The sequence below is a fragment of the Eisenbergiella porci genome (genome assembly GCF_009696275.1).
GTDB classification, from domain to species: domain Bacteria; phylum Bacillota; class Clostridia; order Lachnospirales; family Lachnospiraceae; genus Eisenbergiella; species Eisenbergiella porci.
Window position 1 is genome coordinate 1 of record NZ_VUMI01000034.1, and the last position, 57248, is coordinate 57248.

Below are 57248 nucleotides of genomic sequence, written 5' to 3' on the forward strand. Positions count from 1 at the left end.
GAAGGCTACGAATGCCTAAAGGGTGTGGATAAAAACATGAAAAGGGCGTAGCGATGTGGAAAATGAATATTTAAGTATAAAAGTATCGAGAGGATTATTTACAACCTGCCAGCGCCTTTCGGCGCTGTGTGCTTTCAGAAAAGGTTGAATCTACGCAATATTAGTGATAAAATAAACGCAAGCATAAATTTCTAACAAATCTTGGCTACATGTGCCGTCTAATTTCCATTCTCAATTCAGAAACTCTATGCTTACTATCCAACAAAGAAAGCAGGAGCGTCTGATTGGGAAGGCTGCTCCGCACACAAACAGAAAGGAGCAGCTTATGGCAGAAAAACTGCACGTAGTAAGGAATCAGAAGGATACGGTTTTCCGTATGCTATTTCGGGAAAAGAAGGAACTATTGGAGTTGTATAATGCACTCAATGATTCCGCGTATAACAGCCCTGAGGACCTGACAATCTGTACCCTGGAAAATGCAATTTATATGAATTTTAAGAATGACATCTCATTCCTGCTGGATTCCGAGATGAATCTGTACGAGCACCAGGGTTCGTATAATCCCAATATGCCGCTGAGAGATCTGGTATACATTGCCAAGCAGCTGGAAAAATATACGCGGGATGAAACCATATATTCTTCCACGCTGGTGAAAATTCCGGTGCCACGGTTCGTGGTATTTTACAACGGCACAGACGGGCAGCCGGAAAGGCAGATCCTGCGGCTGTCGGATGCTTTTGAAAAAGAGACGGCAGAACCGGAGCTGGAACTGAAGGTGCTCATGCTGAATATCAATTTCGGACACAATAAAGAGCTGATGGATAAATGCCGGACATTGAGGGAATACAGCCAGTATGTGGACCGGGTCAGAAAATATGCAAAGAGAATGCGGATTGAGGAAGCGGTTGAGCGGGCGGTAACGGAATGTACCAGAGAAGGCATTCTGGCAGATTTCCTGTCGTCACAGAGAGCGGAGGTGATAGCAGTGTCAATCTTTGAGTATAATGAAGAAAAGGAAATGAGAAAAATCCGCGCAAGCGAGTATAAGAACGGAAAAGTGGACGGAATAGAAGAAGGAATCATAGAAACCTGTAAAGATTTAGGTCTGAGCTTTGAGCAGACTGTTGAAAAACTGAAACTTCGGTTTAATATCAGCGAACAGGAGGCCCGTGAAAAGGTACGGCGCCTTTGGGACTCCAAATAAAATTTCAGGGCAGAACCGAGTTCCCCCGGTTCTGCCCTGCTTTTATACCATTATGTATTCCCACGCTTTTCTGCCGCTTATTTTCCGGCCAGCTTCAAAGCCAGGCAGTTCGTATATTCCGTAGGCAGCTTCTCCGGAAGCTTTACGGTCAGCACGCCGAAGCTCTGCACAAACTCCACTTCTCCGGCTCCCAGCAGCCGTACGCTCTCCACTTTTTCCTCCGGACATAAGGATTTGATGACCGCCGCCCTGTTATCCGGCGCCTGCATCATGAAGGCATACACCGTATCGTCCTTCCTGGTAAAACGGAAATCTGAAGAATTCCACTCCGCTCTTTCCTCACGGAAACCGTCAATCACCACGCGGGTGTCTCCTTCGCCAAATACGCGGAAAGGTCTTGTTCCATACACACCCTCTGCACATACTGCGAACCATTTTGCCAGCTCCTCCAGAACGAAACGCGCCTCCTCGTCGATGGTTCCGTCCGGACGCTGAAGTATATTCAAAAGCATAACGCCGTTCTTTGAAATGATATCCACAAGCATTTCAATAATCTGCGCAGGCCTTTTATAGACCTGTTTTGCATCATAGAACCAGTTTCCGATACAGGTATCCGTCTGCCACGGGTAAGGCTGTACGCCGGGCAGCTGGCTCTTCTCAATATCCAGCGTTCCCACACGGTATACGTCGGGCGTTCTGTTTTTCTGGGTGTATATTGCCTGGTTTTCACCATTCCTTGCGATGGAGTCATTATACAGATAAGACACTGCTTCCAGTCCCGGAGCATAGCCCTCTTCTTCGAAAGGCAGGCCGCTGTCCGAGTAAAGAAGCGCGGGATGGAATTTATCCACCAGTTCTTTCATGGTATCCAGCCAGTATTTCTGGAATTTCCGGTTCCCGGTCAGCCACTGGGCCATTTCTCCGGTATTCCCGGGCTGGATATGTTCCTGGTTTGCATGGTAAAAATCCTGATACTCCGGATCGTTACCATCATAAGGAACTCCTTTATAAGGGCCGTAGCTGTCAGAGCATTTATTTACATACCACCAGGAAAAGGAAGCTCCCAGATGCTCCGTCAGTCCGAAGGGCATCTGATATTTATCAGCCGCCGCCTTCCACAGGGAGCAGATATCCTTTCCCGGCCCGATATTGACGGAGTTAAAGCGATTAACCTGTGATTCATAATTGAAAAAATTATCATGGTGCATGGCCTGGGCCACAAAATACCTGGCGCCCGCCCGGTGATACAGCTCCATCAGCCCCTCCGGATCAAAGTTCTCCGCTTTCCAGAGTTTACAGATATCCTTGTATCCGAATTTGGACGGATGTCCGTAATGTCTGACATGATAATTATACTGCGGGCTCCCCTGGATATACATGTTTCTTGCATACCAGTCACCGCACATCGGCACGCTCTGCGGCCCCCAATGACTCCAGATACCGAATTTGGCATCCTGAAACCATTTCGGACATTCATGCGCCCTCAACGACTCAAATGTGGGCTGAAAATTTTCTGACATAATTAATCCTCCTCCTTGTTTTGCGGAGCAAAATGCGAGTCCCTCTGACGAGCAGAGGAGTTTCCTCCTTGTTTTTCAGAGGTATCTGTTTCGGAAAAGCCCTTTTCCCCTCCGAACCCCTCTCCCTCTGTATGTCTGTAATTATACCGTTATGCGCTATAATTTATTAGACAGGAAGATGACTATTTCAGTTACAAAATGTCGCAGTGCCGCAGTTTTTTGGCAGCATGCCGCACACATCCATCCTCCGAATCCCCTTTGCGGTTTTTCTTCGGATTTTGCCCTAAACCACTTTCCGGATCTCTTTGCAAAGCATCCTGGCTGCCGCAGGATTATTCATGATATACAGGCGGAGTTCTATGCTGTTTCTCCTGCTGTGCTGCTGTTTTCCAGTGTTTTTCCGGCGGACGCTTTCGCTCCTGTCCCCTTTGTAAAAAGAAGCGCTGCCGGAATCGCCGCAAAAGCGCCGGACAGCTTGGCAGCGAGCAGGGCCGGCAGCATTCCCGACGCTTCGCTCACCGTAAAGCCCAAATGGGCCGCCAGCATGGAGGCGGCGCTCACCAGGAAGGCCACATTGACTACTTTTCCTCTTTTATCCATATGTTTCAGCATCGTGATCGCCGGTATGGCGCTGACTATACCTACTAGAAAACCCGCCACGCTGATGCTGTTCATGCCGCATTTTTTACCCAGCCACAGGAGCGGCTGCTTCAGAAGCCTGGTCAATAGCTCCGCCATGGGAAGGCTTCCCAGCATTACGATGCCGATGGAAGCGACGACGGCCAGGGCATCCTCCAGAGGGGCCATGCCGGGTATGATGACAAGGCCCGTAAGGGAGGTCACCGCCGCAATCACCAGACCAATGGTAATAAGAATCTGAATCCCTGAGGCAAATATGGCGAAGCCCTTTATCATGGCGGCGGGCGCTTTTTTTAGTCCCAGCAGAAGGAGCAGGGAAAACACGAGCACAGGCAGGTTCTGATGGACAATCTCCAACAATGACAGGCCGCACACAAGGCCTCCCGCAACAAGGGAGACGGGCATGACCATCAGTCCGATCATGATTCCCTGCGCAAACAGCGGTTTGTCCTCTTTTTCCACAATTCCCATCCCCACCGGTATGGTAAACACAACGGTACAGCCAAAAACAGCGGCGATAACAATCCCCGCATACTGCCCCATCAGTGGATTTTGGGCTAAACTGCAGGCCAGCTGATAGCCGCCCATATCAATTGCCAGCAGGCCGCCAAACATAGCCGGGTCAACGCCCAGCAGGCCGAAGGCCGGTATGATGAGCCTGCCAAGCGTCTTCGCCAATACAGGCGCCAGGCAGATCATACCGGCCATGGAAAGGGCCATGGGCCCCAAAAAGAAAAAACCTTCCTCAAATTTCTTTCCGTAGCCCTTCGGGCTTCCGAAAATCCTGTCAATACCGCCGAGCACCACGCCCGCCGCCATGATCCACAGGATTACCTGGTTCATTGTGTTTCCTCCTCACTATGTACCTGTAATATACGCAGCTGTCCTTCCCTTACGATTGCATAAAGGCTTCAATTTCCACTACCGTTTTCGGAATATCGGCGGTAAGGACTTCGCAGCCGTCCTCCGTTACCAGGAGCGTATCTTCGATTCTGATGCCAATGCCCTCTTCCGGGAAATAGAGCCCGGGTTCCAGGGTAAACATCATATCCTTCTGCAGCAGGTTATCCGGATCCTCCCCTACATCATGGGTATACAGACCGATAAAATGCCCTGAGCCATGCAGATAATATTTGTCTATTTCCTCCGGTGCCGACAGGATGCCTGCCTTCACCAGTTCGTCAGCCATCACCCTTTTGCTGATCAGCTGCAGTTCATCCTTGCGCTGTTCATATCTCCGTCCCGGGCCTGTCCTTTATATTGATAATAATGGATACAGAAATTATTTTTCCCGGCAGAAATAATGGAAGGGAAGGCCGGCCCCTGCGGCCCGTGCTGTCCCAGCGCGTAGTCAAATTCCGCTTTGTACTGGTATTCATACATTCCGGGGCGGGAAGCCTTCATCATGGCAACGATTCCGTCCCTTGTAATCTTCTCCGCTTCCCGCATGTCCTCTATTTCACAGGCCTGCTTTATCGTCCTTAAGCTGCGGATAAGGACGTTCGCATTTTCAATCCGTAAATAAGGATATTCCAATTTTACTTTTTTTGCAAGCAAATGTACTGTGCAATCCCCCTCACATAATCCTGCCGGAAGCTTCTGCCGTCCCGGTATACCATAACCTGCAGGCTTTCCACACAGGGAATTCACCGTCTGCATCCCTGCCCGGACCAAATCCCCCATCTGGCTGTACTCTGCATTGGTAACCGGTTTTCCCGCCAGTATTTTATTCAGCACCATTCTGTCGGCCTGAATATCCTCCGAAAGGGGGAGCCCTCTTCCATTATCTCTGATCCGCACCCTTCCATCCTGCAACAGCATTATTTCCACTCTGGTGCAGAAACCCTCCGCCGCTTCTTCCAGCGATTTTCTCGTGGATATGGCAGTCCACATAGGCCAATATTTTTTCCTATTCAGCTTGTTCCATTTTGCTCACCTCACACTTTTATGCTATCATTAATGACGGGAACGTTCTTGACTTCATATATCGTATTTATGCCTGTGTGCCTCCGGCATTAATCATGGTATAATGAGGCGGATGTAACATCCGGTTAGCCCCGCCGCATACAACGGGCCATCATACTTGTAATGCTTTGAAAACACAGGGGTGTCCGTTTGGCCGCTGCACGCGGGAATCAGGCCGTTTCAAGTTTATGCGAAATGAGGAGACAGAAATTATGATCATCAGGACTGCACAAATTACTGATTTACCAGAAATAATGGCGGTATATGCACAGGCCAGAAAATACATGGCGGAAAACGGAAATGCCGCGCAATGGGGCGCAGCCTATCCGTCGGAGGAGCTTGTAAAAGAGGATATCCGTCTGGGGCAATGCTTTGTTGGCACGGACGACAAGGAGAAAATCCACTTTGTTTTCGCTTTAATTATCGGAGAGGATCCCACTTATCTGCGGATTGAACAGGGCGCATGGCTCAACAACTCACCTTATGGGACAATCCACAGGCTGGGCAGCGACGGTACGCGCAAGGGCTGCTTTGCGGAATGCCTGACCTTCTGCCTGAACCGTATTCCCAATCTTTGTGCGGATACGCACCGGAATAATCTGACCATGCAGCATTTGCTGGAAAAATACGGTTTCCGCAGATGCGGGATTATTTATGTAAAGGATGGGAGCGAACGTCTTGCCTATCAAAGGGAGCCAGGAAACAACTTAAATTGATTATATCAGAGGACAGGAAAAAAGGCAGCAGGGATTTCCTCCTGACCAGCCATTTGGTATTGCCGCTGCCGTTACTGCTTTCCTCCTGCCCTGGTTTCCGCCGCTCAGCCTTATCACAGAAACCACAAGGAGCAATCGAAATGGAACATAAAATCATATTAATTGAAGACGATGAAGAAATCAGAACTATGGTAAAGGACTATTTATCCGGAGAATTTATTGTATTCCCTTTTTGTGACGGAAAAACAGCTTTTCACAGTATCACGGATTATAATGAATATGCGCTTGCTCTCATAGATCTCATGCTGCCGGACATGAACGGCATGGAAATTATCAAAGCCATCCGGAAAGTCAGTACCATCCCAATTATCATAATCACTGCAAAAGATAACGATACCGACAAATCACTGGGATTAAACCTGGGAGCTGATGACTATGTTGTAAAGCCCTTCTCTCTTATCGAGCTTGCCGCCAGAATTAAAGCCAATATCAGGCGGTCCAGAACCTACCAGCCTTTACCGTGTGATATGGCTGTTAAAATTAAGGATTTGGAGATAGACCCGGTAAGCCATACCGTCAGGCGTCAGGGGATTCCCATTGATTTGACGCCAACGGAATTTGAACTATTACATTTACTGGGAACCCATCCGGGACAGGCATTTTCAAAAGAACGTCTATATGAACTCATTTGGAAGGAACCTTATTTTGGAAATGAAAATGTATTGAATACCCATATCAACCGACTGCGTTTAAAGCTGAAAAGAAGCCCGGACGATACTGCAACCTATATTAAAACTTTATGGGGAATAGGCTACAAAATGGAGGATAACTAAATGTGGATTTGTTTTGCCATGTTTTCGGCCATATTGATGCTTGTATTGATTTGTCAGCGGATACAGTACAAAAATCTGCAGAAAGATATTGGTTATATCAGTAAACGGCTGGCGTTGCTTTCCATTGCATCTGAAAACGGCTTCGTGCTTTGTCCAACCGACAACCTTTGTATAAAGGAACTGGGGACTGCCATTAACACATTGCTTCAGGACTTCTATACAAATAAGTCAAGTTTTGAGCAGGCCCAAAAAGTGATGTCACAGGTTCTGACGAATATTTCTCACGACATCCGTACTCCTCTCACTGTGCTCAAAGGGAACAGCGAAATGCTGGCTGACGAAACAGACGATTCAGCAGTACCGGAAAGCATTCACAGAATGGCTGTTAAGATTGACCGTAAAGCGGATGATTTAATAACGACAATCAATGATTATTTTACAATGTCCAAAATTGCTTCCGGCGATTTTCCATTAAAGCTGCAAAAAGAAAATATTTCCGGAATATGCCAGGATACAATTTTAGATTATTACGATATGCTTGAAAAGCAACAATTTGAAGTAGAAATACAGATACCTGAGAAACCGGTCTTTGCTGATACAGACAGGGACACCCTGCAGCGTATTTTAAAAAACCTGATAGATAACGCAATCCGGCATGGAGGTGTGGGAAAGTATATTGCCTTGCGCCTCATTGTCTCTAAAGAAAAATGCATCATTGAAATAGAGGATCACGGAAAAGGGATGCCGCCACAGCAGCAAAAAAAGATCTTCACAAGGAATTATACGACTGCCCCAAAGTCCTCAGGCAATGGCCTGGGGCTTGCGATATCAAACAACCTTTCCGCAAAGATTGGGGCACAATTACAGGTCCACAGCATACCGAATGAGAAAACAGTTTTCTCAGTTATCTTAAAAAGTTAGAAAAAAGTTAGATTTCAGGCAGAGAAAAGAGAGGTCTGTTTTGTATAATGACACCCATAAAGGAGGCATACAAAATGGATTATATTATGGAAACAGCAAGACTGCGAAAATCCTATAAGGGAAACGTGGTTGCAGACAATGTTAATATCCACATCCCCAAAGGAGCCATTTATGGTTTTGTCGGGCCAAACGGCGCGGGAAAAAGCACGGTAATGAAAATGATCCTGAACCTTATCCGGCCGGAGGCAGGTGAAGTTCACCTTTTTGGTGAAAAGGTTACTGATTCCAGCTGCGAAATTTTCAAAAGAGTGGGTTCCATCATTGAAAACCCGTACTTTTACGAGAAAATGACAGCCCGTCAAAACCTGGAGCTTCATTGCGAGTATATGGGCTTCCCAAATAAAGAACGGATTGATGAGGTCCTGCAAATGACTGACTTACAGAATACAGAGGGCAAGCAAATCCGCCATTACTCTTTAGGCATGAAACAGCGGCTGGCAATCGCAAGAGCTATTCTGGCGCGGCCGGAATTTTTGATTCTGGACGAACCAATCAACGCATTAGATCCCGAGGGCATCCGTGAAATGCGGACATTGTTCCGGCGGTTAAATCAGGAAGACGGCACGACCATTTTTATTTCCAGCCATATCCTGTCCGAGGTTGATTTAATTGCCGATACGATTGGAATTATCCGGCGCGGGAAGCTTTTGGCAGAATTGCCTATTGAGGAAATCCACAGGCATCAGACAGAATACCTCAGCCTGCAGGTTGACGATGTGAACCACACAGCCGCATTGCTTGAAAAAATGGGCCTTACAGGCTTCAGTGTATTGGATAAAGAATTTATCCGTATTTACGATTCCGATATTTCAGGTAAAGCACTTTCAAAAGCTCTCATAGAAAATGGTATTGGCCTGGAAAGCATAGGACGTAAACATGATACATTGGAAGATTATTTCTTCCAGCTTACAGAGGAGGAAAAATGATATGGCGCACCTGCTTAAGTTAGAATTGAAAAAGTTTGGAGTGATGCGAAATATTATATTCACTTTCGCCGCAATCCTTTTCAGCATTTTTTTCCTTACAGTGTCTTTAGTGGACAGCATGACGGATCCGCAACAGACAAAGGATTCCTTTGACAGCACATTTCTTGTAACCGGCCTCTTAATCATGATGATTTTTTTAGTTTATGCTTCGGTATTAACCGCCCATACAGTGATAGCGGAGTATAATCAGAAAACGATTACTATCATGTTCTCTTATCCAGTTAACCGCAGACAGCTGATTGCCGCTAAACTAATCCTCATCATGGTATATACCGCACTCTCTATGGCTGCTGCGTATCTGTGCTGCTGCGGATATATTATTGCGGCGGATAAAGCCTTTGATATGCTTGACGGTACATTTCAGCCCGTATTTCTTCAAACCTGGATACCCTCCGCTGCTATCAGCATTATTATCTGTACGGTATTATCCTTGTGGCCGTTTATCATCGGGATGGTTCGTAAATCAGTCCCCGCGGCAATCATTACATCGCTTTTGACAATCTTTTTACGGCAGCTGATGATTTCAAAAAATTCAACCTACCAGGAATCGCTGCTTCAAGTTTGTCTGGTGACCGGGATTACCGCAGTATTTACTTTCCATGCGTTTAAAAAGAATGTTCCGCAAATCTACTGACAAAAATATGCGGATTGTATCTGCCATGCACAATTCCCCTCCCCGCCCAATACAATATAGAAACAGGAAAAATACAGGAGCAGGCTATGGCGATCACTTCTCTGGACATTCTCAACCTGTCCCATTCCCTGAAGGATGTATGTGAGGTAAACTGCAAAACCCCGGAATGTCTTTCGCAGACCCTGCAGGTTCTGCTGGAATACAACCTGATCCAGGCCAATCTGGAATTCAGCCGGCAGTTGGGCTGCCCCAATACACCGCAGGCCGCCCCATCCCCCGCTGCCCGGCAGGAGCTTCGCAGGGAAAGAAGCGTTGCGGAATTTACAGCCTTTGACTAAACTATATCAGTAGATCCCACGGATTCCCAGATCCGAATCCAGTGTGTTCATATTATAAAGAATCAGTACATCCGTAATGCCCGGGTGCTCTTTGATAAAGGCGGACGGACCCTGCTTGTAATACTGGTGTCAAACACATAGATTTTTTTATAATGATGGGCCAGAAACGGCACCATGGAATTGGCATAGCTGTCCTTGATCAGCGCCAGCTCCCGGTCTGAGCCCGCCGTTTCATTGGTCAGCCCCTCTTCGTTCGGCTCCGTTTCATCTCCCTCCGGGAAAATACGGGTACAGGAAATACTCAGCCGGTAGGTTTTAAATCCCATCTCGCCAAAGAGCCGGATGTCCTCCCGGAAGTGATGATACATGTCAACCGCTTCCGCCGCAGGATACCTGTGGGAGCCGTCCCTGGCAAGCATAATCTTTTGGAAATCCCATATCGCCACCTCCGCTCTCTTATTTTAACACCTTCAGCAGCACATCGCCCTGCGCCACATGCTCTGCGGCAGTTTCCACCACCTCAAGATAGTCGTCTGAATTAGTTATCAGCACGGGCGTTTCCAGGCAATATCCTTTTCCCTCGATAAACGCCATGTCAAAGCTCACCAGAAGCTGTCCTTTTTCACCCGGTCTCCCTGTGCAACCCTGGCCTGAAAACCTTCCCCATTCAGCTGGACGGTATCCAGACCGATATGGATCAGGAGCTCCACGCCCTCGTCCGTCGAAAAACCAATGGCATGCAGCGTCGGGAAAAGTACGGAAACCACGCCGTCAGCAGGCGCATACACATTCCCCTCCTCCGGCCAAATCCCAACACCTTTTCCCAGCACACCGGACGCAAAGGCATCATCCTTCAGCGTTTCCAGCTTCAGCACCCTTCCTCTGAGCGGACTGTAAAGCTGCGTCTGATGAAGCAGGGCGGCCCGTGTCTCCGCCTTTTCAGGTACTGTCTCAGATGCTCCCTCAGCTTCCACCGATCCGCCTTCCGCTTTACGATCTCCTGTCGCCGTTTCTTCTGCCGTTTTCTTATCATCCTTATAAAAAATCATAGTTGCCGCAAAAACAATCACCATAGTAATCGCCACACCTGCCAGGGCCACAATCAGATTTCCCATCCCGCCGTCAGGCTCAATCATGGCCGGGAATTCAAAAATCCCCATGCCGCCCATCATAAATTTACGGAAATTAAAGGCCCCATAAAAACCGCCGCCGATACAGCCGGCAATACAGCTGATAATAAACGGCTTTTTTAACGGAAGGAGAATTCCGTAAATGGCAGGCTCGGTCACCCCGAAAATACCGGAAATAAAATTAGGCAGCGCCATTTCCTTCAGCTGTCTGTTCTTTGTTTTGAAAAAGATTGCAAGAACCACCGCCGATGTAGCAAAGGTACATGCAAAAAAGGGCATCATTACATTGTCATAGCCGTTGGTCATAATGTTATTGATATACACCGGAATAACCCCCCAGTGAAGTCCGAAAATAACAAGAATCTGCCAGGTCAGCCCAACCAGCGCGCCGGCCAGCATCGGGCTGAAGTTACGCACCGTCATAACCCCCTGGGCAATCAGCGTGGAACCAAAGGTTGCCAGCGGCCCAATCAACAGGAAGCCTGCCGGAATGCTCACCAACAGCGTAAGCATCGGCACAAAGAAAAATTTTACCAGATCAGGAATAAATTTATTAAAGAATTTTTCACATTTGGAAGCAAAATAAACTACAAAAAGACGATAGAGGTATGGACATGATCAATCAGGGATATGTACAGCATGTCGCTGAGCTTTTTACCCAGCTGTTCCCTGGCACGGGAAATTATTTCTTCCCCGATGGCAATGTGTTCCATGGGAATATCCTGTACCAGCGCCTGAAATTTGCTGTTGGCCTCCGAACCGGAAAGGAAGAAGGTCTTATCGATTATTTCATCGGGAATCAGTTCACCAACCTTCTTTTTGAAGCAGATTCCTCTTCCCATTACGACTTTTTCCCGGCCATTTTCATCCAGCACCACCGCCACATTATTGTTGAGAATCTTGTATATCTGCATATCCCCATCCTCCTGACAGTTCTGAAGTTTTGAATACAAAAAAACCTACATACACAAATAAATCCGGAAACACCTGCTTCCAAACATATTTCTGTATATAGGTTTAGCATGCTTTCACAATCGCTATCCTGTTCTGAAATTCAGCTTAGCACGATAAAAAGCGGAAGTCAATCTCCTTTTGGGAAACGATTCCGCTTTCTCTTTTTTTTACAAAACAGAAGCAGTAATTTTGTTCATTTTCCCTATTAAATCAAACTACAGATACCGCTGTGAAATCAATCTTCCGCATATACTGCAGCACATTTGTGGCAGAAAACCATTTGCGCTGTCAGAAGTCTTTGCAGCGGTTATTCCTGTCCAATAAGAATTTCTGCTACCTGCAAATCAGTTCTGGCAGGAGCTTCTGTCAGCAGATCTGTAATCCTTTTTACATAAACCGGATCCAGCTCCATGACTTCCGCAATCTTTTGTACATCAAGTCCTTTTTCTGCCTTTTTCCGGATGATAGCTACTATTTCTGCTTTTCCTTCCGCCTTGCCTTCTGCCTTGCCTCTCTCAATCCCATCATTAAACAGCATCGTCCCTAACTTAGTCATCGCAATCCGCTCCTTTACTTTACTCAAATCTTCCACACCTAAAAACTTATCCGCAAGTGTATACAATACTGCATACATTTTTTCAAGTTCGGTTTCCGTCACGAAAGCTCTGGAACCTTGCAGCAGTTCAATGCTTCTGATAATCCTGTCCCCGATATTCAGCCGGCCTGACATGAGCGGGGTTAAAAGCAAAGGTACCAGGTCCTCTTTTCCCAACGGTTCCCCTTGCTTCTGTTTTTTCTCCAGCCCAGAAATTAAACTGTCTGCATTTTTATCCTTCAGACGTATAATATTTACCTGGTAAACATTGATTCCTTCCGCCAGTCTGTTCATTAATTTCCTGACATTTGAGGAACAGATTACATATGTAATCACTGCCACCTGGAATGTGCGGCTTGTAGCCGCTTCATATTCCCGGAAACGTCTCAGATCTTCCCTTGTGACGGAATCACTTTCAAACTCCAGATGTATCCACGTTCCTCCCGAAGTAATATAATTGAAATCCTGGTACATCTGCCTTGCCTCAAGCCTGATATTTTCGGTAGGCGCCGCATATCTTACCTCCGCCGTTATTCCCAATAAGGGCAGCAGTTCCTCTCCAAAGTACTGGGCGGCTGTTTTCAAAGCCAGGTCCTCGTGGTTGATTTCCTGTACCTCCGTCTGTTCCCGCGCCCTGGCCTTTGCTTTTCCCCCGGTTTGTTCCCTTTTTTCCGGGCTTTTCTTTGTCTCTGTCTGTTTACCTTTTTCTTTCTGTTCGTGTTTATCCACACGGCCTCCTGTTCCGTAAGCCATGTGCAGATGCCTGTCTTCCATACAATTATAGCTGAAAATCCGTCACCGGGCAACCGTATCTTACTATCTGATGTATCTTATTATCTGATTCATAATGCTTAACTAAAAATTAGTTGAAAGTGTTGTCCGATCCGGACAGATTATATGAGATATTTTATGAATTGGTAAATGAAAACTAATTGCGGCTGACAGACTCTTACACATGCCCGGCCGCCGGTGTTTTTAAATAATACCATATATGCCGTTTTATTTAAAGCGGTTTTCAGATATATTATTAGACGGGATTATATTCCACATGGGTGTAAATAATTGTTTCGTTTATCTCCCTTGCCATAGTAGTTTCTATCCATTCCGCATAGGGAGGTAAAATCACGATTCAAGCTTAGGAAGTGTGGCAATACTTCAAAAAAATGACTTATTGGGAAGTATCCTCAAACTCTTTTTTACAAATAATTATTTATGGATTTGCAAATAATTTGAAAAGTAAACAACAGGATTTATCAAAGTCTGTTGATTTTCTCCTTGAAAATGCGGGAGATGTAATTAAATATCGGCTTCATAAAGAAATTTTAAAAGATTTAAGCAAAACAGAGGAAGAAAACCTGTTTGAAAAGGTAATGCAAACAACTAATTTCAAACTTGTTAAAAGTTATGTAAAACCAAATGGATATATTGGCATAGGTATGCATACCGGAAACAATAAAGAATTACAGCTAAAAGAAGGTGAAGCAGCAGCAAGATTGTTGTCAAGCTATGCTTGGATATGGTGACGATACAGAAGTTAAAAAATATCAGAATGCAGCTTTACAAGCATTCGCTGATGTTTTAAAAATAGAGAAGCTATCCGACATCACAAAAACCAATCAAAGAAAAGGGAAATATTGCTATCCATACATAGAAGAAAGCACATTTTTACCCTCTGTCTATCATTTAGTCGGGCTTGCTTATACGCAAAACTGGAGAACGCCCGGGAATATTGAATTGTTAGCTGCTGCAATAAACCATCGAGACAGTATTCTGCCTGCAGATAACAATTTGCAGGTAAAAGTTAAAAATAATTACTATTCCGTCGGATTGCTTTTTAGACCAATTAAAATATTTTCCATTGATAATATTGACTTTATTCTTTATCGCAGAGTTTTAACCGAAATTGCTATGCTGGGTGTTGGTACAAAAGTGAAAGGGATACGGGAGAGTATGAATAATTTAGAAGAAACGCTTTCAAAAGATGGCATTTTGAAATGGGAACTATCTTCTTATCAGAAACAACAATTAAGAACTTACCGGATTCCATCGGCATATTGCGATATTGGGCTTGAAGAAGATTATAATAAACCACATGCGTTGGAGTGTGATTTAACATTTTGGGCTTTGCAATTTTTACACATTATCAATCATACAAAATGAGCATAACCTGCGTGTAAAACAGCAGAGTAACCAGAATTCGTATTATGATGATATGTTTCTCATTGAGTACGAATTTGATAAAATTCTAAATTCAGAAGAAATGGAAATTATATATTTAATATATGTTTTGGAATATTCTTCTGATATAGCAAAAAATCAACATAAAACCAGACAGGCAATTAATCAGAAAAAACATGCATTAAATAAATTACGAGAATCTATGCACAAAACTCTTTATCTATAACTTAAATTTTTCACTTGAATAAGTGCCTGTGCACCCTGAAAATTTAATAATAACTGACATAAAAAACATAGCTACAATTCTACCCATATTCTACTTCCGGGGGATATTATTATTTCTGTTATAAGGTTACAATTATAGTAATTCTTCAGCAGGCCAGTTTGTAAATGCCGGCAGCGGCTGCAGGAGTTCACAGCATGTAGCAATCAATTTTCATTCGTGGTGATATCTGCGTAGGCAGACATATCCGTTTGGATAGACTTTACCAGCCGTACAGGAATTAATCAATTACAAATTACGCCATCAATACACGGAGGTAACACAATGGACCAGTCAGCTATCGGAAAATATATCTATCAAAAAAGGAAAGCGAAAAACCTGACACAAACACAGCTTGCGGAAAAGCTTGGCGTTTCCAACAAGACCATCTCCAAATGGGAAAATGGCAAATGCATGCCGGATTACAGCATTATAGAAAATTTATGCAACACGCTGGGAATTACGATATCCGAATTCATAGATGCCGAAGACGCTGCTGATGACAGTATTCGTATGTACGATGAAAAGCAAATTACGGATCTGCTCAGAAGAACTCAGGAGCTTGAGAATCAAAAAGCGACCATGTACGGCATGTTCCTTATCGTAATTGGTATCGCCATGCTGCTGATGTCCCACACTGTCGGCGGTTCCAATATGAAAGATTTTATGTCAGGCGTTCTTTTTGGGATTTCTGTCGGTGAAATACTGGTTGGCGTATATTGTATCGGCAGAAGCTTTCTCAGAAAATGAAGTTCTGGAAATACCGCTGTCCAAAAATTTTCCAACAGCAACGCCAGACAATTTGACCGGCCGGAACAATTATAATAAGGTTCCGGCAGGTCAGATACCGCCAGTCAGTCAGATAAAACCTGCCGCTGTTGTCATTAACGGCATATACATTGATATACATAGGGAGGATATACATTGGAGCCTGTTAAAAAGCCATCTCCCTGAAAGTCCCCGCCATCCCGGCCACCAGATCCCACTGGCGCTCCATATACGATTTCAGCCCCGCAGCACTTTCCCTGTAAACGTCACAGACACCCCGGGGATCCTCAAAATGCGCCGCAACCGCATTTGCCGCCAGGAATCCGCTTTCCATTCCGGCCGAGATCCCTTCTCCCATGGGATTGAGGAAGCCTGCCGCCTCTCCGGCAAACAGCACACGCCCCATGCCAAAATCAATCCGGCAGCCGGGCCGGACATGGGGCATCAGCCACTTTTCTTCCTTCGTCTGCCTGTTGATCCGCAGGTTATGCCGTTCCCGCATGTAACCAAGAAACCGGTCATAAAACAAGGGAATGCGCGCCGGATCCTTCACCGATACACCCAAGACAAGAAGATTGTCCTTCACATTAAACCACGCATCATATTCTGACAGCTCCGGCTGCAGATAAGCATAGAAATAATGAGGATCAAGTTCAATTGTGCCTTCATTGAAGGTCTGGTAGGTGGTTATATATTCCAGTGTTTCCTTTCGCAGCCTGCGCCAGACCGCCCCCACAACACCTTCACAGTCCAGCACATAAGCTGCTTTCTCCACGAAGGTTTCCTTCCCCTGCAGGGTAACCTCCACAAAACCATCCTTCTCTTCACAGGCAACCACCGTAGTGCAGTCTCTCACCTGCGCGCCGCTTTCCCCTGCCTTTTCCGCCAGCCAGTTATCAAAGGAGCTGCGCCACACATTCAGCCCCTCCTGTGCAAACCGGTACTCCCTGCCGCAGTCATTCGTAAAAATCATTCCTCTGTTCTCCGCCGGCTCACAAGTCACCGACAGGGGTGCGTCTTCTCCAAAATAAAGCTTCACCAAATCCATGGATTTTTTAATCAATACACCGGAACAGGATTTATATCTGGGCAGCGCGCATTTTTCCGCAAGCAAAACCCGAAGGCCCCTGTCCGCCAGGATTTTAGCAGCCGTGCTGCCCGCCGGCCCTGCCCCAATAACCAATACGTCATACATAATCATTCTCCCTTGTAACTGCTCATTGCCTTTACAGTTACCTTCCTTTTTCTTTTTTTCTTTTGTTCTTTTTTTGTTCTTCTTTTCCGCATCTTTCCCCGCCCCGCCATCCAAATCGCCAATGCCTCCTCCACTGTAAACCGTTTCTTCCTGTCCTGTCAATAACCGATTCCAAAACATTGCAATATCCATTTGACAGGCCTGCTCCCCAGATATTAAGATAGAAGCAAATCAGCCTCCATCACCGCCGGAAGGCAGAAAGAAAACAGGTGCTTCTTTATGAATGCTAAAATCCTACTGGCAGATGACGAAAAGGATATTCTTGATCTTCTTGAAAATGTACTGCGAAAGGACGGTTTCCAGTCCATACAGAGGGCGGAAACCGGAATGGGCGCGCTGAAGGCCTGCCGGGAATTCCAGCCGGATGTGGTCATTCTGTACATCATGCTGCCGGATATTGACGGCCTGGAGGTGTGCAGGAAAATCCGTGAATTTTCCTACTGCTCCATTCTCTTTTTATCCTCCAGAAATGATGATATCGATAAAATCCTCGGTCTTTCCTGCGGCGGTGACGATTATATTACAAAGCCCTTCAGCCCCCGGGAGGTCGTATTCCGTGTCAAGGCGCAGCTGCGGAGGCAGCAGTACCAGAAAACATCGCCGGACGGAAATGCCCCCCTGCTGAAAGCCGGCTCTCTCACCCTGGATCCGGAAAGCGGACGGGCCTATAAAAACGGGAAAGAAATCAGCCTGACCGGACGGGAATTCCTGCTGCTGTCCTATCTGATGGAAAATACGGATAAAATCATCAGCAAGGAACACCTTTACGAACAGGTTTGGGGCGAATACAGCAGCATCTGTGATAACACCATCATGGTACACATCCGCCATCTTCGGGAAAAAATTGAGGATAATCCCTCCTCCCCCAGACAGCTCATTACCATAAAAGGGCTTGGCTATAAGCTGAAAAAAGAGGCTTGAATCATGAAAAAATCCGGTTACCGCACTGTCTTTCATATTTATCTGATTTTCCTCCTGGGCCTGCTTGGCGCCTTTCTTGCCTCTGCCTGTTTCTTTTTTCTGCTGATTACTGTCAGGAAGCCGGACGGTTCCCTTGCAAAAAGCGACTGGCCGAAGCTCATGACGGAAAGCTTCCGGGAAGAAATCCTTTTCCTTGACGGGAAGCCACAGCTGTCACAAACAGGCCGCGAGCTGCTCCAGATGGAAAAAACAGGCCTGCAGCTGCTGGATGCCTCCGGCCGCGAGCTGTTATCCTGGCAGAAGCCTGAAGAAGCCCAAACGGGCTACTCGGCTGCACAGCTCCTGCGCATCGTAAGCAGCGGACATCTGGAAGGCAGGCAGGAATCCTCCTTTGCCGCAGTTTTCACAAAGGATGGGCAGAAGTACACCTGCCTGCTTCATTTTCCGGTGAAAATCTCGGAAAATACCATGTATCTTAACGGCGAACGTTTCTCTGGCGGAAAAAATGTCCTTTTGCCCATTGCTGCCGTCCTGCTTGTTCTCATCTCCTTTTTTGCTATCCTGTATGGCTTCAGGCTTACCCGCACCGTAAAGCAGCTGGTTATTTCCGTTGATGAAATCGCCGGGCGCTGCTATCTGCCCGTCCGGAGCACCGGGGCTTTCCGCGACCTGTGCGAAAGCCTGAACCGGCTGGACGCTGAACTCCGGGAAGGGGATCAGCTGCGAAGGGATACGGACAGAATGCGGGAGGAGTGGATCACCAACATCACCCACGATCTCAAAACACCCCTCTCCCCTATCCGGGGCTATGCGGAGCTTCTTTTGGAAAATGGAGTCCCTGAGGAGGGCTCCTGCCGGCAGTATGCCGCTGTCATGCTGAAAAATACCGCCTATATGGAAACACTCATCGACGACCTGAAGCTCACCTATCAGCTGGATAACCGCATGCTTCCCATCCACCGCAGCAGGCAGGATATCGTCCGTTTCCTGAAGGAGCTTGCCATCGATATCCTGAACACACCGGAATACGAAAACCGCACGATCCATTTTCTAAGTGACGATGCGCCCATCCTGTTTCCGTTTGACCCTACCCTCTTAACAAGAGCCTTCCGTAACCTGATCATCAATGCTTTTGTCCATGGAAATGAAAACACCGAAGTCACAATACTGGCCGCCGTTACGGATTCCGTGCTCCAAATCGCCGTTGCCGACAACGGAAGGGGAATCCCTCCGGAGGATGCGGCACATCTCTTTGACCGCTATTACCGCGGCCAGGATACCGGCCGGAAACCGGAGGGTACCGGCCTTGGCCTGGCCATCGTAAAAGGTATTGCCGAGCTTCATGGAGGCAGTATCAGCGTTTTCTCCCTGCAGCACCAGACCTCCAGGCTCCTCTACGGTTCCCCCGGCGCCAAACCGGTTTTGCTCAACATCCCTGCGGACAGCAGAACCCTGTTCCAGATAGACTTTCCTTTAATTAAGGTTAATTAAGGTTCCCTGAAAATCCCCTTAAGGCTGACAGCGTATCATATACCTATGGTAGCTGCCAGCCTTATTTTGCATATGTGCAAGCAACGCAGTACCATAAAAATCAAATTCAGAGGAGGTATTTTGTGAAAATCATACTGAAGTACATCATCACCAACGTTAAGGAACGCAAGCTGCGAAGCGGTGTCATGCTGCTGTCCATTCTTATTTCCACCACGCTTCTGTTCATATCCTTTTCCATCGGCGCATCCTATGAAAGCGCCCAGAGGAAAATGGCGCGGGGGATGGCCGGGAGCGCAGCACTGTCCGTATCCTCACCGTCCGGCGCCGTCACTTCCCAGGACATTCCGGAGCTGCCAGCCATTGGAGCGGCGGTTGGCATATTGAAGGGATCTGCCCTTTACCATGAAAATGGTTATTATGAAACCATCGATCTCATTGCCGCCGATCTGCCTTCCCTTAACAAAATCAATCCGCCGCGCCTGACGGAAGGCGGGGAGCTTTCCGATTTTCGGGGAGACCGTATCCTGCTGCCGGATCGCTTTACATCAAAGTACGGCATTCAAACGGGGGATGATTTTTCCCTGTGGATAGAAGGGACTCCGGTAACCCTTAAGGTTGCCGCAATCGCAGCCTACGACACCGTTTTCCTGCGGCACACAAGAGGCGCCACCGCGCTTTTGCCTATGGAAACGCTGGCCTCTCTTACCGGGCAGACAGAAGGCTTCAGTGAAATCCTGATAGCGCCTGCAGACGGCGTTTCAGCAGCGGCGCTGAAGGAAGCGCTGGCCGTAGCGCTGGCAGACGGCCTTCAGGTCACCGAAACTGTGAAGGAAGCGCAGATTGCCGCGGACGCCAGACAAAAGTCCATGCCCTTTTTCCTCATAAGCTTCTTTTCTCTTACCATGAGCGTTTTCATTATTTACAGCAGTTATAAGGTGATTACGCTGGATCGTCTGCCGGTCATCGGAACCTTCCGCAGCATCGGCGCAACACAGAAAACAGTCACCCGGATTCTTCTGCTGGAAAGCATGCTGTATGGCATTATGGGTGGTCTGCTGGGCATCCCTGTGGGAATCGCATTGCTGCGGCTGATTTTACAGGGCATGGGACAATCCCTTTCCCAGGGAATCGAAATCCCTGTCATCGTTTCCCCGGCCGGCATCCTTCTCTCCTTTGCCGTGGCCGTTGTTGTCTCCCTGTTAAGCGCCTGGCTTCCCATACGGCGTGCAAGCCGTCTTCCCGTGAAGGAGGTGGTTCTTGGAACTGTGGATGAGGCACGATCTTCCCACCGTTTTATTGCCGTGGGCGGCGTGATCCTGTTTGCCATTTCCGCCCTTCTGCCCAGGGCTGTCACGAAAGACCTGCTTTATCCGGCCGGCGGTTTTTCCCTGCTGGGCCTCATTGCCTCAGCCATTCTGTTCGTACCTCTTTTTACCAATCTGGCCGCGCGGGGAATGGAGCGTCTGTATGGTGCGGTTTTCGGAAACGAGGGCAGGCTTGCCGCCCGGAATATGAGAGACAACAGGAATACCACGCAGAATATTACACTGCTCTTCATCAGTATTTCCGCTGTAATTGCCATTCAGGTGGTGGGCGATTTTGTGACCGCCTATGTGAGCGATGTCTTTAACGGCGCAGAGCTTCAGGGCTTTGCAGACGGCCATATGGATCCCGCTTTTGTGGAGCAGGTGCAAAATATGGAGGGAGTGGAAAAGCTTCTCCCCCTCTATGTCTTTGAAAACAGTATTCAGGCCGGAAAAACGGTCAGTCCTGATCAGGAAAACAATATAACCTTTACAAGGCTGGAAGGAACCGACAATCCTGACTGGTACTCCTCCATGTTTGCGCTTCATTATACAGAAGGCCAAAGGCCGGAGGCTTCCGTTTTTCAATCGGAAAGGACCCTACTTTTGAGTGAAAGCTGTATGGAACGCAGCGGCTTTTCCACAGGCGATATAATTACGCTGTCGGATGGAAACGCTTCCTATAATTATAAAATCGCCGGCAGCTTTAAATCCCGAGCCACCGACGTGGAGGCCGTCATTTCCTCCCGCTGGGCGGCAGATGACTTCGGCGCTTCCTCCTATGATTTTCTTGCCTATACCGCCGCCGATCCGGATGCCGTTATGGTGCAGATCCGGGATCTCTTCGGCAACACCTCCAACTGGAGCCGGACCGTAGAGGAGTTTAATACCGACGCCCTTTCCACAGTGGGAGCCTTTCTGCAGCCCATGCACAGCATGACCTATTTCATCCTGCTGCTGGCCGCTGTGGGCGTTATCAACAATCTGCTGATTAACTATATGCAGAAACGGCGCATCACGGCCATGTACAAATCCGTAGGGCTGAGCAACAGGCAGAACATGAAAATGACACTGATTGAAGGCTTTTCCTCCGGTTTGATCGGCGCGATCATCGCCATTGTTGTTTCTTACCTGGAGATACAGACCATTTTTCTTGTGGCAGGCCCGAAAATATCCATGTCGCCGCACCTGGAAATTTCCACCTTCCTGTCGGCCGGACTTATGGGAATCGGGGTAACGCTGCTCGGTTCAGCCGTCCCTATCCTGAAAAGCCGCCGGATGAAGCTGGTGGAGGAAATCAAGTTCGAATAACTGCCGGCCGCCAGGAAAGACAGGGAAAAAATAAAATTGTATACAGGGACACTATATTCCAGCATTTTAATATATTTTAGAATTTTCTTATATTTTAAACAGAAAGGAAAGCTTTTATGAAAACATCAACAGAACGCATTGCCGTGGAAGGTAAGCATATCAGAAAGGATTTTCAGCTGGGAGACAGTACCACAAGGGTGCTGAAGGACATTTCCCTGCAGGTCGCCCGGGGAGAATTCGTTTCCATCATGGGGCCGTCAGGCTCCGGAAAAAGCACGCTGCTCTATATTTTAGGAGGCCTGGACGCCCCCACGGCCGGCTCCGTCCTTCTGGACGGGATGGACATCTCCCATTTTACCGATGAAAAAATGAGCCGGCTGCGGCGTCAGAAAATCGGTTTTGTTTTTCAGTTTTATAATCTGATCCCCAATCTGAACGTGGAAGAAAACATTCTGCTCCCTCTGCTGCTGGATGGCAAAAAGGCAGTGGATTATCAGGACAGGCTGGCACAGCTGCTGGAAACCGTCGGTCTGTCCGACCGGCGCAGGCACACGCCCCGGGAACTCTCCGGCGGCCAGCAGCAGCGTGTGGCCATCGCCCGGGCGCTCATGGGCAGCCCTGAAATCCTCTTTGCCGACGAACCTACAGGGAACCTGGACAGCAAAACCGGAGAGGAAATCATGGCTCTGCTCAGTGAAATCAACAAGGAACAGCACCAGACAATCATCATGGTAACCCACTCTCCCAAAGCGGCTGAAAGCAGTACACGGATCATCACCGTGCAGGACGGAACGCTTCTGTGCTCCTGAGGATCTACAGCAGGAAATGCCCTGCAATACCGATAAGCGTGCCAAGCACAGCTGACATGATAAGCATGGGCGGAGCAGACTTCTTATCCTCCTCGGCCACCATGATAATGATGGGCAGAGCCATAGCCAGTCCGGTCACTCCGCCCTTCAGCCACCAGGCCAGACCGAACAGGTCAATATCCAGGATGACAAAGGGAAGAATGAAATAAAATACGAAGGCCGAGGCAATGGAATGCCTGTCCAGCTTCATTTTAATCATGGGCAGAATATCTATGGCCCCGGCAATCATTCCGATGAGACAGGTAAGTAAAAAAGTTTTAGGTCCTGTGGATCGTTATGCAAAATACTGCTGTCCTTTTCCCCTATCCGCCAAATCAATTCCTGTAACAGCACAATAAATTCCTCATTTGCCTCCTGATACTCCTTCATGTGGGCATGATACCATTCCCGGTTGTTGTTTCCGGCCAGGCCGGTCAGATAATCCAGAATAATCCCTGTGTTCATAAACTTCCTCCTATGTTTTTATGTTTGTATAAGCTTCGGCTTTTGCAGGAGCTGCCCAGAAGATATGACAGGGCGGATTCTGCATCGGTTCCCGTGCTTATAATTTTTCCTCCTGTATTGTTAGACTGCGCGGCGGCGTCCGTGTGACAATAAATTTGTCTTTTTTAAAAATTAAGAAATTTGTGCAGTATTATTTAATTTTCCTGTGCGAAAATGAATTTAATAAGATTAATCTTGAATTTGATACGATTAATTTGGATGACTTTAAGGAAGTGACTTTAAGAAAGAAGGCCGGGATATGTTGAATTCTAAAAAATTGACACAGGGATTGCTGATTGTATATCTTGCTGCTTTGATTTGGATTATAATCTTTAAAATGCAGCTGTCTTTTCAGGGGCTGCCGCATCTGAGAAATATCAATTTAATTCCTTTTGCCGAATCGATGGTTACAAACGGGAAAACAAACTACAGCGAAATCATCAACAACGTAGCGGCATTTATCCCTTTTGGTATTTTCATGGGTATGTTGTTACAGGGCCAGGCTTTCTTTAAGAAAGTTGCGCCCGTATTTTTGACAAGCCTGGCCTTTGAGGTAATCCAGTTTGTCTTTTCCATCGGTGCAAGCGATATTACCGACCTGCTCGCAAATACTTTCGGCGGCCTTATTGGGATTGGGTTCTTTTTCCTTCTGGAAAAAATATTCAAAAGGAAAACGCTGAAAATTCTTAACCTAATCTGCCTGACCGGAGGAATTATTTTAGTTTCGTTTATTGGACTTTTGGTGCTTGTGAATCTATAATAAAAAATAACTACAATATATAATTACAGGAGGCAAAATATGCAGACTATTGTTATACTATTAGAATCCGGAAAACTCATAAATCCGGATTTGGACCTGCGTTACCTGATTCCCGATCGAATTGGGGAATTGACGGATGGATCCATTCAGGATAACGGATATGATTACATCGATTGCAAAGGTTCCGGCCCTCTTTTAGGAATCTGGCTTGAAACCGTGGACGCCGCCCAAAGCTGGCCGGCCATAGCAAAACTTTTTCATGAAGAGAAGTTTTCCGATAATGATCTTTCCCTTTCGGCAGAAATCTATATTAGCGAAAAGGAAGCGGCTGACGTGGAGGATTGTACATTAGTATATCCTTTATGAATATCCCCTGATTTCAGGCAATCCATCAACGCCCATTCTGAACCGACACAGATCTGCTGCACCTATATATATGAGCATATCTGCGACCGTCTGACGATGGAATTCCTGGCAAAGCAGACCGGCTACAGTCCGGAGAATCTCTCCAGAAAATTCTGGGAGGAATTGGGGGACTCGCTCAAGGCTTACATTCACACATCAAAATTTAACATGCCCAGCTGCTTCTGACACCACTATAATGCCTGTCAGCGATATTGCCCCCATTTTCCCCATTCCGTTATTCTTTGTCTTCTGCTTCTTCGTCCGCCCATACTTCCTTCGCCATCCTGAATGCCGCCCAGGCCTTGGGCCATCCGCTGTAGAAGGCCAGCTGTGTGAACACCTCCGCGATTTCCGTCCCTGTAATCCCATTTTCCTTCGCGGTTTCCAGATGATATTTAAAAGAAGAATCAATCATCCCGCTGGTCATCAGAGCGGTTACCGTAATCAGACTTCGGTCGCGCAGCGACAGCTTATCCTCACGACTCCACACCTCTCCAAATAATACATCATCATTCAACTGGGCAAACTTTGGTGCAAATTTCCCAAGAGCATCCCTACCTGCCGTCTGTTTTTCCATTGTTACTCCTATCTGCGCTCTTTAACGCGTATTTTCCCTTTTTCATCTCATATCTGAGAAAATCCATACGCTCCAGCTGCCTTTCGCGGAAATGGATTTCATCCAGGGCCTTGCTCCGCTTGGCATCAAGCATTTTCATCCTCTCGTTTTCCGTGGACTCTCCGGCAAGCATCAGTCTCATATAGCTCTCCACCTCTTCCGGGCTAAAACCGATATCATGCAGCGTCATAATCATTCCAAGGCGCTCCAGATCCTGGTCGTCATACTGCCAGTCACCCATTACCTGTCTTACCGCCCCGCACAAGCCCCAGCTTTCATATTCACTGAGGATTCCCGGCGGAATCCGGTAACGTTCGCAGACTTCCGATTTTGTCATATCCTCACGCCTCCTCTCCCATTGGTTCTTTTCTGATACATTTTTTCACATGCCTGATAAATGCCGCCGTTGCCGGCGAAAACACCTGGTTTTTCTTCCATGCCAGCACCGAACCGGTTTCCAGGCCGGGGGAAAGCGGTACAAAGCATAAATTGTCATAGCTGCTTTCCAGCCTCAGCGTCAGCGCCTCTCCCGCTCCTTTATCCACCATCATGGCCGTATTATAAAGAAGGTTATGGGTAGAAAAAATATCTATCTGATCCGCATATTCGCCAAACCAGTTTGCCAGCTCATTTTGCACCAGTCCCCGGCCCGATGCCATCAGCGGCCGGCCAATCAGATCCTCCGGCCGGACTTCCTTTTTTTGTGCCAGCGGGGAATCCTTCCGCACAAGAATCCCCCATTCCTCCTTTAATGGCATGCGGATAAACTCATATTTGCCGATATCCACAGGCTCCAGCAGCAGCCCCATATCAAGAAGTCCCTGCTCCATCCTGTCCTTGATATTGTCCGCGTTGCCGCTGAAAATATCGTATTGTATCATAGGATATTTTTCCCGGAAGGAGGAAAGAAGCTCCGCCAGGCAGCCGCTGCTTCTCAGTTCCCCGCTGCCGATGGCAATTTCACCGATAATGCTCTCCTCCTCGTGGGAAACCTCCCTTTTTGTTTTTTCCGCAAGCCGGAGCAGCTCCTGTGCCCGGCGCTTCAGCAGCATTCCTTCATCCGTCAGAATAATGCTGTGGCTGCTGCGTTCAAACAGCTTTACCCCCAGCTCCTCCTCCAACTGCATCAGTTGCCTGGAAAGCGTAGGCTGGGTCACGTGCAGAAGCGACGCGGCCCTGGTGATGTTTTCTTCCCTTGCAGCCATCAAAAAATAATTCAGTACCCGAAGCTCCATATCCGCCAATCCCTCCCGGACGAAAGCCTGTCCGTTCCCAATCGCCTTACTCTGTGACTGCCCTCAGGCATCGCATATCCTCCTTAACCCTGCAGCCGCGCGGCAAAATCCGCCATTGCCTCCGATATTTTTATCTGCTGGGGACAGACTGCCTCACAGCTTCTGCAGCCGATGCAGGCGCCGGGCTTTTTCTCTTCCGGCACCACCATCAGCGCCATCGGCGCAATAAAGCCTCCTCCTGTAAAGCAGTGCTCATTATACAGCTCCAGAAGGCCGGGAATATCCAGCCCCTTCGGGCAATGACTCACACAATAATGGCAGGCGGTGCAGGGCAGGGCAATCTTTTTTACCATACGGTCCGCCACTTCCAGCAGCGCAGCCATTTCCTTCTCATCCAGCGGCTTATCCTCTTCAAAGACAGCGATATTTTCCTGCATTTGCTGAAAATTGGACATTCCGGAAAGCACCATGGTCACCCCGGGGATTGACTGAAGGAACCGGAAGGCCCATGCGGGAATCCCCTCCTCCGGGCGAAGCCCCTTCAGGACAGCGGCATTCTCATCCTCCAGTGACGCCAGTTTTCCGCCGCGCAGAGGCTCCATGACCCAGACAGGGATATGATGCTCCTTCAGCAAATCGACCTTTGCCCTGGCATTCTGGAACGACCAGTCCAGATAATTGAGCTGGATCTGGCAGAATTCCATATGCTCGCCATAAGCGTCCAGGAATCGCTTCATAATATCATAGCTTCCATGGGCGGAAAATCCCAAATGACGGATACGCCCCTTTTTCTTCTGCTCCATCAGGTAGTCGAAAATACCGTATTTTTCATCCAGATAGGCATCAATATTCATTTCACATACGTTGTGGAACAGATAAAAATCAAAATAATCCACTCCGCATTTTTCCAGCTGTGTTTCAAAAATGCTTTCCACCTTGTCCATGTTGGATAAATCATAGCCCGGAAATTTGGTGGCCAGATAAAAGCTTTCCCTGGGATACCGGCTCAAAGCCTCCCCTATCACGGTTTCGGAATTACCGTCATGGTAGCCCCATGCGGTATCATAATAATTGATGCCATGCTCCATGGCATAAGCAACCATTTCAGCAGTTGCTTCCTTATCGATCTGCGCGTCATTTCCATCAATCACGGGCAGACGCATGGCCCCCATACCCAGGGCAGATAACTGTAAGTCCTGAAATTCGCGGTATACCATTTTTTCTTCCTCCTGTTTCTTTGCAGTTTCGCCGCCTGCTAATCAAATTGAATGCTTCCTTTTCTGTTTTTATTGTAAATTCACTTTATGCCAAAGGCAAATACTTAAAAATAATACATAGTTATACCTTTTACGAATATCTCCGCCAGCCAGCCTTTTCAAGCCAACGATCCAGCCATCCATTCTCCCGTAAATACCATGCAAAAAACGGTACCAGAGCCTGCTTAAACCCACAATACCGTTTTCGTTATTTTTGCATTACTGCTTCCCATACACTGCAATTTCCTGCTGCTGCCTGGAATCATACCCTGCCGCCGCTTCTTCCGCGCTCATTCCCCGGCAGACCTGCTGGCTCAAATCCCGCACCGTATCCCATACGTTAAAGTGCAGACGGAAATCCTGATTGGGAATCTGCCCGCCGCCGGCCACGCATGCAATAATCGAATCCGACTGGGGGATATCCGGTGCTGTGGCATTTTGGGAAGAGGATATCTTTCCAAGGCTTGCAGCAAAGGAATCCAGCGTTTCCGTCTGGCCCAACGCTTCAACGATGGCAATGGCCGCATCCAGATGCTCCGAACCCGGATTGACTGCAAGACGCTGATCCGCGCCGACCACGCAAATGGAACCGTTTTCCAGCACCGGCAGAGGCGTCATCTTTATTTCAAACGGATAGCCTTCAAAAGTGACGCCCCGATAAAGCGCGCATATGAAAGCACAGTTTTCTTCCGCAAAAAAAGCCTTTTCTTCATCACTCAGGGGCACGATGCCGAGCGTGCCTTCCGGATCCATATAGCCCCGATCGATCAGCAGCCGGAGAAAGCTGAAGCCTTTTTCCATATACTCGCTGATCGCCGTCTCCCCGTTTGACAGTGCCTCCAGCTTCTTTTTTGAATCAGCCTCCTGGTAAACATCATAAAGTCCTGCGCACATCACCGGCACCGTCAGGGCAAAATCCTTGTTCGCCCCATATGGAAGTATTCCGTTTTCCTTCAGAGTCTCACACACATTCAAAAATTCCTCCAGATTTTCCGGGACCTCCAGGCCGTACTCTTTCAGCATGTCCACATTCCAGACAAAACCGAAACAGGTATATGTAAGCGGAATGGAAAATACCTTTCCGTCATAGGTGCTCTGTATCAATGCATCATCTGACAGGTTCGACACACATTTCAGATCCGACATGTCGTAGATATACTCCTTATCATCAAACTCCAGCACATCCTCTGCCGGGATGAGGTATAAATCATCTGCGGTCCCTGAGGCCAGGCGCTTTAGAAGAAGCTCCCGGTATGACAACCCCTCTTCCGCATAATAGCCCGCAGAATCACTGTAAAGAGTTATGTTGGTGTTCCCGTCCCGGTTCAGCACCTTCCTGCAGCATTCTTCGATGGCCACAGAAACCGTTTCGTTTTGTGTAAACAGCTTCACAGGCGTTTCCGGAATGCTTTCGTCCAGATACACCTCCGGAGCGGATTGTTCCTTTCCGCAGCCTGCCCCCAGGAGAGCGGTTACCAATACAGCGCACAGAACACTTTTTCCCATCTTTTTCCCATTCATCACATTTCCCCTGATTTTCCCGTATTTAAAAACCGCCGGAGCGTGCTGTACAACTTGTCCAGCTCCACTGGTTTTCCTATATGTGCATTCATTCCCGCTTCCCTGCACTTGTTAATATCTTCCTTAAAAACATCCGCAGTCATGGCAATCACCGGAATCATGGCCGCATCCTCCCTGCCTGAATCCCTGATCGCTCTTACAGCCTCCAGTCCGTCCATTACCGGCATATTTACATCCATCAGTATGAGACGGTAATATCCGGGGCTGTTGTTCAGATAATAATCCAGCGCCTCTTTTCCATTTTGTGCGCTGTCTACCACAGCGCCGCTGTTTTCCAGGAGCTCCACAATGATTTCCCGGTTCAGCTCATTATCCTCCGCTGTCAGGATTCTTATCCCCTGCAGGTTCTTGTAGACCTGTTCCACCGCCGCAGGGCCATTATTAACCCAATTGGCGCGCACACCGCTTTCCTGGAGTATCAGGCCGATGCTTTCGCAGGCATCCCGATCATCATCCACGATAAGCGCCGAATAACCGGACAGCTCCGGGAATTCCTCCACCTGCTGCACCGGCAGCTTCAGCGGAATTTCCACCGTAAAACGTGCTCCCTCATGCTCCCTGCTTTCCACGCTTATCAGTCCGCCCATCAAATCCACAATACTCTTTGTGATCGCAAGCCCCAGTCCCGTGCCGGGGACCTGGTTCATCCTGCTGTCCTCCGCTCTTTCAAAAGGCAGGAAAATACGCTCCAGGAATGCAGGACTCATGCCAAAGCCGTTATCCTCTACCACAAAACGCATCCTTATGGTATCCGACTCCATCGGCAGCTCTGAAATCAGCAGGCGGATTTCACCACCCTCCTGCGTATACTTCACCGCATTGGACAACAGGTTGAGCAATATTTTCTGCAAATGCAGCGTATCGCTGATTACCGTGTCATGCTCCAGAATCCGTGACTGCATCCGCAGGCTCTGCCCCTTCTTATCCATATCAGGCTTGATAACGGACAGAAGGTTTCCAATCAGGCTGGGAAGATGCACATTTTCTTCCTTGAGGCTGATCCTTCCGCTCTCGATGCGGGACATGTCCAGTACTTCGTTAATCAGAGACAGCAAATGTCCTGATGCCGCCGTAATTTTGTTCAGACATGACTCTACCTTTTCCCTGGCATCCAGATTCTTTAAGGCGATATTCGTCATTCCTATAATTCCATTCATAGGAGTCCTGATGTCATGGGACATGGAGGAAAAAAGGCCGTTCTCGCGCGGTTGCTGTTCTGCGCCTGCGTCAGGGCATCCGCCAGCTGCTCCCGCATATCATGCTCGCTGGTCGTCTCATGAAATACCGCCAGATACTGTCCGTAATCCGCCGGTATCAGATGGACCGCAATCCAGCGTCTCACCTCATTTGGTCCGCTTCCTACCATGGACTCCCTTGTAATCTGCTCTCCAAGCGTCCCCTTCAGGAAGCCGTTCCTGGCCTCATCCTCCCGGGACATGCCGCTGGCATCAAACACCTGTCCGGGCCTTTCCATTACCTGCTGCGAGGTTATGCCAAGAAGCCCCGGCAGGTTATCCGACACCAGCTCCACCTTCTGCTGCTCCGGCGTATACAGCATAAATGCAAAATCAATATTCGCCGAAAGGTTCCCGAACAGCTTCTCCCGGTACTCCTTCTGCTTTACATCGGCCTTCATAGACTGTCTGCCCGCCAGCAGTGCTGAAATGGAAATTCCTCCGATAAGGAGCAGGCAGAACATACAGCACAGCATACAGATGATGGGCGTAGCCTCCTGCTGAAGGATCGAACGCGGTTTAACCGTGAGAAGATAACAGCCCTCTGGCGCTTCTACAGGAAGGAAACCCAGCAGGGACTTCTTATCTTTATATACGATGGTAAGCGTTCCGCTTTTTTCTTCCTCCATTACCTGACGGAGCGTCTCCCGGACGGCATCTCCATTCCCCTGTTCTCCCAGATAGCTGAAAATGTCTTTTTCCCCTCCCGTTCCCCGGGAGCTGATAATGAATTTCCCATCGCTGTCCACTACAAAGGCGGAACCCGCCCCATTATGGAAGGTAAACAGGGTAGGAAGGTTATAATCATTGACAATCCGATCCGCATATACGGCCCCTACCTGCTTTCCATCCCTGATTACAGGGGACTGGTAGGTGAGCTGAAGCCGCCCGCTGGAACCGTAATAGGGGGCTGAAATACCGTTCTTCCCCTGAGAAAGGGATATCTCATCAAACTGAAAATCCGAGGCATAAATGGTATTTCCCTTACTGTCTGTTCCCTTCCCATCCATATTTATATATGAAAATTGATAAAAATCCGTAAAATCCGTATATTTACACAGCGTCTTCCCAACCATGTCCTCTTCTTCAAGGGCAAGCAGGTCTGCAAGGGTGTTTAACATTTCCTGATCCAAAATATCCTTATGATTAATTATTACAAAAATAATAAAAAATCTGCGGCGCCTCCGGCCGCAGATTCTATTTTACCGTACTTTTACTCCTTATGCAGTTAATAAATATGTATCCGTCCCGCTGCTGTTTCAGCAATTTGATTCCATACGCGCTCTGATGCAGTTTTCCAGCATATCCACTGTTTTCTCAATTCCCAGCCTGCTGCTGTTGATGGAGAAATCATAATTTCTGGAATCTCCCCATTTGCCTTTGCAGTAATAATTATGGTAGGATTTCCTGTTCCAGTCCTCCCGCTTCATCATACGCCTGGCTTCCTCTTCGGATACGCCGTAGACCTTTCTGATACGCTCCGCCTTTACATCCGGATCTCCCAGGACAAATATGGTAACCAGGCCGTCGAAGCCCTTCAGAATCGTTTCAGAGCATCGGCCCACAATGACAAAGGATTCTCCTGCTGCGGCTTTCTTTTTCAGGTAATCAAACTGCATATTGGCAAGATTCTCCTGCATGGAATTGGAATATCCCCTTACCGTTCTGGAAAAAAGCCTGTTCTTCGGCCGTTCATCATACTTTTTCAGGCTTTCGTGAGAAATCTCCTTTTCCTCAGCAATGTGCTCCAGCAGGTTATTATCGTACAGCGGAAGCTCAAACCGTCTGGCCAGCTCCTCTGCAATCACATGGCCGCCGCTGCCGAATTCACGTCCTACGGAAATAATCAACTGTTTCCCCATAACACTTCCCCCAAGCTTAGTAGAATTCCGGCAGCCGAAAACTGCCGTTTCTTTTATTTTAGCATTTTTACGGTTAATGGCAAGTGCATTTCTAACTGCCGGCCTGAAAACTGTTAATGAGTGGCAGCCCTGATATATTCTTCAAGCATCGTCACCGTGCCGTCAATACCCAGCCTGCTGCTGTTGATGGAGAAATCATAATTTCTGGAATCTCCCCATTTTCCCCTGCAATAGTAATTATGATAGGTTTTCCGTTCCCAATCCTCCCGCTCCATCATATGCAGGGCCTCGTCCCTGGAAACGCCGTATACCTTCATCACACGCTCCGCCTTCTTTTCCTTATCCCCCAGGATAAAAAAGGAGATAAGGCCGGGAAAGCCCTTCAGCTTTGTTTCAGCACAGCGGCCTACCACCACAAAGGATTCTCCGCTCTCCGCCTTTTTTTTCAGATAATCGAACTGCATATACGCAATGTTTTCCTGCGCGGAGTTGGAGTAACCCCGGACCGTCCTGGAAAGCGGCCTGTTTTTAGGCTTCTCGTCATATTTTTTCAATTCTGTATGATCTATATTTTTCTCCTGCGCAATATGTTCCAGAAGATTGTTGTCATACAACGACAAGCCGAATCTTTTGGCAAGCGCTTCGGCAATTACATGGCCGCCGCTGCCGAACTCACGTCCCACGGAAATAATCATCTGTCCGTCCATCAGCCTCTCCTTCCTAGAAATATCTGACATAAATACACAGCATGGAGATCAGCACCACGAGAATGGTAGCCGGCGCCGCATATTTACAGTATTTTCCCCAGCCAATCATATGTCCTTCCTTGGCCGCCACGGAAATTCCCACAACATTGGCAGAAGCGCCGATGGGCGTTGCGCTGCCGCCGATATCGGTTCCCATAGCCAGCGTCCAGGCAAGCACGGAAAGATCCACGCCCTGTGCCGCCGCCAGGCTCCTGATAACCGGCACCATTGTAGCAGCAAAGGGGATGTTGTCCACAAAAGCGCTGGCAATGGCTGAAACCCACAGGACGATGGCGATCATGAGCATGGCGTTGTCACCGCTTATTTTTGCAATAAAGCCGGCGATCAGCTCCAGGATTCCGGTCTGTTCCAATCCGCCTACCACAATAAACAGGCCGATGAAAAACAGGAGTGTCTTATAATCAACCTTTTTCAACAGGATTACAGCCTCCCTGCCCGCCGTAAGAAGGGTCACCACGCCGATAAAAGCGCCTATGGCCGCCACAGTCAGCCCTGTCTGTGCATGTGTGATAAGGAGCGCCACCGCACAGGCAAAAATGATACAGCTGATGATGAAATCCTTCTTATTTTCGATGGCATCCCTGGGATCCGGATAGGATACCGTCCCTTTTCCCGCCGCGCTCTGCCCCAGCTCCTTCCGGAAGCAGAAGTAAAAATAAGCAATGGTAAACACCAGGGCGATCAGTGCAATATAACCTGTGTTTGTAATAAAATCACTGAAAGAATATCCCAGTGAGGTTCCCACAATAATATTTGGCGGATCCCCGCACATGGTGGCGGAGCCGCCCAGGTTGGCGCAGAAAATTTCCGAAATAATCATTGGAACCGGATTGAATTTCAGCAGACGGGCCAGCTCCACCGTGGCCGCCGCCAGAAATAAGATTACCGTAATACTGTCAATAAACATGGCCAGGATGCTGGACATTACCATAAAAGTAATAAAAAGCGGAATTGTCCGGTACTTTACAGCCTTTGCAATACGCAGGCACAGCCAACGGAAAAAGCCTGCCCTTCCCATGCCTTCCACCATAATCATCATTCCTGTAATAAAAAGAATCGTCGCCCAGTTAATTCCGGACGAGGATTCCGCCGCTTCCTTTGCCTGATACCAGAAGCCCGCCGTAAAAAAATCCCTCAGCGCCAGTGTGTTCCAGATTGCCGGCATGCTGTGCATGCTCAGGCCGAAAACCAGGACGATCATCAAAAGGCCGCATCCCAGGGATACAAGGTGCCGTTCAATTTTTTCCGACACAATCAATCCGAACATTGCCACAAAAATAACAACAGCTAATATCTGTGCTATAGTCATGTCCTATCTTCCTCCTCTTTGCATATTCTGTCTTTATAATTTTGCAAGCCGGGACGGAACCGCTCAGTTTCGTCCCGGCTTGTTATTATATTACAAAAAAACAAGGTTGGATATGGCAAAAACTTACAAGCTTTTTCTTCATTTTTCTACCGCAGACTGCATATAAAAATACCTTACACGCTTAAGAATCGTGATTTTGCGCTGTTTTTTGCGGATTCCTTCTTTTTTCAGGCAGTGTTAACATTTTGCTAAAAATTCTGCAAGTCTTAAACCGGGCTTTTATGTATATAATGAAAGAAAAACCGGAATCAGACACATGAACAAACTTGAAAAAATCAAAGGGCTGACGGGGGTGCTTTTTCTGTTTGTCCTGGCCTTCCTTGCAGGCCGTTTTCTGGCGAAGGCCGTGGACACCAGAAGCACAATGGCGCCGGCGGTCCTGCCTGCGGAAGGGAACTGGGGACTGAGCTTTCAGGAGGACGGAAAACCGCCGGTTGCCAATGCCACCTATGAGGAGCTGGCGAAATATGATGCCTTTTACGCGGAAAATACACAGGATAAGGTTCTTTATCTGACCTTTGACTGCGGCTATGAAAATGGGAACACGCCGGCAATCCTGGATGCGTTGAAAAAGCATAACGTAAAGGCAACCTTCTTTGTGGTGGGAAATTATCTGGAAACCAGCCCGGATCTGGTAAAACGGATGCTGGCAGAGGGGCACATCGTGGGGAATCACAGCTACCATCACCCGGACATGTCCCGGATGGACAAAGACGCTTTTGCCAAAGAACTGGGAGATTTGGAAGCGCTTTATGAACAGACCACAGGGCAGCCGATGATGAAGTTCTACCGGCCGCCCCAGGGAAAATACAGTGAAAATAATCTACAGATCGCAAAAGATTTGGGCTATAAAACCTTCTTCTGGAGCCTGGCTTATGTGGACTGGGATCAGGATAAGCAGCCGACCCACGAAGAAGCCTTCGATAAACTGCTCAAAAGGGTACATCCCGGCGCCATCGTGCTGCTTCATAATACCTCAAAAACAAATGGTGAAATACTTGATGAGCTGCTCACAAAATGGGAAGGGATGGGTTACAGCTTCCGTGCCCTGACAGAGCTGCCCGGGGTGGGAAACAGCTGATGGACGGCAAAAGGCCCGCTTCTTTTCTTACAGGTCTGGCTTCCTGCCTGAAAAGAAGCGGGTTTTCCACCATCCATTTTTGCTTTGATGCTTTTCGGTGCTATTCCTGTGAAGCACTATCCTCCACACGCACAATCCTTACATCGTACTTTGCAAGCATATCTCCCGCCTTTACCGTCTCCCCGGTCAGCATATCCATATGGCCTGCGAGAGCGGGAGGAACCGGCAGCGCCTTATCCTGGAAATTTATCACAAAATAGAAGCTGCATCCATCTTTTTTCCTGCAAACCGCCTCGAGTCCGTCCGTTCCTTCAAGCACTGGTTTTACCTGTGAATCCGAAACGGCGCTTTCCAGGATCTTTTCAAGCCCTTCTTCCATTCTTGTTCCTATATAATAGGTTGTACCGTCACCATACCTGTTTTTTGTCACAGCAGGCATATCCCTGTAAAAATCCTGACCATATCTGGCAAGACATTCGGCGCCTTCCAGATGCATAAGCTCACATAACAGTCCGCAGGAGGCTTTTGTGCCGTCCTGGAAAATCACCTCATTTGACTGCTTCGGTGAAAGCGCATCTATTTCCTCCACCCACACGCCGGCAAGGGTTCTCAACGGCCCGGGATAGCCTCCCAGGTAAACATTATCCGATTGATCCACAATACCGCTCATATAGGTGGTGACGAGCACGCCGCCCTGCTCCACGTATCTCTCAAGCGCTTCCTTTACCCCTTCCTTTACCATATAAAGCACAGGGGCAACCACCATCTTATATCTGCCGAAATCCGCATCACAGGGGATCATATGTACCGCAATATTTCTGTCATAGAAGAACTGGTAATACTGCTGAATCTGATCCACATAGGTCAAATCCTCGGACGGCCCGCTTGTATATTCCAGCGCCCAGTAATTATCCCAGTCAAAAACAATTCCCACCTCTGCTTCATTTACGGCTCCCAACGTGGCATTGCCCAGCTTCTCCAGCTCTGTCCCCAGCTGCTTTACCTCCCGGAATACCCTGGTATCCTCCGTCCCCGCATGAACAATGACCGCGCCATGGAATTTTTCACAGGCCCCTTTGCTGCGGCGCAGCTGGAAAAACTGTATGGTATCCGCTCCCCGCGCCAGCGTCTGATAGCTCTGCGCCCGCATCTGACCCGGACGTTTCAGGGAATTGTATTGCTGCCAGTTCTGCTGGCTGGGCGTCTGCTCCATAAGCATGAAGGGAGCATCCTTCAGCCCGCGCATCAGATCGTTCCTTAATGCCGTATAGCTCCAGGGCGTATCATAACGGGGATAATTGTCCCAGGAAACGATATCCATCTCCTTCGCCCATTTAAAATAATCCAGCCCTTTATAGGTTCCCATCAGATTCGTCGTGATCGGCGTTTCCTTATCATAACGGCGGATGGCATCTCTTTCCATAGTAAAATTGGCCAGTATGCTGTCCGACATAAAACGACGGTAATCAATGGAAATTCCTGCAAATGCGGTTTTGCCAGTGCCTATCCCCTCGCTCAGTGCATTAGGCAGCACGATTTCATCCCAATCATAAACGGTGTGTCCCCAGAATTCCATGTTCCATGCCGCGTTGAGCGCTTCCAGCGTTCCGTATTTCTTGCGCAGCCAGACACGGAAAGCCTTTTCGCAGTGTTCACAGTAGCATTCCCCGCCATATTCATTATTCACATGCCAGCAGGTGACGTGAGGATTGCTTCCATAACGTTCGGCCAGTCTGGATGCCAGTGCCTCTGCGTATTTCCGGTAGATTGGAGAGTTGGGGCAGGCGTTGTGTCTCTGGCCGAATTTATGCTGTCTTCCTTCATAATCCGTCCTTGCCACCTCCGGATAGTTCTTTACCATCCATGCCGGAAGCGACGCTGTGGATGTGGCAAGCACTATATCATCATCCTCACGGCTGAGCATGTCCACAATATCATCCAGCTGTTCAAAATCATAGGTCTCCTCCGAAGGCTGAAGCCTTGCCCAGGAAAACACATTCACTGTAGCGCTGTTAATCCGCGCATCCCTGAAAATCCGCATATCCTCATCCCAGATTTCCCTGGGCCACTGGTTCGGATTATAATCCCCTCCGTATAAAATTCTCTTAAATTTTCCTTCCATCCTGTCTTTCCCTCTCTTTACACAAATTTACATTGCCGCAGGACTCTTCCCCCGGCTTTACTGACATTATATTATGGATGGACAACGGGATGTGTAACATGTTAAACTAAAAAATATAACATTTCGAAACAGGAGAAAAACCATGCCGATCATTTTCAGGAGCGCGCCTGTCAGCGAGCCTTTCACTTTTGATTCCGTAGGCAACCACTGGAGCCAGGAAAGCGTACGGCGCCCCAAAGGCTATCCGCTCTACCATTATCTGCAGACGGGAAAGGGCTGCGGGCGAATTGAAATCCAGGGAAGAAAATATCTTCTGAATGAAGGGGAGGGCGTTCTTATCGCCCCTTTTACAGCGCATGCCTATTCCGGCAAAACAGACAGCTGGTTTACCCTTTTTGCCACCTTTGCCGGGACAATAGAAAGCAGTATTGTCACAATGTTGGGAAACAGATCCGTCATTTTTATTGAAAAAGATCAGGGCGCGCAAATCGCTGCCCTGATCCGGGATGTGATGGAAAAATATGAAAATCCTCCGGTAGATGAAAAATCCCTTTCCGCCGACTGTTACCGGCTGCTGATGTATTTCGTGGACGGCGTATATACCCGTGACCTGATTAAAGACCCTCTCTATGAGAAATATTTGGCTCCTGTGGTAAAAGAGATCGAAACAAATTACGGGCAGGAGCTGACAGTGCTGGATTTAAGCCGTCAGGTTTTTATCACCCCTCAGTACCTCTCCCGTCTGTTCGGCCGCTTCCTTGGTTGTTCAGCCTATGAATACCTGACCGTTTACCGGATCAATAAGGCAAAGGAATTCCTCCTGACCTTTCCGCGAATGAGCGTACAGGATATCGCACAGAGAGTGGGCTTTACCGATGCCAGCCATTTCATAGCCAGCTTTAAAAAAATGACCGGGCTTACGCCGCTGGAATTCCGGAAGCTGAATTAATTCCGTCCGTTTTCCCGGAACCACGGCAGCCCCATTACAAATGCTTACCAGCTGCGAACCCCTATAATATGCAGGAAACGCGACTTTTGGTAGATATACGTATCCAGCGGCCTCATATAGGCGTCATAGGTATGAGCCGCCACATAAATACGTCCTCCCTCCACGGCGACAATTACCGGGCTGTGATAGTACCCGTTCTGGTTTCCCAGCTGCACAATATCTCCGGGCACTGCGCCTGCGGCGTCGGTTGCCGCGGCATATGGCCCGACGGATTTATTACCTGTAAGAAAATTATAAAGATACTGCACTCCTGTCCAGCTTGGCGAGCGGTCCGAGCTGCTGTTATAGTACCAGCCCGTCACAGGCGTATAATTCATGACGCCGCTCCCCGCATAGATACACTGGGAGGCAAAATTGGTGCAGTCCCCTCCCAGCTCTTCAAAATTATAGTATCGTGGATTTCTTCCAAGCGCCCATTGCTTCGCATATTGCAGCGCCGCCTCTCTGCGGTATTCCATTTCCTTCAGCATGCATTTACCCTGTTTTTTTACTTTACAATATAATATACTGTTATGGTGCTGATGCTCCTGATCCGTAGAATCTGCCAGTGCTGTCCGTAAGATATTGATTCCGGAGTACCAGAAGAACAAATTATAAAATCAGCCGGATGTCCGTTTTATTGGCGGACCTGTAAACTATAAATCCAATCAGCGTTGCCGCCAAAATAACAATCGCCCGCAACAGGACATCCGCATTTGGGGCAAAAAGAAGCTTCTCCGCTTATCTCTGATCCACATTTTGAACATTTAATTAATGCCATAGAATTTATCTCCCTTATGTACTCTTATTATTTTTCTGTCTTCTTATACGTTATCCGGCTTCTTTTTTCGTCCTCCTCAGCAAAACCTTTCCGCAATAGGTACTCTTTTGAACCTTGCCGGAAATTTCCTGTCCGCACTCAGGTACCTTAATCATAACCATAAATAATTCCCCTTCATATGGCAACATGTACATCATAAACTGAATTATACCTATCCCTTTATACAAAGTCAATCAAATCAGACCCTGTTCCCCTTTGGTAAAATAAGGCTGAATCGCCTGCTGCTTTCTGCTTATTATTTCTCTGTATAATTGCGCTGTCATTATCATTAAAAATATTTAAAAAAATCCGTTGCCATAAACAATAATTACTTCTATACTCATAAAGGCAAAAGCATTTCAGTCAGATGATTTTCAGGAAAGGCAGAAACAATGGAAGATTTTCTTTTTTATAAAATGGACAGCACCTGCATGCCCGTAGTTAAATTTACAAATAAAGTGAGCGTAAAACCGCCTCACATCCATATAAAAAGACAAACAGAAGAATTCATACTTTATTTTGTGCTTTCTGGGGAAATGTATTTGAAGGAAGGGAGCCGCGAATATGCGCTGAAGCCCGGTGATATGCTCATCCTGGATCCTCATCTGGTACACTGCGGCACAAAGGCTTCCTCCTGTACGTATTTTTACATACACTTTTATCATGATCGGATGACAGAATGCTCCGGACCGGAGGAGCTGGTAAAAAACGAGCTTGTCAGCAGCCGTTTTGCCGCGCTTCAGACAGATGAATGCACCATCCGCAAGAATCCGGCTTCCCCCATTCTGCTGCCAAAGCACATGCATGTCGGCCAGCCAGGCGCTGTAATGCAGCTGACGGAACTGCTGGAACAGATCAAGGCTTCCCACTACAATCATCTGGAGCATTTCCAGTTGAACACCGGATGCCTGTTTCTGCAGTTTCTCATTCTTCTGTCACGGGAACTGACCGATTCCTGTCTGTATGAAGAAAACTCCGGGCTTACAGGCCGTTCCACACGGATTATCCATGATATCCTTACTTTCTTCCAGAGCAGCTATACGGAGGAAATTACCAGCGCCCTCATCGAACAGAAATACGGCTGTAATTATGATTATATCAACCGTTTATTCAAAAAAGCCACAGGGAAAACGATCCTTGCTTACCTGAATGAGCTTCGGATTTCCAAAGCCAGGCAGCTGCTGTCCGACGGCACCAGCAGGATTTCCGACGTGGCAGAAAAGTGCGGATTCAGGGATATTTATTATTTTTCCAGGGTATTCAAGAAATACACTGGCACTACGCCCGGCGCTTATTCCAGAAAATACGGCCTGTCCGGCAAAAAAATGCCGCTTGCCCGAAATATGTCCGTACCGCGGGAATAGGTATTATCCGGCGCTTATACATTATACGCACTTTCCCGCTTTCCGCTTTGGCTCTCCAAGCAATTCCCTGACTTCTTTATTGGTGATGCAGTACATTTTGGCAATCCTCTTCAGATCTCTGCCCTGCCTGTGTTCCTCTCTGATATCGGCAGCATTCCATTTGTGCCTGACCGGGGGATTCATAAACTTTTCCAATGTATTTACTCCTTTAAGGGTGTCTCTATTACTTAATGATATCGCTTGTATCTATAGTATATCTTATTGTATTAACAACACCAATACAACGTGAAACATTTTTTATTTTATTCGACACTGCGATAAACTGTCGAACCTTGTCGTCACGATTACTGATACCCTTATGTCAAGCCCACGACAAAAATAGTTCAACTAATAAAATCTGCCTTAATTACACAATGGCAGATTTTATTACATAGATTATTCTAAATTGAAAAACTCTTCTGGTTCAACTACCACTATATCAGCTGATAGATAATCCTTTTTATTTCTGGTTATAATATACGATACTTCTATATTTTGAGCCGTAAAATATTGTACTGCATCCTCAAAATCGTTCCAGCCAGATTTAAGCGCTGCCAAAATTTCTGTTTCTGACACTCCCGCTACAGAAACAATTTGTAATAGCCTTTCCAGCAAAGAACAAACTTTATTCTTATCTCTTATCGTTTTATTTGCAAGATAATATATATCGGTAATCGCAGATGCTGAAACATAGCCTTCTATAACTTTTGTAGCTGAAAGATCAATTACTCTGGCTGACATTTCACAAAATGGTTGTCTGTTCAATAATAAATCTAATATTATATTTGTATCAAATATTACTTTCATATTTTCTCAGACGCTCCTCTTTAATTTGCTCTATAGTAATATCAGAAATAGGAATACTCCCCATTAAAGATTGTGTAATTTCAGAAAGACCGGAAACATCCTTGCTTTCCTGAATCGAACCCTTCTGATTATCATCGACTGGCAAGACAATAATCTCTAATTTTCTATTCATTAATGTATCTGGCAGCTGCATAATTTTCATTAGGCTACTTGCATCAACAATTTTTCTTACAAATTCCATATGGTACCTCCTCAACTATTATAAAAGCTTCAGTATCATGACTATAGTATAATAAACTACTTCTATTTATGCAATCCCAAGTATTTTGTATTTCCAACAGCACATTTGGGAATATGTACGACATTTTTCGATACTGCTTTAATCGTATTCAAACGAGTTTCATCGAATTATGTCGTCATTACCTCCTCCACCCTTATGTCAAGACCACTAAAAAATTCTTAACTATTCTTTATCTATATTAAATTTAAAATTATCTAAAGTTGCGTTTGCATAGCTTCTAATATCAATTCCGGCAACTGTCCCTAACTTATACAATTCATCCAAAATAATATAGAAAAACGCTAAAACTGTTTCCTCACCAGAAGCATGCAATAGAGTGAAGAGCTGCCCTTCAATTTCAGTGTTGTTTTTTATATATCTGGCAAACAACTCATGTTCATGTCCTCCAACGGGAATAGATTCAAAAAGATCATATATCCTCGGATTATGTTGACGGAGGGAGGTGCAATATGGCATCTGATCAAAAGGTATGCATCCATAATTCAAATAGAGATTAGATAAGCCACCACATTGTTCGTTCCAAATCTGCCACTTAATAACTCTATTATTCATCTTGTGAAGTAGATACCGTAAAATATTTGTTCCGGGCTTTCCGCCAATAATTATATCTCGACATTTATCTAAGAGTTCACATATTTTCGTTGATTGAGCCCTTACAGTAATTTGAAGCTTAACGTAGTCGTAGTATTCCTGTTCATTACTTACAAGTTCTGTCAAAGACATTTTAACTGTAGAGAGAAAATGCATCAAATCCCTATACTCATTAGAACTGGCACTATATTTAACCCGCGGCCCAAAAATCTCAGATAAGTTTTCCCATTCGCAAGGACGGATGGATATCTCGTAGCCGATTTTCTAAAACATCCAGATTATATGTCCCTTTACACTCAATTTTGTTTTTAAGGTTATTCCTTATTATATCAAATATTGTTTTAAATGTCGTGTTTTATACCAAATATTTAGTAATATATTCGACATTATATTATTCTATTTTTTAATTGGATTCAGGCTTATTTTGTCGGATCTTGTCGTCGCAACCTCCGTCAAACACTTGCATCATAGACCAAAGCATATTGCTTACCCGGAACTGTATCATCTTCCCGCAGGGATTATCTCACATGGCGGCGGTGCGCAATGGGCGCTGAAAAGTTATAAAGCAATGGTAAACGACACGATAGCAAATGCGCTGGAAACAATTCAATGCAGGGTAATCCCCTTTGATTCCGAATGGAATACCGGCATTTCTCTTCCTATCTCCAAAATCGAGGAAACAGACAGCATCTTCCCGGTTCAGAAATACGACTGGAATTTCATAAGGCAGAAACTGGAGGAATACATTGAAATTGTCCTGCGGGAAGCACTGTAAGCGCTATGAAAAGCATCTTTCTAATTCATAAAATATCTTTACAAAAGCAGCTTTGGGAGGTAGCATAAGCCTAACACAGACATACTGCCTCCCGGAATGCGCCGGCAGCTGTTTCATTTCAGTGAAGGATAAGGAGAGTTTCTATGACAGAACGAGAAAAAATGCTGGCCGGAGAGCTGTATGACTGCAGGGACAGCGAATTGTTAAACCAATGGCACAAGGCCAAAAATCTCATGCGTGACTACAATCTCACCGATACCCGGGATGTGGAAGAAAAGGATAGGATTTTATCGGAACTGCTTGGCGGCCGCGGAAAAAACCTGTGGATCACCGCTCCTTTTTATGTGGATTACGGAAACAACATTTATTTTGGAAACAACTGCGAGGTGAATTTAAACTGCACCTTCCTGGACTCCAATAAAATTATCATCGGCGACAACGCCCTCATCGCGCCGAACGTCCAGATTTACACAGCCTTCCATCCAACCAGCGCCAGGGAAAGATTCGGCGAGCCAAAGGCTGACGGCTCCTTTGAATTCTGCAAGACCCGGACAGCGCCGGTTATCATTGGAAACAAACACACCAATGCTTCGGACGCCGTATAAAAATGCGGCGGCGTCATGCTCCATATTGCCCATACTGCAAAAAGAAACGGCATATTTCACGCCGTTTCTTTTTGTGTCCGCCATGCTGCTTTCGTCCTGCTTTTTTGCCCTGCTTCTTCCGGGACAATATTCATCTGTTCATCCCGAAAATATCTGCAACAGAACCTTATCTTTTTTCTCTATTGTCAGAAATACGTATCCACACTGCCAAACATTCTCTTAACCGTCTCATAAGCCAGCTTCGGCCGTCTGTATTCATCCACGATTCCCTTATTATTCATGGTTCTCGGCCGGCCGCCGAACCAGCTGTCACACACGTTGCAGTCACAGAACTGCCAGAGATAAACGCCGCTGCAGCCCTCCTGCCCGAAAACCGCCTCCAGCTGTTTTTCAATGGCATAAGCCTGGTATTCCTCAGACCATTTTACCCGCGAAGGTGTGCGGCAGCCATAGATGGCGCCCGCGCCCGTCTCCGTTATCAAAAACGGCTTTCCTGCGCCTTCCGATTCCTCCTGAACCCAGTCATAAAGGCCTTTCAGGTAATCCTGTACAGGCGTGTCATGATACCATAAGGGATAAATGTTATAGGATACCACCTCAGGCAGTCCGAAACAGATATCCGTTTTAAACTGACAGCTTGCAGAGGAGCGCGGCCGGCTCTGATCCAGCTGGCGGATCAGCTCATACTGCTTACGGTAGCATTCCTTTCCATACTCCGTATGGCTTGCGCATTCATTCAGAATCCCCCAGATATAAATGGAAGGATGGTTGTAATGCGCCTCAATCATTTCCCGGATACAGTCCTCGCATTGCCGTTCGAAGTTGGGATTTCGCATGTTTTCCTCTGAAAGCCCTCTCGCATGGTTCTCTTCCCATACAAGCATGCCTGTTTCATCGCACAGATCCAGGAAAATTTCATCATTGGGATAATGAGAGGTACGCACGGAATTGGCTCCCATATCCTTCATGAGCAGCAAATCCTGCTGCATGGCCGCAAAAGGAAGGGCGCAGCCAAACTGGGGATGATCCTCATGGCGGCAGAAGGCCTTAAACCTGAGCTTCCGTCCGTTCAGCAGGATATCCTTCCCCTCAATACGGACTTCGCGGAAGCCTGCCCGATCAATGAGATCGTCCGTTTCCCGGCCCTGCGCATCCAGCAGAACCGCATTCAGCAGATATAATACGGGATTTTCCGGACACCACTCCTGCGCCTGCGGGAAAAGTGTTTCCTCCGTCTCAAATCCGCATACGCCGTTTCCTTCTGCCCGCACGGCAGCCTCCGCCACCGTCTCTTCCCCAAGGGAAAGCAGGATCCTGCCCTCAAAAGGCGCCGCGGATAAATTTTTCACTTCTCCTTTTATCACGAAATACCACTGCCCGTCCCTGCGCAGGGGAGTAAAATGCAGCTTCGTAAGGTACGCATCCTTCAGCTCCTCCAGAACCACCGGACGGGTAATTCCTCCGTAGGTCTGGTAATCATTGGGCACATGCAGCGCCGAATCCGGGCCGAAGGAATTGTCAACGTAGACTCTCAGCGTATGTTCCCCCGCCGGAAGCTCCTTTACCACTGCCGAAAACGGGGTATAGGCATTGTAATGCTCCGCTATCCGCATATCATCAAGATATACCTGTGCCGTATGGCTGACCCCCTTAAATTCCAGGCGTATGTTGCCTTCGCAGGCAAACCTTCTTTCATAAACAGCCTTTCCCCGGTAGGTTAACGTATCCGGGCAGTTCTCCCAGCAGCCCGGAACTGCGGTTTTCATTTTAACCGGAGCCGTCCCCTTACCCGGGGCGGCCTCTTTCCCCCCGGCTGTCTCTCCAACCGTTCCTCCCTCTTCAGGCAGCGTTTCAAAATCCCACAGACAGGAGGACAGCTCCTGTGTTTTCCTGATTCTGTGTGTTGCAAATGTCCGTACCATCCGTACAGCCTCCTTTTCTTACTCTTTAACGTAACTGCAGAACTGTTATTTTTAAAGTAACTGCAGAACCGCTATTCTTTGACGGCCCCGATCATGACGCCCTTTACAAAATGCTTCTGGATGAACGGATACACGCAGAGTATGGGCACCGTGGAAACAATAATCGTCGCATATTTTATCGTCTGCCCCACATCCTCCACATCTGTCTGCCCGGTCATGGCTCCCAGCTGGCTTCTGGTGAGAATATCCCTGAGGAAAATCTGCAGCGGCATTTTGTCCGCATCCCGCAGATATATCATGGCATGGAACCAGGCATTCCAGTGTCCTACCGCATAATACAGCAGGATTACCATAATTGTGGGCTTGGCCAGCGGCATGATGATCCGAAACAGAATAGTCCAGTCCCCGGCTCCGTCAATGCGCGCCGATTCCTCCAGCGATTCCGGAATCCCCTCAAACCCCGTTATCATAATCATCAGGTTAAAGGTGCTGACAGCGCCGGGCAGAATCAGGGAAAGCCTGCTGTTTATCATTCCAAGATCCTTAATCAGCAGATAGCCGGGAATCAGCCCGCCGCTGAAATACATGGTAAAAATAAACATGATAGTAAGCACGCGGCGCAGCATAAACTGCTTTCTTGACAGCACATAGGCCGCCATGCAGGTCGCCAGGATATTAACCAGCGTTCCCACAGTCACATAAAAAACCGTATTCATGTAGCCGCTGTAAATCGAAGGATTTAAAAATACCTTCTTATAAGCGCCGAGCGAAAATCCCAGCGGCTTAAGCAGCAGGCTTGAATTGCCCATCAGCTTCAGAGGATCGCTGAAGGAAGCAAAAATGACATATAAAAAGGGATACAGCGTCACAAGCGAGACAAGCAGCAGCACAAGGCCGTTGCATATCTGGAATACCCCTTCACCCAGATTTCTTTTTTTCATATATATACTCCTACCATAAGCTATGTTCTGTCAACCTTTTACAGAGTTTATTTGCAATAAAAAGCAATGTAAGGTTGATGACAGAATTAAACAGTCCCACTGCTGTGGAAAAGCTGTAGCTTTGATCCACAAGCCCCTTCCGGTAAACATACGTGGAAATTACATCCGCAGTCTCATAAATTGAGGAATTATAAAGCAAAATGATCTTTTCAAAGCCAAGATTCATCATATTCCCCACTCTCAGGATAAACATGGTGATGATCGTGGGAAGGATGCCCGGCAGCGTCACATGTATCATCTGTTTCCACCGTCCCGCTCCATCCATTCTCGCCGCTTCATACAATTCCGAATTAATCCCCGCTATCGCTGCAATATATATGATGGAGCCCCAGCCGATCCCCTGCCATATATCGGAAATTACATAAATGGGCTGGAAAAAGGAAGGGTTCATCATCAGATTTTGTTTGGGATAGCCAAATAACGTCATCAGCTGTGTCAGGAAGCCGTCCGTAGCCGTAAACTGAAGAACCATTCCGGCAATTACCACCGTGGAAATAAAATGCGGCATATAGCTCACCGTCTGCACAAATTTTTTATATCCCTGGCTGCGCACTTCATTTAAAAGCAGCGCCAGCAGAATCGGCGCAGGGAAGCCGAAAAGAAGATTTTTCAGATTAATGCTCAGGGTATTGCGGATCAGACGTTCAAAATACACGCTTTTGAAAAATCCCGCAAAATGCTTCAGGCCGGCCCACGGGCTGTGAAGCACTCCCAGCTTGGGGGTATAGTCACGGAAAGCGATCTGCGCTCCGTACATGGGGTAATAGCAGAACACAAGGTAATAGGCCACAATCGGCAATATCATAAGATACAGTCCCTTATGTCTTTTTACATTCTGCCAGAGCCTGGCAGCATAACTGTCCTTTTTCATAAAGACTCCTTCTTTCAAACAGGCCCGCAGCTTTTCCCAAAGCCCGGGCCTGCCGGTATCAATTATCTTGCCAGGTATCTGTCATATTCCGCCTGTCTGATTTCTATCGCCCTTTCAATATTCATGTTCCTGATATTTTCCACAAATTCAGGGAAATTCTCCAGAGGCTCCGTGCCCAGGATGAATTTCAGCTTGAATTCATCCAGATAGGTCTGAATATCAGTCATGATGGAGTTATATTCCTGCAGCTCCGCATCCGTCATGGTTGCAGGGGGCATATCCTTCACTGTGGCATCGGGAGTTGCCCAGACTTCCAGGGATTTTTTCTGCACGTCATAAGCATATCCGCCCAGCATATAATCCTTTTCCACCAGGAAGGGCTTATTATTGCAGCCGGCATAAATAGAGAGCGCTTTTTCGATGGACAGTCCGTCCGGATTATGAAGGACAAAGTCCGTAAATACCGGTTTGCCGTCAACCATTTCATAGGTCACGCCTTCCTTGCCGTAATTGGCCAGCATATTTCCCTCTTCGCCATAGGTATAGTCAAGCACGCGGGCCGCAGCCTCCGGGTTGGAACAGGTTGCGGAAATCACACCGCCGATATTATTGATCCGGTAGCTGCTCTGGTCAACAATGAATTTATCTCCCTTATTTAATACAGGGTTGGGGGCGGGCTGATAATTCATTTCCTTGTTTTCTTCCTGCATGGTCTGTATCTTTCCAAGAGTTCCGCCGGTATAGCCCCATACAAGCCCTGTTCTTCCGCTGGAAATTTTGGCAAAAAAGGCGTCCGAATCCTGGGTAAAGGCATCAGGATCCAGGATTCCCATGTTCATCCAGCGGTTAAACAGAGTCAGGAAATCCAGATACTTATCCTCAATTGCCCCGAAATGCACTTTATTATCACCGTCTACATACATCCCTTCTCTGATTCCGAAGCTGTTGACCATAATGTTATAGTTTCCATAAATAAAGGAAAATGCGGAATCGCAGCCCTTCTGATCCTTGAAGGCAACCAGAACATCTTCCATTTCCTGAACAGTTTCCGGCATCTGCAGCCCCAGTTCATCCAGCCAGTCCTGCCTAATCATATTTCCATTGAAAACAAGCGGGGAATCCGGCTTCCTTATCATAGGTGTCCAGGCATACAGCCCTTCATTATTTTTACACAGCTTATCAACCTCCGGATCCGATTCCAGATATGCTTTGAAATTGGGCATGGAGCCGTTATCCATCAGATCGTTAAGCGGAATAATGGAACCGTCCAGCAGCAGCTTCTGCACCCCGCCGGGAAACGTTGTATCATATTCTATAATAATGTCAGGAAGATCGTCCGTCCCTGCAAGCAATGACAGGGCATCCTTTCCACCCGTACTGTCAACGAACTGGAGATCTACATTGCAGGCCTCCTCAACCGCCTTCCAATATTCCCAGTCCCCCTGGTCACTGTACAGATCTCCATTTGTCCAATAAGACCAGACTGTGAGCACAGGCGTCTCTTCTCCCGATGTCGCTGCGCTTCCGGTTTCTTCTTTATTGGAAACGGATGCATCCGCCTGAGTCTGTCCGCTGCTGCCGCAGCCTGTGAACAGAGACGAAAAAGTCAGCAGGGCTGCCAGCGCGGCAGTTCCTAATTTGCTTGGAAAATTCTTCTTCATAATTACTGTCCTTCCTTTTTATGAAATGATGTTTTATTGAAAATCACTCCGAACCGGCGCGCCTCGTTTCGGTTAATGTCAGTTACAGCATAGCCCGGAAAACCGGCTGCGTAAATCTTGGAAAAAGGAAATTCATATGTATCTGCCGCAATATTTCAGAAATATAATATTTGTTTAGAAAAATCATACTGGCTTTTATACAGCCTATGGTATACTTATTTTACAGTAATAATAACAAAAAGGATGATTGATTTATGAGGCGGCAAACGGATAATAAAAAGAAAAAAACAGGCTTATTCTGGAGAACACTTATTTCCTATGCAAGTGTTCTGCTGCTTCCCATAATTATCTGTTCCTTCTACTATTTTCACAGCTACAATGCATTAAAGGAACGCACCATTGACAGCCAGCATCTGATGCTGGAAAATTCCGGCGAGCAGATCAACTCCGTATTCCGTGATGCGATTACGCTTGGCTCCCATATTCAGCTGAATAAATATGTAGTCGCTCTTTCCAACAGCAAAAGCACGCCTGGATCCACGCCTGTCATGGACCGCTATTATCTGAAAAAGGATCTGGCGGCCATGCAGATATCCAATGCGCTCATCCAGCGAATCAACCTGTATTTTCCTGATTCCGGTTATATCGTAAACCCTGTTTCCACTTTTGAAAAGTCCCTGCTGCCTGCCATGGAAGCAAAAAGCAATACCATGACGGACGGCGACTGGGATGCGATCGGCAGCGCATTGCAGGAAAACCGTATCATATGCTATGCAAACAGGGAGAAAAACTTCATCGTTATAGCCCAGAACCTTCTGACGGATATCACAGGAAAGCCGCTGGCTGTGCTTTGCATCCAGATTGACAACAAAAGCCTGCTGACCCGGCTGCAAAGCCGGCTTCTTCTGGAATATTCCTGCGCCTTTGCTTTGGTGGATCAGGAACAGCTTCTGCTGGCCGCCGGCAGCAAAGACGACAGCCTTTCCGCCCTGCCCATAGCGGAAATCGCCTCTTACTTCACAGACCGGCCGGATGCGTCCTTTTATGAGACGAAAAACCAGGGAAAGGTAATTATAAATTATTATCCGTTACAGATTTCCGGTACGGCGCTCATATCCATTACGGAAAAGAAGGACTACCAGGCCCAGATGACCCGGCTGCTGGAAATCATGCTGCTTACGATTTTGATCTGTATTTTTACAGGCCTTGTGGTAATCATGTATTATTCCCGTAAAAATTATGAGCCGGTGTCCCAGATCCTGCAATTTATAGGGGATACGGACGAATCTGTGGGGCCGGCCCAAAACGAATATCATCTGATCATGAAAATACTTACCGAGAACCGGAATGAAATAGCCAGACAAAAAATGATGCTGAAAAATAATTATCTCCAGAAAATCTTTTCCGGAGAAATAGAATTCAGCCAGATACCGGAGCAGGTTGCCGAACAGTTTTCCTTTAACCTTTCCTTTCCCACGGTCTGCGTCGTGCTGCTTTCCGTGGAAGGGACAGGCAGCCTGAATGAACCGGAGGGGCTGGCGGGACTGACCGCCTTTACGATCGAAAATGTATTCCAGGAGCTTCTTTCCCCACAGTTTCCTGACAGCCATTTCGGTATCCGCAAAGGAAAGATTTCGGTCCTGATTCCGGTTTCCGGCCAGCTTGACCGTCCGCTTGTACAGATCGAACAGCTCACGGAAAGGCTGATAGAATTTTTGTCGGATACCTTCCAGCTTTCCCTGAAAGCCGGAATCAGCAGCCTGCAGTCCCAGGAAAAGATACCAGAAGCCTGCCTGCAGGCGGATACCGCGCTGGAATACCAGAGATTGTTTGAAACGGGCCGGATCTGTCTCTATGAGACGATTCCCCAGAAACAGATCATAGGCTCCATCCCGCTGAACACCAGCGAGTATATTGTAAATCTTGTCACCACGTGTAATCAGGCGCAGATAACCGAATATTTTAATGATATAGAAAAAAATCTTGAAAAATGTGAACTCTCCTGGGCCGACGCCAAGAGCTGCTATTATTTCTTTTATCAGGCCACTGTCAAGCTCCGGCTGTACTGCCAGACGCATTACGGCCTGCAGCCGGAGTCCTTAAGCTTCCTGGATGAGTCCTTCTTTTCCCAGTCTCTGCCCAAAGCGCTCTCCCAGACCTGCCGCGCTTATCTGGCTGCCTGCCGGGAGATTGCGGAAAACTGCAAAAATCCCTCCTATGGACAATGGGGAAAGGATATCTGCCGCTTTATAGACAATAACTATTTTGATGTTAACATCAATCTGAATACAATAGCCGAACATTTTCAGATTACCCCGTCCTACCTGTCACGGAAATTCAGGGAGCAGTATCAGAAAAGCGTTATCGACTACCTTTATGAAGTGCGGATTTCAAACGCCGTTTCCCTGTTGAATGAAACGGATTTAAAAATTGCGGACATCGCGCAGATGACCGGCTTTGTGGACAGCAACGCATTTATCCGCATATTTAAGAAGCTCAAGGGGACGACTCCCGGCAAATATAAGGAAGGTATCCTCCAGGGGAACTAATCGGCAGGACGGCGCTTCGCGCTGACCGTAAGGAAGTGATTCAGGAGTGCCAAAATCCATCGCCGCAGGCGATTTAGGATGGATTTTGGCAATAACTGTGAAGTAATGAACAGGTATCCTCCATGCATAAACAGACGCATGGGGGATACCCTGAATTTTGGCTGACATATCACTCTTTTACGGCTACTCTGCAAAGCTTTTTATAGAAAGCAATTCCATACAGAATAAAGGTATGATAGCCTTCCAGTTTCAGTTCAGCATCATATTGCCTGTCTTCGATCTGAGTCAATGCTTCTTTTGCTTTAGCTCCCAGCTCTGCATAGGTATCTGCGATTTTTATTTCAATTATAATCGCCTTCCCCTCATAGGGTGCGGAAAGCAGCAGCAGGTCACTTCTCCCCAGGCCGCTTTCCCGATTGGACTTTATTATATATCCGTCCATCATTTTCAACAGCCCGCCAAGAAAACCATGATAGTAATCTTCCTTATAGTCATAAAAACTAATGGTCTCCATCAGATTCCCGGACAGTTCTTTTTCCATAACCGCCGCATTTTTCCCAAGGACGGCCTGATACAAAGCCGAGAAATCCGTCTTTTTAATTCTTTCCTGAAACCAGTCCATTATCGTATTTCTGTAAATCAGCTTTACTTCTGTATTTGGAATCGCCAATTCCAGGTAAACAGTTTCACCGTCAAACCGTTCACCCTTTTTTTTCAGGTATCCTGTAAAAAACAGAAAATTCCACAGATTTTCTTCTGATTTATATACTTCATCATAGGTAATCTCTTCGTGAACCGGCTTTTCTATCACTTCTCCCTCAATCAATGCTTCCATTTCCTGCCTTACGCTGCCATCCGCACGTTCCACCAGTTCCCTGACAATACTGTTGGAGGAAGTATTCGCCCAGTATGGCTTCGGAAAAGCATTCTTATCAACAGCCGCCGTTTTCGTATAGTTCAGTACGCTCCACGGATTATATACTTCTGTCTTTCCAAATACATAGCCATCATACCAGCGCCTGACTTCATCTTTCTTGTTACTGATTCCATAGGCTTCCAGAAGCTGTTCCACTTCCGGCTGGGTAAAACCAAAATGCTCCGCATAATTTACATTAAGGATTGAAATCATTTCCGGATTGTTCAGGCCGGTAAATATACTCTCCTTTGTTATACGAAGACAGCCAGTGATTACGGCAAATTCCAGGCTGGAATTGGTTTTTAGCGCCGATTCAAAAAAGGAACGGATGAAATCTGTCATTTGTTTATAAAATCCGTTAAAATATGCATTTTCCAGTGGAACATCGTACTCGTCCAGAAGGATAATTACATTTCTTCTATAAACCTTTTTCAAACAACGGGTAAGAAATTCCATTGCCATCGCATAATCAATTCTGGCTGCTTTTTTTCCTCTGATCCGGCAAAAAAGTTCTTTTTCGTCCGGCAGCAGCCTTGCACTTTCAAGCACATCGTCATGGCGTTCGAATTCCTTTGCAATTTCATTCACCATTGCATCATAAGCCATATTCCAGTCCGGCTGCTTTGCAGACTTTAAGGAAAGGTTAACTACCGGATACCGACCTTTATGTTTCGTATATTTTTCACCGGCTTCCATAATCTTAAGCCCTTTGAACAAGTTATTATTATCTGTATTCGTATCGCTCACGGGCACCTGCTCAAAATAATATCTGAGCATACTTAAACTTAATGTCTTGCCAAAACGTCTCGGCCTCATAAACAGGCTTACTTCACTTCTGTTATCCAGCAGTTCCTTTATCAGCAATGATTTATCCACATAGTAAAAGTTGTTTTCTCTCAGTTTTTTAAAATCTTCGATTCCGATTGGCAATGGTCTGTCCATTTTATCCCCGCTTTCTGCCTTTCACTGACTGTCTTTCACTGACTCCTTTTACATAACTATCCTATGCTTTTACAGTTGCATTTCCCAGATGCATCTTTTCTCTGATTATACCCTGTTTGAAGTTTAACCGCAATGTATTCTCCAAATCAAAAGCTCTGCTTCTCCTGTTATCATAAGCGTTTATGCATTCCCGGGCTGGAGGGAAGGGCTGTAAATCATGCTTTTCCCGTCCATCTGTATCCACACGGAATGTCCCGGGATCCTTTTTGAAAAATGTTCGGCCACTCCGCCGGCGGGATTGTAATACTTTCCGATATAGTACTCACTGTCCCGGTTCTTTTTCATGTCATCGTCCATCCAGGAAAACTTCCTGGGTTGCAGGGTGGGATGGTGAATAATTGTCATAAATTTCCCCGGTTGCATCACAGTCAATAAACCAGGTTTGCCAAAAGCTCCGTCATCGCCGGGGAATGCTGTGTAAAAACAGATGGATCCCAGAAATCTTCCCTTTTCAGCAACTGGCTGAGATAACTGCATACTGTATTTTTCTGATATTCTGCTACATAATCCTGCTTTTTTATTTCTTCCAGCGCTGCTGTAAATTCCGGACCGTTTTCCTGGCTGCCGGCAAAGGATGACAGATACTCTGTCAGTGGAGAATCCGCCGCCTGCCGGAAAGCCTTCCAGTCAATATCATTAGGGGAAATAAGGAATTCTCCCCACAGATAAATGAACGGAGCGCCATAAAGCTTACGGATATCCGGATTGCTTTGCGCCTTCTGCTCCAGTGTCATAAAATCACCCTGTTCCATGCGGTAATTTCTGTAAAGCCTGGCTGCGCTTACCGGATCCGGGCCGGTCAGATAAATCCGGTAACTGCTGGATCTGTTTGTGTTTCTATCGATGAGTCTGTCGTTGTCCCATCGGCAATGCTCACCGGAGATTCCTTTCCGTCTTGCGCTGACTGATCCACAGATGGATCTTTTCCGGCACATCCGCCCAAAATCAACGCAATCGGCAGTATAAGGCAGACGGATTTTTTTAAAGCTTTACTGTTTTCATCTCTTTCTCTCCTATCAGTTTTCATAGCTGTTTTTGCGGCAGGCACAGTAAATGCGCCTGCTCAAATTTTTCAATGCAGCCGGAAACAATACTTCAAACAATATCCTTCCCTCCCCGATTTCACATCGGACAGAATAGCCGTACTGCTCTGCAATTCTTTTTACAATAGCAAGTCCCAGGCCGGTTCCGGTCAGTGCCCTGCTGCGGGAAGGCTCCCCTACATAAAATGGATCCCAAATCCGTTCCTGATCCAACGCGGCATTATTAAACCCGTTGGATATCCGGAACCGGCACCGTTCTCCCATCCTGCAAAGCGTCACCTCCACGGCGCCGGAAGAGGCATATTTTACCGCGTTTGACAGCAGGTTGGAAAACAGCAGGGCAACAAGCTCACTGTTTCTTCGCAGGCAAGCTCCTCCTGAAAAGACAGTCCCCGGGCATGCAGGGCCATTCTTTGTTCCTCCATGCATTTATGCAGTATCGTATCAAGGGCGATGGGCGAAAGCGGGTATTCCCTGCTTTCGATCCGGGACAGACTGAGCAGCCGTTCCACCAGACGGGAAATCCTGGCATTCTGTTCTTCAATTGTATCCAGGAAGGCGCCGTCATCCAGGCCGTCCTTTATGCAGGAGGCGTACACGGCATCATCCAGTCCAGAATCACAAGATCTACCTGATTCTCTGACAAAAAATCAATGGCGGCGCGGCCGTTGTCAACAATATTCACCTGACAGCCCTCCCGCTGGAGATAGAGCTTCAGGATTTTCTGCATATCCGGATCGTCTTCGGCAATCAGCAACTTCATATTTTCCTCCTTTTTATCGTAATTTTGGGGGATAAAGAATAGAAAACCACCGGTTTATGAGCCAGTGGTTTTCTGTTATTCCATATTATATCCGTTTTGGTTTTTCCTATAGAGGCAGACTTTTTCCCGGCAAACTCAGCCAGGGAAAAGCAGACGCCTCCCGCCAGATAGCAAAGCAGCTCCTACAGGATAATTTAAACGTTCGGCATCTTGGAAATGGGAGCCATCATCACCTTGCCGGTCCCGCGGTACACATTGACAAGTCCTTCGCCGGAAGCCGCCGAACCGATGAGGGATTTGCCGGAACGTTCCACCGTAAATTCCAGGCTTCCGCTCCAGGCAACCGCCATATTCCCATCGACCTTCAGCACATCATTCTGCAAGGTAATTTCCACCAGCTCCTCGCGCGGACAGTCCGCCTCAATACAGAACACGCCGCTTCCGTTCAGGCTTAAATTAAACAGGCCCTCGCCGCCGGCCACTGCGGAAGAAAGATTGGAACGCATAACTGCCTTGTGCTTCAGTCTGGAATCACAGGCCAGGAAAAGTCCGTCATCCAGTACAACAGAGCCTCCCCAGTCCGTCGCGTCCATTAAAATCAAATATTTATAGGTTGGCTCCAGCACCAGAAGCCCGTCCCCCGTATATTCCGGCTTAATTGCTGATTCTCCGGTAACCTTGCCGCGCACCGCTTTCCCGAACAGATCTCCCACGCCTTTGATGCCGGTTGTCGCATTTACGTTGCCAAGCATCCACTGCATGGCCCCTGCCTGAATCGTAACACTGGCTTTGCTCAGGTCGCATACCACCTGACGTTTTCTCACATTCATCTGGCTGCTGAAGTAGGCAACCGTTGCCGATGATGGCATAACGCTCAGATCCCGGATATATTCAATCACTGAAAACGGGCCGGCAGACGCAAGTGTTTTCACATCATCATTATCCATAAAATTCGAAATCTGGTACATAAGATACCTCCTCTGTTCTGTTTGTATACAGAAATTTTATCATTCCAGGCAGTGGCTGGCAAATTAAGAATCTCTTAAGGCCTGATGAAAGGCACAGCAATCATCCTTCGGTCATATCCCAAACAAGGCTTTCGCCCGCACCCAATGCAACCTTTTTCTGTTTTCCGTCCATACACAGAAGGAATGTCTTCTGCCGGTCCAGCAGATTGGTTAAAGAAATTTTCCAGCCCTTCCTTATTCCTTTCAAACCAGGCCCAGTCTTTGGAGGCCGCCACATAAAGCCATGCGGATTCTATAATTTCCACATTTCCGGTAATAAGGAACATTACCGCATTTCTTTGAGGAAGGCGCCAGAAGCCCCGCCCGGAGAACCTCCTCCACCATATGGACCGGGATTTCTTCCTCTTTATATTTTCGGATACTTCTTCTTTTAATGACCGCATCCAGCATGATATTCCTCCGTTGTCTTTTTTGCTTTATTATTTGCTCTTCCCGTTGTTTCATCATCCTTCACCCGCTCAATATGCATCGCCAGATACCCTGTTTCCACATCATCCAGTTTTCTGTTCAGGCTCCTGCCGATTTCTTCGCATATAACAGCCGCCGTTTCAAAGGCTTCGGGAAATTTTACCCGCA

59 protein-coding genes and 4 pseudogenes (1 of these 63 running past the window's edge) are annotated in these 57248 nt (G+C 47.2%); 22 read left to right on the forward strand and 41 right to left on the reverse strand.

Annotation, left to right across the window (positions count from 1 at the left end):
* The first annotated feature begins 325 nt into the window (after positions 1–325).
* The gene (locus tag FYJ45_RS18580; protein WP_154466502.1) at positions 326–1204 is read left to right on the forward strand and encodes a hypothetical protein; all 879 of its coding nucleotides are present in this window, start codon (positions 326–328) and stop codon (positions 1202–1204) included.
* A gap of 77 nt (positions 1205–1281) precedes the next feature.
* Here FYJ45_RS18580 and FYJ45_RS18585 read toward each other — a convergent pair whose 3' ends face one another.
* The 4 genes from FYJ45_RS18585 to FYJ45_RS18600 form a co-directional block, all read right to left on the reverse strand.
* Positions 1282–2724 (reverse strand): alpha-L-fucosidase, encoded by a 1443-nt coding sequence (locus FYJ45_RS18585; RefSeq protein WP_154466504.1) that lies wholly within the window; start codon positions 2722–2724, stop codon positions 1282–1284.
* A gap of 357 nt (positions 2725–3081) precedes the next feature.
* On the reverse strand, positions 3082–4206 hold the full coding sequence (locus FYJ45_RS18590; protein WP_154466506.1) for an ethanolamine utilization protein EutH: 1125 nt from the start codon (positions 4204–4206) through the stop codon (positions 3082–3084).
* Between the two features lie 49 nt (positions 4207–4255).
* Positions 4256–4552 (reverse strand): M24 family metallopeptidase, encoded by a 297-nt coding sequence (locus FYJ45_RS18595; RefSeq protein ID WP_154466508.1) that lies wholly within the window; start codon positions 4550–4552, stop codon positions 4256–4258.
* Positions 4553–4566: 14 nt separating this feature from the next.
* The gene (locus tag FYJ45_RS18600) at positions 4567–5256 is read right to left on the reverse strand and encodes a M24 family metallopeptidase (protein ID WP_154466510.1); all 690 of its coding nucleotides are present in this window, start codon (positions 5254–5256) and stop codon (positions 4567–4569) included.
* A gap of 284 nt (positions 5257–5540) precedes the next feature.
* Here FYJ45_RS18600 and FYJ45_RS18605 point away from each other — a divergent pair, with 284 nt between their 5' ends.
* The 6 genes from FYJ45_RS18605 to FYJ45_RS18630 all read left to right on the forward strand — a co-directional run bounded on the left by FYJ45_RS18605 (position 5541) and on the right by FYJ45_RS18630 (position 9816).
* Positions 5541–6044 (forward strand): GNAT family N-acetyltransferase, encoded by a 504-nt coding sequence (locus FYJ45_RS18605; RefSeq protein ID WP_154466512.1) that lies wholly within the window; start codon positions 5541–5543, stop codon positions 6042–6044.
* Positions 6045–6184: 140 nt separating this feature from the next.
* Positions 6185–6877, forward strand: coding sequence for a response regulator transcription factor (locus FYJ45_RS18610; protein WP_154466514.1), 693 nt, complete (start codon positions 6185–6187; stop codon positions 6875–6877).
* Positions 6878–7798, forward strand: coding sequence for a sensor histidine kinase (locus FYJ45_RS18615; RefSeq protein WP_154466516.1), 921 nt, complete (start codon positions 6878–6880; stop codon positions 7796–7798).
* 74 nt (positions 7799–7872) lie between these two features.
* Positions 7873–8784, forward strand: coding sequence for an ABC transporter ATP-binding protein (locus FYJ45_RS18620; RefSeq protein ID WP_154466518.1), 912 nt, complete (start codon positions 7873–7875; stop codon positions 8782–8784).
* A gap of 1 nt (position 8785) precedes the next feature.
* Positions 8786–9478, forward strand: coding sequence for an ABC transporter permease (locus FYJ45_RS18625; protein ID WP_154466520.1), 693 nt, complete (start codon positions 8786–8788; stop codon positions 9476–9478).
* 86 nt (positions 9479–9564) lie between these two features.
* Positions 9565–9816 (forward strand): hypothetical protein, encoded by a 252-nt coding sequence (locus tag FYJ45_RS18630; protein WP_154466522.1) that lies wholly within the window; start codon positions 9565–9567, stop codon positions 9814–9816.
* Positions 9817–10055: 239 nt separating this feature from the next.
* Here FYJ45_RS18630 and FYJ45_RS32770 read toward each other — a convergent pair.
* The 4 genes and pseudogenes from FYJ45_RS32770 to FYJ45_RS18645 form a co-directional block, all read right to left on the reverse strand.
* A pseudogene (locus FYJ45_RS32770) lies at positions 10056–10235 on the reverse strand (family 1 glycosylhydrolase); the annotation flags it as partial.
* Between the two features lie 37 nt (positions 10236–10272).
* Positions 10273–11543: pseudogene (locus FYJ45_RS18640) on the reverse strand (glucose PTS transporter subunit IIA); the annotation flags it as partial.
* Positions 11534–11860 (reverse strand): CAT RNA binding domain-containing protein, encoded by a 327-nt coding sequence (locus FYJ45_RS30830; protein ID WP_235930883.1) that lies wholly within the window; start codon positions 11858–11860, stop codon positions 11534–11536. The gene FYJ45_RS30830 and the pseudogene FYJ45_RS18640, both read right to left, overlap by 10 nt.
* A gap of 347 nt (positions 11861–12207) precedes the next feature.
* On the reverse strand, positions 12208–13224 hold the full coding sequence (locus FYJ45_RS18645; RefSeq protein ID WP_276893380.1) for a hypothetical protein: 1017 nt from the start codon (positions 13222–13224) through the stop codon (positions 12208–12210).
* A gap of 434 nt (positions 13225–13658) precedes the next feature.
* Between FYJ45_RS18645 and FYJ45_RS18650 the strand changes: the two genes are divergently transcribed.
* From FYJ45_RS18650 to FYJ45_RS18660, 3 genes are all read left to right on the forward strand, one after another.
* The gene (locus FYJ45_RS18650; protein WP_154466524.1) at positions 13659–14018 is read left to right on the forward strand and encodes a hypothetical protein; all 360 of its coding nucleotides are present in this window, start codon (positions 13659–13661) and stop codon (positions 14016–14018) included.
* Positions 14002–14655: a hypothetical protein gene (locus FYJ45_RS18655; RefSeq protein ID WP_154466526.1), complete on the forward strand. Its 654-nt coding sequence runs from the start codon at positions 14002–14004 to the stop codon at positions 14653–14655. The genes FYJ45_RS18650 and FYJ45_RS18655 overlap by 17 nt, the downstream gene beginning before the upstream one ends.
* A gap of 565 nt (positions 14656–15220) precedes the next feature.
* Positions 15221–15685, forward strand: coding sequence for a helix-turn-helix domain-containing protein (locus FYJ45_RS18660; protein WP_154466528.1), 465 nt, complete (start codon positions 15221–15223; stop codon positions 15683–15685).
* Between the two features lie 184 nt (positions 15686–15869).
* Here FYJ45_RS18660 and FYJ45_RS18665 read toward each other — a convergent pair whose 3' ends face one another.
* Positions 15870–17090, reverse strand: coding sequence for an NAD(P)/FAD-dependent oxidoreductase (locus tag FYJ45_RS18665; protein WP_320620554.1), 1221 nt, complete (start codon positions 17088–17090; stop codon positions 15870–15872).
* Between the two features lie 87 nt (positions 17091–17177).
* On the opposite strand from FYJ45_RS18665, the gene FYJ45_RS18670 reads away from it, so the two are divergent.
* The 4 genes from FYJ45_RS18670 to FYJ45_RS18685 all read left to right on the forward strand — a co-directional run bounded on the left by FYJ45_RS18670 (position 17178) and on the right by FYJ45_RS18685 (position 22794).
* A complete protein-coding gene (locus tag FYJ45_RS18670; RefSeq protein WP_154466530.1) occupies positions 17178–17879 on the forward strand; it encodes a response regulator transcription factor in 702 nt (233 codons plus the stop codon).
* Positions 17880–17882: 3 nt separating this feature from the next.
* Positions 17883–19370 (forward strand): sensor histidine kinase, encoded by a 1488-nt coding sequence (locus FYJ45_RS18675; RefSeq protein ID WP_154466532.1) that lies wholly within the window; start codon positions 17883–17885, stop codon positions 19368–19370.
* 122 nt (positions 19371–19492) lie between these two features.
* A complete protein-coding gene (locus FYJ45_RS18680) occupies positions 19493–21985 on the forward strand; it encodes an ABC transporter permease (RefSeq protein WP_276892596.1) in 2493 nt (830 codons plus the stop codon).
* A 116-nt stretch (positions 21986–22101) separates the two neighbouring features.
* Positions 22102–22794 carry an ABC transporter ATP-binding protein gene (locus tag FYJ45_RS18685; protein ID WP_154466534.1) on the forward strand — a complete coding sequence of 231 codons (693 nt, stop codon included), beginning with the start codon at positions 22102–22104 and terminating at the stop codon, positions 22792–22794.
* Between the two features lie 4 nt (positions 22795–22798).
* Here FYJ45_RS18685 and FYJ45_RS18690 read toward each other — a convergent pair whose 3' ends face one another.
* Both FYJ45_RS18690 and FYJ45_RS18695 read right to left on the reverse strand, forming a co-directional pair.
* Positions 22799–23053, reverse strand: a complete 255-nt coding sequence (locus FYJ45_RS18690; protein ID WP_235930885.1) for a hypothetical protein — start codon at positions 23051–23053, stop codon at positions 22799–22801.
* Positions 23054–23079: 26 nt separating this feature from the next.
* The gene (locus tag FYJ45_RS18695) at positions 23080–23298 is read right to left on the reverse strand and encodes a DUF2461 family protein (RefSeq protein WP_154466538.1); all 219 of its coding nucleotides are present in this window, start codon (positions 23296–23298) and stop codon (positions 23080–23082) included.
* A gap of 298 nt (positions 23299–23596) precedes the next feature.
* Between FYJ45_RS18695 and FYJ45_RS18700 the strand changes: the two genes are divergently transcribed.
* Both FYJ45_RS18700 and FYJ45_RS18705 read left to right on the forward strand, forming a co-directional pair.
* Positions 23597–24097, forward strand: coding sequence for a VanZ family protein (locus tag FYJ45_RS18700; RefSeq protein ID WP_276925030.1), 501 nt, complete (start codon positions 23597–23599; stop codon positions 24095–24097).
* Positions 24098–24136: 39 nt separating this feature from the next.
* A complete protein-coding gene (locus tag FYJ45_RS18705; protein ID WP_154466540.1) occupies positions 24137–24463 on the forward strand; it encodes a hypothetical protein in 327 nt (108 codons plus the stop codon).
* Positions 24464–24737: 274 nt separating this feature from the next.
* On the opposite strand, the gene FYJ45_RS18710 is transcribed toward FYJ45_RS18705, so the two are convergent.
* From FYJ45_RS18710 to FYJ45_RS18750, 10 genes are all read right to left on the reverse strand, one after another.
* Positions 24738–25079 (reverse strand): carboxymuconolactone decarboxylase family protein, encoded by a 342-nt coding sequence (locus FYJ45_RS18710; RefSeq protein ID WP_154466542.1) that lies wholly within the window; start codon positions 25077–25079, stop codon positions 24738–24740.
* Positions 25057–25455, reverse strand: a complete 399-nt coding sequence (locus FYJ45_RS18715) for a MerR family transcriptional regulator (RefSeq protein WP_154466544.1) — start codon at positions 25453–25455, stop codon at positions 25057–25059. Before FYJ45_RS18715 ends, FYJ45_RS18710 begins: the two co-directional genes overlap by 23 nt.
* A 4-nt stretch (positions 25456–25459) precedes the next feature.
* Entirely contained in the window at positions 25460–26353 is an 894-nt protein-coding gene (locus tag FYJ45_RS18720) for a LysR family transcriptional regulator (RefSeq protein WP_154466546.1), read from the reverse strand.
* Between the two features lie 83 nt (positions 26354–26436).
* Positions 26437–27570: an aldo/keto reductase gene (locus FYJ45_RS18725; protein ID WP_154466548.1), complete on the reverse strand. Its 1134-nt coding sequence runs from the start codon at positions 27568–27570 to the stop codon at positions 26437–26439.
* Positions 27571–27828: 258 nt separating this feature from the next.
* Positions 27829–29130 carry an ABC transporter substrate-binding protein gene (locus tag FYJ45_RS18730; protein WP_235930886.1) on the reverse strand — a complete coding sequence of 434 codons (1302 nt, stop codon included), beginning with the start codon at positions 29128–29130 and terminating at the stop codon, positions 27829–27831.
* A complete protein-coding gene (locus FYJ45_RS30835; RefSeq protein WP_235930887.1) occupies positions 29130–30347 on the reverse strand; it encodes an ATP-binding response regulator in 1218 nt (405 codons plus the stop codon). Before FYJ45_RS30835 ends, FYJ45_RS18730 begins: the two co-directional genes overlap by 1 nt.
* Positions 30344–31558 carry a cache domain-containing protein gene (locus FYJ45_RS30840; RefSeq protein WP_235930888.1) on the reverse strand — a complete coding sequence of 405 codons (1215 nt, stop codon included), beginning with the start codon at positions 31556–31558 and terminating at the stop codon, positions 30344–30346. Before FYJ45_RS30840 ends, FYJ45_RS30835 begins: the two co-directional genes overlap by 4 nt.
* A 126-nt stretch (positions 31559–31684) precedes the next feature.
* Positions 31685–32287, reverse strand: a complete 603-nt coding sequence (locus FYJ45_RS18740) for a cytidylate kinase-like family protein (protein WP_021637081.1) — start codon at positions 32285–32287, stop codon at positions 31685–31687.
* Positions 32288–32400: 113 nt separating this feature from the next.
* Positions 32401–32994, reverse strand: a complete 594-nt coding sequence (locus FYJ45_RS18745) for a cytidylate kinase-like family protein (RefSeq protein WP_154466550.1) — start codon at positions 32992–32994, stop codon at positions 32401–32403.
* 13 nt (positions 32995–33007) lie between these two features.
* Positions 33008–34363, reverse strand: coding sequence for an ArsB/NhaD family transporter (locus tag FYJ45_RS18750; protein WP_154466552.1), 1356 nt, complete (start codon positions 34361–34363; stop codon positions 33008–33010).
* 316 nt (positions 34364–34679) lie between these two features.
* Between FYJ45_RS18750 and pdaA the strand changes: the two genes are divergently transcribed.
* Positions 34680–35504: a delta-lactam-biosynthetic de-N-acetylase gene (gene pdaA, locus FYJ45_RS18755; protein WP_102289215.1), complete on the forward strand. Its 825-nt coding sequence runs from the start codon at positions 34680–34682 to the stop codon at positions 35502–35504.
* 100 nt (positions 35505–35604) lie between these two features.
* Here pdaA and FYJ45_RS18760 read toward each other — a convergent pair whose 3' ends face one another.
* Positions 35605–37626 (reverse strand): beta-galactosidase, encoded by a 2022-nt coding sequence (locus tag FYJ45_RS18760; RefSeq protein WP_154466554.1) that lies wholly within the window; start codon positions 37624–37626, stop codon positions 35605–35607.
* A gap of 142 nt (positions 37627–37768) precedes the next feature.
* Between FYJ45_RS18760 and FYJ45_RS18765 the strand changes: the two genes are divergently transcribed.
* Positions 37769–38575: an AraC family transcriptional regulator gene (locus FYJ45_RS18765; protein WP_154466556.1), complete on the forward strand. Its 807-nt coding sequence runs from the start codon at positions 37769–37771 to the stop codon at positions 38573–38575.
* Between the two features lie 44 nt (positions 38576–38619).
* On the opposite strand, the gene FYJ45_RS18770 is transcribed toward FYJ45_RS18765, so the two are convergent.
* A complete protein-coding gene (locus FYJ45_RS18770) occupies positions 38620–39102 on the reverse strand; it encodes an amidase domain-containing protein (protein WP_334293768.1) in 483 nt (160 codons plus the stop codon).
* 149 nt (positions 39103–39251) lie between these two features.
* Positions 39252–39395 (reverse strand): zinc-ribbon domain-containing protein, encoded by a 144-nt coding sequence (locus tag FYJ45_RS33235; RefSeq protein ID WP_154466558.1) that lies wholly within the window; start codon positions 39393–39395, stop codon positions 39252–39254.
* Positions 39396–39826: 431 nt separating this feature from the next.
* Here FYJ45_RS33235 and FYJ45_RS18780 point away from each other — a divergent pair, with 431 nt between their 5' ends.
* The gene (locus FYJ45_RS18780) at positions 39827–40798 is read left to right on the forward strand and encodes a helix-turn-helix domain-containing protein (RefSeq protein ID WP_154466560.1); all 972 of its coding nucleotides are present in this window, start codon (positions 39827–39829) and stop codon (positions 40796–40798) included.
* 21 nt (positions 40799–40819) lie between these two features.
* Here the strand turns inward: FYJ45_RS18780 and FYJ45_RS29700 are convergent, their stop codons facing one another.
* From FYJ45_RS29700 to FYJ45_RS18795, 4 genes are all read right to left on the reverse strand, one after another.
* The gene (locus FYJ45_RS29700; protein ID WP_195841884.1) at positions 40820–40993 is read right to left on the reverse strand and encodes a hypothetical protein; all 174 of its coding nucleotides are present in this window, start codon (positions 40991–40993) and stop codon (positions 40820–40822) included.
* 240 nt (positions 40994–41233) lie between these two features.
* Positions 41234–41644, reverse strand: coding sequence for a PIN domain-containing protein (locus tag FYJ45_RS18785; protein ID WP_154466562.1), 411 nt, complete (start codon positions 41642–41644; stop codon positions 41234–41236).
* Positions 41628–41885: a hypothetical protein gene (locus FYJ45_RS18790; RefSeq protein WP_154466564.1), complete on the reverse strand. Its 258-nt coding sequence runs from the start codon at positions 41883–41885 to the stop codon at positions 41628–41630. Before FYJ45_RS18790 ends, FYJ45_RS18785 begins: the two co-directional genes overlap by 17 nt.
* A gap of 222 nt (positions 41886–42107) precedes the next feature.
* A complete protein-coding gene (locus FYJ45_RS18795) occupies positions 42108–42692 on the reverse strand; it encodes a hypothetical protein (RefSeq protein WP_235930895.1) in 585 nt (194 codons plus the stop codon).
* Between the two features lie 268 nt (positions 42693–42960).
* Between FYJ45_RS18795 and FYJ45_RS18800 the strand changes: the two genes are divergently transcribed.
* Positions 42961–43311, forward strand: coding sequence for a hypothetical protein (locus FYJ45_RS18800; protein ID WP_154466566.1), 351 nt, complete (start codon positions 42961–42963; stop codon positions 43309–43311).
* Positions 43312–43454: 143 nt separating this feature from the next.
* Positions 43455–43886: pseudogene (locus tag FYJ45_RS18805) on the forward strand (maltose acetyltransferase domain-containing protein); the annotation flags it as partial.
* A gap of 215 nt (positions 43887–44101) precedes the next feature.
* Here FYJ45_RS18805 and FYJ45_RS18810 read toward each other — a convergent pair.
* The 4 genes from FYJ45_RS18810 to FYJ45_RS18825 all read right to left on the reverse strand — a co-directional run bounded on the left by FYJ45_RS18810 (position 44102) and on the right by FYJ45_RS18825 (position 49371).
* Positions 44102–45838 carry a glycoside hydrolase family 2 protein gene (locus FYJ45_RS18810; RefSeq protein WP_154466570.1) on the reverse strand — a complete coding sequence of 579 codons (1737 nt, stop codon included), beginning with the start codon at positions 45836–45838 and terminating at the stop codon, positions 44102–44104.
* Positions 45839–45909: 71 nt separating this feature from the next.
* A complete protein-coding gene (locus FYJ45_RS18815) occupies positions 45910–46779 on the reverse strand; it encodes a carbohydrate ABC transporter permease (protein WP_021637105.1) in 870 nt (289 codons plus the stop codon).
* A 10-nt stretch (positions 46780–46789) separates the two neighbouring features.
* Complete coding sequence (locus tag FYJ45_RS18820) at positions 46790–47710, reverse strand: ABC transporter permease (protein WP_154466572.1); 921 nt, start codon at positions 47708–47710, stop codon at positions 46790–46792.
* 62 nt (positions 47711–47772) lie between these two features.
* Positions 47773–49371, reverse strand: coding sequence for an extracellular solute-binding protein (locus FYJ45_RS18825; RefSeq protein WP_154466574.1), 1599 nt, complete (start codon positions 49369–49371; stop codon positions 47773–47775).
* Positions 49372–49625: 254 nt separating this feature from the next.
* On the opposite strand from FYJ45_RS18825, the gene FYJ45_RS18830 reads away from it, so the two are divergent.
* Positions 49626–51920, forward strand: a complete 2295-nt coding sequence (locus FYJ45_RS18830) for an AraC family transcriptional regulator (protein WP_154466576.1) — start codon at positions 49626–49628, stop codon at positions 51918–51920.
* Positions 51921–52089: 169 nt separating this feature from the next.
* Here the strand turns inward: FYJ45_RS18830 and FYJ45_RS18835 are convergent, their stop codons facing one another.
* The 9 genes and pseudogenes from FYJ45_RS18835 to FYJ45_RS18865 form a co-directional block, all read right to left on the reverse strand.
* Entirely contained in the window at positions 52090–53778 is a 1689-nt protein-coding gene (locus FYJ45_RS18835) for an AAA family ATPase (protein ID WP_154466578.1), read from the reverse strand.
* 180 nt (positions 53779–53958) lie between these two features.
* Positions 53959–54211, reverse strand: a pseudogene (locus FYJ45_RS32775) (glycoside hydrolase).
* The gene (locus FYJ45_RS18840; RefSeq protein WP_235930890.1) at positions 54207–54773 is read right to left on the reverse strand and encodes a hypothetical protein; all 567 of its coding nucleotides are present in this window, start codon (positions 54771–54773) and stop codon (positions 54207–54209) included. The pseudogene FYJ45_RS32775 and the gene FYJ45_RS18840 overlap by 5 nt, the downstream one beginning before the upstream one ends.
* An 81-nt stretch (positions 54774–54854) precedes the next feature.
* Entirely contained in the window at positions 54855–55247 is a 393-nt protein-coding gene (locus tag FYJ45_RS18845; protein ID WP_330588754.1) for an ATP-binding protein, read from the reverse strand.
* Entirely contained in the window at positions 55187–55480 is a 294-nt protein-coding gene (locus FYJ45_RS31855; protein ID WP_276892631.1) for a hypothetical protein, read from the reverse strand. Before FYJ45_RS31855 ends, FYJ45_RS18845 begins: the two co-directional genes overlap by 61 nt.
* Complete coding sequence (locus FYJ45_RS18850; protein ID WP_235930891.1) at positions 55462–55644, reverse strand: response regulator transcription factor; 183 nt, start codon at positions 55642–55644, stop codon at positions 55462–55464. The genes FYJ45_RS31855 and FYJ45_RS18850 overlap by 19 nt, the downstream gene beginning before the upstream one ends.
* 194 nt (positions 55645–55838) lie before the next feature.
* Positions 55839–56612, reverse strand: coding sequence for an AIM24 family protein (locus FYJ45_RS18855; protein WP_154466582.1), 774 nt, complete (start codon positions 56610–56612; stop codon positions 55839–55841).
* A 243-nt stretch (positions 56613–56855) separates the two neighbouring features.
* Entirely contained in the window at positions 56856–57062 is a 207-nt protein-coding gene (locus FYJ45_RS18860) for a nitroreductase family protein (protein WP_235930892.1), read from the reverse strand.
* Positions 57043–57248, reverse strand: the final stretch of a protein-coding gene (locus tag FYJ45_RS18865; RefSeq protein ID WP_154466584.1) for a PRD domain-containing protein. 685 nt of this gene lie beyond the right edge of the window; only the last 206 of its 891 coding nucleotides appear in the window; its start codon lies off the right edge, out of view; the stop codon is at positions 57043–57045. The genes FYJ45_RS18860 and FYJ45_RS18865 overlap by 20 nt, the downstream gene beginning before the upstream one ends.

Bases quoted from the DNA above. Each gene is read 5' to 3' on its own strand.
- FYJ45_RS18815 (WP_021637105.1), bottom strand. From the start codon at position 46,779: ATGAAAAAAAGAAATCTGGGTGAAGGGGTATTCCAGATATGCAACGGC.
- FYJ45_RS18690 (WP_235930885.1), bottom strand. From the start codon at position 23,053: ATGATTAAAATGAAGCTGGACAGGCATTCCATTGCCTCGGCCTTCGTA.
- FYJ45_RS18710 (WP_154466542.1), bottom strand. From the start codon at position 25,079: ATGGAAAAACAGACGGCAGGTAGGGATGCTCTTGGGAAATTTGCACCA.
- FYJ45_RS18585 (WP_154466504.1), bottom strand. From the start codon at position 2,724: ATGTCAGAAAATTTTCAGCCCACATTTGAGTCGTTGAGGGCGCATGAA.
- FYJ45_RS18705 (WP_154466540.1), top strand. From the start codon at position 24,137: ATGCAGACTATTGTTATACTATTAGAATCCGGAAAACTCATAAATCCG.
- FYJ45_RS18840 (WP_235930890.1), bottom strand. From the start codon at position 54,773: ATGTGCCGGAAAAGATCCATCTGTGGATCAGTCAGCGCAAGACGGAAA.
- FYJ45_RS18715 (WP_154466544.1), bottom strand. From the start codon at position 25,455: ATGACAAAATCGGAAGTCTGCGAACGTTACCGGATTCCGCCGGGAATC.
- FYJ45_RS18760 (WP_154466554.1), bottom strand. From the start codon at position 37,626: ATGGAAGGAAAATTTAAGAGAATTTTATACGGAGGGGATTATAATCCG.
- FYJ45_RS18745 (WP_154466550.1), bottom strand. From the start codon at position 32,994: ATGGACGGACAGATGATTATTTCCGTGGGACGTGAGTTCGGCAGCGGC.
- FYJ45_RS18820 (WP_154466572.1), bottom strand. From the start codon at position 47,710: ATGAAAAAGGACAGTTATGCTGCCAGGCTCTGGCAGAATGTAAAAAGA.
- FYJ45_RS18795 (WP_235930895.1), bottom strand. From the start codon at position 42,692: ATGCATTTTCTCTCTACAGTTAAAATGTCTTTGACAGAACTTGTAAGT.
- FYJ45_RS18660 (WP_154466528.1), top strand. From the start codon at position 15,221: ATGGACCAGTCAGCTATCGGAAAATATATCTATCAAAAAAGGAAAGCG.
- FYJ45_RS18765 (WP_154466556.1), top strand. From the start codon at position 37,769: ATGCCGATCATTTTCAGGAGCGCGCCTGTCAGCGAGCCTTTCACTTTT.
- FYJ45_RS18780 (WP_154466560.1), top strand. From the start codon at position 39,827: ATGGAAGATTTTCTTTTTTATAAAATGGACAGCACCTGCATGCCCGTA.
- FYJ45_RS18630 (WP_154466522.1), top strand. From the start codon at position 9,565: ATGGCGATCACTTCTCTGGACATTCTCAACCTGTCCCATTCCCTGAAG.
- FYJ45_RS18655 (WP_154466526.1), top strand. From the start codon at position 14,002: ATGCTTGGATATGGTGACGATACAGAAGTTAAAAAATATCAGAATGCA.
- FYJ45_RS33235 (WP_154466558.1), bottom strand. From the start codon at position 39,395: ATGGCATTAATTAAATGTTCAAAATGTGGATCAGAGATAAGCGGAGAA.
- FYJ45_RS18580 (WP_154466502.1), top strand. From the start codon at position 326: ATGGCAGAAAAACTGCACGTAGTAAGGAATCAGAAGGATACGGTTTTC.
- FYJ45_RS18670 (WP_154466530.1), top strand. From the start codon at position 17,178: ATGAATGCTAAAATCCTACTGGCAGATGACGAAAAGGATATTCTTGAT.
- FYJ45_RS18615 (WP_154466516.1), top strand. From the start codon at position 6,878: ATGTGGATTTGTTTTGCCATGTTTTCGGCCATATTGATGCTTGTATTG.
- FYJ45_RS18610 (WP_154466514.1), top strand. From the start codon at position 6,185: ATGGAACATAAAATCATATTAATTGAAGACGATGAAGAAATCAGAACT.
- FYJ45_RS18665 (WP_320620554.1), bottom strand. From the start codon at position 17,090: ATGGATATTGCAATGTTTTGGAATCGGTTATTGACAGGACAGGAAGAA.
- FYJ45_RS18835 (WP_154466578.1), bottom strand. From the start codon at position 53,778: ATGGACAGACCATTGCCAATCGGAATCGAAGATTTTAAAAAACTGAGA.
- FYJ45_RS18620 (WP_154466518.1), top strand. From the start codon at position 7,873: ATGGATTATATTATGGAAACAGCAAGACTGCGAAAATCCTATAAGGGA.
- FYJ45_RS18730 (WP_235930886.1), bottom strand. From the start codon at position 29,130: ATGAATGGGAAAAAGATGGGAAAAAGTGTTCTGTGCGCTGTATTGGTA.
- FYJ45_RS18850 (WP_235930891.1), bottom strand. From the start codon at position 55,644: ATGAAGTTGCTGATTGCCGAAGACGATCCGGATATGCAGAAAATCCTG.
- FYJ45_RS18825 (WP_154466574.1), bottom strand. From the start codon at position 49,371: ATGAAGAAGAATTTTCCAAGCAAATTAGGAACTGCCGCGCTGGCAGCC.
- FYJ45_RS30830 (WP_235930883.1), bottom strand. From the start codon at position 11,860: ATGCAGATATACAAGATTCTCAACAATAATGTGGCGGTGGTGCTGGAT.
- FYJ45_RS18600 (WP_154466510.1), bottom strand. From the start codon at position 5,256: ATGTGGACTGCCATATCCACGAGAAAATCGCTGGAAGAAGCGGCGGAG.
- FYJ45_RS18685 (WP_154466534.1), top strand. From the start codon at position 22,102: ATGAAAACATCAACAGAACGCATTGCCGTGGAAGGTAAGCATATCAGA.
- FYJ45_RS18590 (WP_154466506.1), bottom strand. From the start codon at position 4,206: ATGAACCAGGTAATCCTGTGGATCATGGCGGCGGGCGTGGTGCTCGGC.
- FYJ45_RS18720 (WP_154466546.1), bottom strand. From the start codon at position 26,353: ATGGAGCTTCGGGTACTGAATTATTTTTTGATGGCTGCAAGGGAAGAA.
- FYJ45_RS18750 (WP_154466552.1), bottom strand. From the start codon at position 34,363: ATGACTATAGCACAGATATTAGCTGTTGTTATTTTTGTGGCAATGTTC.
- FYJ45_RS30835 (WP_235930887.1), bottom strand. From the start codon at position 30,347: ATGAATGGAATTATAGGAATGACGAATATCGCCTTAAAGAATCTGGAT.
- FYJ45_RS18810 (WP_154466570.1), bottom strand. From the start codon at position 45,838: ATGGTACGGACATTTGCAACACACAGAATCAGGAAAACACAGGAGCTG.
- FYJ45_RS18785 (WP_154466562.1), bottom strand. From the start codon at position 41,644: ATGAAAGTAATATTTGATACAAATATAATATTAGATTTATTATTGAAC.
- FYJ45_RS18855 (WP_154466582.1), bottom strand. From the start codon at position 56,612: ATGTACCAGATTTCGAATTTTATGGATAATGATGATGTGAAAACACTT.
- FYJ45_RS18625 (WP_154466520.1), top strand. From the start codon at position 8,786: ATGGCGCACCTGCTTAAGTTAGAATTGAAAAAGTTTGGAGTGATGCGA.
- FYJ45_RS18695 (WP_154466538.1), bottom strand. From the start codon at position 23,298: ATGAACACAGGGATTATTCTGGATTATCTGACCGGCCTGGCCGGAAAC.
- FYJ45_RS18790 (WP_154466564.1), bottom strand. From the start codon at position 41,885: ATGGAATTTGTAAGAAAAATTGTTGATGCAAGTAGCCTAATGAAAATT.
- FYJ45_RS18605 (WP_154466512.1), top strand. From the start codon at position 5,541: ATGATCATCAGGACTGCACAAATTACTGATTTACCAGAAATAATGGCG.
- FYJ45_RS18650 (WP_154466524.1), top strand. From the start codon at position 13,659: ATGACTTATTGGGAAGTATCCTCAAACTCTTTTTTACAAATAATTATT.
- FYJ45_RS18725 (WP_154466548.1), bottom strand. From the start codon at position 27,570: ATGGTATACCGCGAATTTCAGGACTTACAGTTATCTGCCCTGGGTATG.
- pdaA (WP_102289215.1), top strand. From the start codon at position 34,680: ATGAACAAACTTGAAAAAATCAAAGGGCTGACGGGGGTGCTTTTTCTG.
- FYJ45_RS18700 (WP_276925030.1), top strand. From the start codon at position 23,597: ATGTTGAATTCTAAAAAATTGACACAGGGATTGCTGATTGTATATCTT.
- FYJ45_RS18675 (WP_154466532.1), top strand. From the start codon at position 17,883: ATGAAAAAATCCGGTTACCGCACTGTCTTTCATATTTATCTGATTTTC.
- FYJ45_RS18830 (WP_154466576.1), top strand. From the start codon at position 49,626: ATGAGGCGGCAAACGGATAATAAAAAGAAAAAAACAGGCTTATTCTGG.
- FYJ45_RS18860 (WP_235930892.1), bottom strand. From the start codon at position 57,062: ATGCTGGATGCGGTCATTAAAAGAAGAAGTATCCGAAAATATAAAGAG.
- FYJ45_RS18595 (WP_154466508.1), bottom strand. From the start codon at position 4,552: ATGGCTGACGAACTGGTGAAGGCAGGCATCCTGTCGGCACCGGAGGAA.
- FYJ45_RS18740 (WP_021637081.1), bottom strand. From the start codon at position 32,287: ATGGGGAAACAGTTGATTATTTCCGTAGGACGTGAATTCGGCAGCGGC.